The organism is Tolypothrix sp. VBCCA 56010, assembly GCF_050875635.1.
Classification (GTDB): Bacteria; Cyanobacteriota; Cyanobacteriia; order Cyanobacteriales; family Nostocaceae; genus Hassallia.
In genome coordinates this window covers 1-57,671 of record NZ_JBPAOH010000018.1, presented here as the reverse complement: position 1 = coordinate 57,671, position 57,671 = coordinate 1, and the positions used below count along the sequence as shown (strand labels likewise).

The following is a 57,671-nucleotide window of genomic DNA, read 5'->3' as shown; positions in this document are numbered from 1 at the left end:
TCCGGACATTGTTCTTCAACTGTATGACCGAGTTCTTCTAATAACTTAACTGTTTGCATCACAGCTTGCTGACACACTGCGTCAGCTTTGCCTAGAGGAGGAATGCTAGTAGAAAAGGCAATTCGCAAAGCACCGACTTTTTCCTTACTTGCGGTGAGAAATGATGGTTTGGGATCGGGCAACCAGTAAGGATCGCCGGTGACATAGCCAGACATGACATCCAAAAGAGCGGCTGCATCGGCTACATTACGGGCTATTGGACCATTAGTGGCAATTCCACTGAGGCGATCGCCTGCTGGTGCCTGAGACACTCTTCCTCGTGATGGCTTGATGCCCACCAAACCACAACAAGCCGCAGGACCGCGAATCGATCCACCACCATCGGAACCTTGAGCGATCGCACATAATCCCGCTGCTAGTGCTGCCGCTGCCCCCCCACTCGAACCACCGGGAGTATATTCCAAATTCCACGGATTTCTTGCTGAGGGAAAACCCGTAGGCTCAGTGTAAGGAAATGAACCAAGTTCTGAAGTTGCAGTTTTGCCCAAAAGAACAAACCCAGCGGAGCGTATCCGCGTCACTGTGCCATCATCATATTCTGCAATCTGATTCAACAACGCTGGATTCCCGTAGGTACAAGCGACACCAGCCACCGGGTTAAGGTCTTTAATCGAAATCGGCACCCCAAAAAATGGCGGTAGGGGTGGGGTTCCCCCACCCGGAGAAACCCCACCCCCAGACAACATTTCTGTTTTGGCTTTAGCATCGGCTAAAGCACTCTCTGCCATTACCGTAAAATAACTTCCTAATTGGGGATCTAAGCGCTGAATTCGTTCTAGATATAATTCCACCAACTCCAACGGTGACACTTGACGCTGACGAATTAATTCTGCCTGCTGCAATGCTGGGCTAAAAGCTAAATCAATTTGATTCATGCGTTAGTTAAAAGGTAGTTTTATCTATTCGTACCATTTTATCTGCAATTTTCACGCTTGAATTGTTATTTTCGCCTAATTCTTGGGAACTTTAAATCTATAGCTAAGATTTGCAACTTAAACATTCTTTAAGAGTTAGGCAGCAAACTTTGACTATTAATGTAGCTACAACCTCGCTTAGTAGCTGACAATTTTGTTTTTTACATCAACTTTAGGTCATCTCCACGCATCAAATTTATGGCTGATTTAAAAGAACTTATTAATGAACTTCCCAACCTTGCTGATAGCCTTAAACTAAGTGTTGGTGATGCTAATGACATCAGCCAGCAAATCGTACACATAGGTAATGTTCAAGATAAATTACAGAAAATTCAAGAAGAAATTGAAGCCGAATTAGCTAGGGAAACATTTAAGAAGAAAGCAATGGGTGTGCTACCTTTTTTAGGCACAGTAGTAGCAAGCGTTTTTATTCCTGGCGGTTTTTTAGTAGATGCTGCAATTGGCGCAGGTGTAGGATTTATTGCCGAAAAATTTGGCAATTCCGAAACCGAATTAATCTTAAATGATTTACAAGTAAAAATTGAAGACTTGATTGACTGGGGTGAGTGGCTCAAGGATACAGCAGAAGATATTTTCAGCGATTCTGAAGTGATTAATCAAATAATTTTTCAACATAAAAAATCCAGCTTGCCTACTCAATTCCAAAGACTTGATGAAAGCTTAATGATTAACTTAGCTTTTGGTGAACCTAAAGTTTTACAGCAGCAAATTCGGCAAATTATCCAAGCTCAGGAAAATTTATTGCAAGTAAAGCAGAGATTGAATGAAGTTATCAACTATATTGAAAATGGTGAAGATATATTAAAAATATTACTAGGTTTTTCAGCTTTTTTTGGTAAATCTGGTTTCGCTTTAGAATGGCTTAATGATGAACATGGATTAATTATATCTAGCAATGGTCAATTTCAAGCCGTAGCAGATATTATCGATGAGTGTGTCTCTTTAAAAGAAAAAACTAGTGCTTTAATTTTACATGGTAATACTTTTAGAGGACAAGCAGAACAAGCGCTGAAAAATCTGGAAAGCCAAAAGAAGAAAGTAGAAGCGGCTAAAACTCAAACGATAATAGCACCGCAGACGTTAGAACAAAGACCAAAAAAATCAGCTAATATAAAACAGTCTATTTTGGTTATCGGTTCAAGTTTAGCAATCTTCGGTTTTGGTGGTTGGATGTGCCGGGACAAATTTTCGCAAGTTCAGCTTCAAAGCCTCAGTTTCAACCAGGCAGGAAATGTTGTAACAAATCTTCAATCTGCTCAAAAACTTGGCATGGAAGCTGCTGTTATGGTTCAAAATCCACCACATCCAATAGTAGTTTGGCAGCAAGCACAAGATAAATGGCAGCAAGCGATAAACTTGTTAGAAAGTATTCCTGAAGGGACATCAGTTTCTACTCAAGCTCATAAGCAACTGGTTAACTATCGTGTTAACCATGCTGCTATCAGTCAAAGACTTATGACTGAAAGTAAAGCAGCAGCAAACTTGGAATCTGCCCAAAAATTGGCAATGGAAGCTGCTGTTATGGTTCAAAATCCACCACATCAAGAATAAGTTTGGCAGCAAGCATTCTTCAAATGGCAGCAGGCAATCAATATATTAGAAGCTATTCCATCAGGTACATTTGCCTCTCAAAAAGCTAAAGAAAAGCTTTCTATTTATAAAACTAATTATGCTGCGATCGCTACAAAACTCAAATATTAAAAGGCAGATTATCGGCTATTTCAACTCTCCCCAAACGAAATTCTGTTTTTTCCATTAGACAAAGGTCGTGTCCTGCGTCGTAGGGACAATTCATGAATTGTCCCTACATTCGTACTTCGGGCAACGCATAATTGTTTTCCACGACGTTTGTCTATTGTTTGAATACCGCAAGCGGAAGTTGGCTCAGGCATTGTGAACAATTATAAAATACAAAAAAAGGGATAATGATTATGACCGCTACTAAAAACCGTTTGTGGACAGTAGAGGAATATCATCGGATGATAGATGCTGGAATTCTTACTCCCAACGACAAAGTTGAGCTTTTAGAAGGTCGCATCATCCAAATGAGTCCACAAAAACCACCACCAGCAGCTACCACACAACGAACATCTGATTATCTTAAAGATATTCTCACAGATAAAGCTTATGTGCGGATGCAACTACCCATCACTTTATCTACCTCAGAACCCGAACCAGATATCGCGGTAGTTCGCATTAATGCTGGTACTTATAGCGACCATCACCCCAGTGCTGAAGAAATCTTTTTACTGATTGAAGTTGCTTATACTACTTTAACTTTTGACAAAGAAGAAAAAGCTCCTATCTATGCTAGAGCTAATATACTTGAGTACTGGATTTTAGATATTGAAAACCGCCAAGTTTATATATACCGCAATCCAACTACATCAGGCTATAAAACAGAAACAATTCTTCAAGTAAATGCAGCTTTAGCACCTTTAGCTTTTCCGGAAATTGAAATACCTTTTTCGGAATTATTTCTTAAGTAGTGAGGACTTCAGTCCTCATCTTATCAAAGAATCAATAAAGTCCTTAGTCCTCATTTTAAAAAATAAGGACTAAAGTCCTTACTACATTAAACTAGAGAACGGTCAGTCAAAATCTCATAGCCAGTATCCGTCACTAACACGGTATGCTCAAACTGAGCCGAAAGTGAATTATCCACCGTTACAGCAGTCCAGCGGTCAGATAAAGTCCGCGTCACCTTAGAACCTGCATTCAAAATTGGCTCAATAGCCAGCGTCATTCCTGCACGCAGCTTGACATTTGGCATTTCCCGCGTGCGGAAGTTGAAAACTGAAGGTTCTTCGTGCAAATTGCGACCAACACCGTGTCCGGTGAAATCCTCAACTACACTAAAGCCATTACCTTTTACATGGTCTTCAATTGCTCCAGCAATATCTATAAGATAATTTCCGGCTTTAACTTGTTCAATGCCTTTGAAAAGCGATTCTTCAGCTATGCGAATCAGTTTAGCAGCTTGTGGGGTGACATCTCCCACGGCAATAGTAATGCAGGAGTCACCATGAAAACCTTGATAAAAAGCACCTGTATCTACTTTTAAAACATCCCCCAAACGGATGACTTTTTTCGGACTGGGGATACCGTGTACAACTTCATTATTAATGCTGGAGCAGATAGAACCAGGAAAACCGTGATATCCTTTAAAGCTTGGTGTTGCACCCATTTCTCGAATGCGCTTTTCCGCATGAGCATCTAAGTCAGCAGTAGTCATTCCTGGCTGTACCAACTGAGAAATTTCTTTCAAAACGGTAGCGACAATTTTTGCAGATTGCCGCATAATTTCAATTTCACGCGACGATTTAATTTCAATTCCTCGGCGTTGTCGTTTGGAAACATTAGGCTGAGTTGATTGAGAAAGCAGGTTACTGAAAATGTTCATGGGATATTAATAATTATTTGCGCCTTGCCGCTATGAAGTCAATGATTTTTTTAGATTAGTTGAGAAACAATATCTATATTTAAGTTAGCTTATTTGGTTGTTGGTTGTTGGTTGTTGGTTGTTGGGCAATGGGCAATGGGCAATGGGCAATGGGAGATTTTTTCCATGCCCACTTGGACGATGCCCACTTGGACGATGCCCCATGCCCCACCATCCACCATCCACTAACTACTATGTGCTAAGACAGCCGGACCTGCTGTGACTACTACAATTTTATCTGGATGAAGTAATTCACGAGCAGCAAGATTTACTTGGGCAAGATTGACTGTCTGGATTTTTTGGGTAAAAGAACGTAATTCCATTTCATCCAACCCGTAGACTTCGTTCATGAGAATTTTTTTAGTTAATTCCTGTGGGTTTGCAAGAGTTACGGTGTAGTTGCTGATTAAGGTGCGTTTGGCTGTCTCTACTTCTTGGGTGCTGACACCATGAGTATGCAGTTGTTGTAGCAGATTGCGGGTGCTAGCGATCGCTTTACTTGCATCTTCTGGGCTGGTTTGCATTTCTATCAAAAATGTGCCTATATTTTTCCCAGCTTGGAAGTAGCTATAAATTCCATAAGTCAGACCTAGGCGATCGCGTACTTCTGCACCCAGTCTACTCGAAAGTGTATCGCCACCCAAAATCTGATTCAATATTAAAGCCGCATAAAATCTTGGATCTTGACGGTTTATACCTATGTAACCCATATAAGTAATCGCTTGTGCTTTACCAGGAAGCACTGAATTGACACGGACTACATTTTCTGGTATAGATACAGCCGGATATTTTAATTTTGGTGGTTTACCGCTAAAAAGCCAATCACTAAACTGAGTTTGAAGATGCGATCGCACTTTCGCCGGTTCAAAATCTCCCACCAACACTAACACTGTTGTATCTGGACGATAATGTTTTGCTTTGAAATTAAGCACATCTTCACGGCTAATTTTCTGCAAACTCTTTTCAGTGGGAAAGGTGTGTGAAGGATGATTTTTCGGATAAATAGATTGGACAAATGTTCTTTCTGCTACTTCATTTGGGTCATCTAATTCCACTTCCAAAGCATTCAAAGCTTGTTGGCGAGTCAATTCCAACTCTTTAACAGGAAAAGTCGCATTTTTGACAGCATCAGCTAAAGTCTCAATCAAAACAGGCAAATCTGCGGCTAAACTATTACCCTGAATTCGCACACCTTCGCGAAACGTTTCCAAATCCAGATTTGCTCCGCGTTCTTCCAAGGTTTGGGCAAGAGTTAAAACATCCTTGCTTTTTGTACCATTCATCAAGTTGTCTGCTACAAGAGATGCCAATCCTGCTTTATCCTCTGGATCAAATTCTGCCCCAGCTTTGAGATAACCACTCAACGTCACCGTGGGAGTACTTTTATCCGGCAACAGCAATACTCGCAAACCGTTGCCAAATGTAAATTCTTGTGGTAATGCTAGCGTTGCTTTTTCTATTGAAGTTTTCTCAACAGTGTCTGTAGTCGAATCCACAGCTGGTAAATATTTCATCACCTCAGCCGGGGCTACAGGTGCTAAGGTAGTAAAATTTTCTGTAGTTTGTACAGAATTTGCTTTGCCACCATTTCCTTTAACCTGTTTCTGAGTTGGTTCAAAAAAGCCTACCGTGCGTGCTTTTTGTTGAAGATATTTATTCACCACACGCTTAACATCCGCCTCAGTGACTTCGCGAACCGCTTCTAAATAGCGTTCTGTGTAGAGATAATCACCAGTAGTTAGCTCATCATTAGCCAGTTGCATCGCTTGATTGGTGATATCACGGTTACTCAAAATTACAGAAGCTTCTAACTGCGTCTTGGCTCGTTTTACTTCTTTTGAAGTCACCCCAAAAGCCAGCTTACCGATTTCACTATTTAGTACTGAGTCAATCTTCCGCAAATCTTGATGAGGTGCTGCTGTCACCGATATCTTATACCAGCCAGAAGAGAGCAAGCTAGCAACAGAAGCACTAACATCACTAGCCAAACCTGATTCGACTAATGCCTGATAAAACCGAGAATTCCGCCCTTCTGTCAAGATGTAATCCATCACTGACAACGCTGGCACATCCGGATGATTCACCTGCGGCAGTGGGTAGACTGCTTGTAACAACCCCGCCGATCCCGGTTCTCGCAAGACGATGGGAGTGGGGGAGGGGGGAAGGGGGGGAGAGGGGGAGAGGGGGGGAATTTTGACTGTTGAGTGTTGAGTGTTGGGGATTTTCCCGAATATTTCTTGTACTGCTTTGAGGGTTTTTGCGGTGTCAAAATCTCCGACAATCACCAAAACAGCGTTGTTGGGAGTGTAGAAGTTACGGTAATACTTACGTACTTGCTCAACTTGAAATTTCTCGACATCGGCTTTGGTACCACCCACAGGCAACCCGTAAGGACTCTGGGGAAACGCTGCTTGCATTACGGCGCGGTTTAGGCGGTAATCAGGACTATTTTCGTAACCTTGCAACTCGGAAATTACTACTTGTTTTTCACTCGCTAACTGTTCGGCATCAATCAGAGAGTTTTGCATTCTGTCTGCTTCTAGCACTAAAAGGGCTTTGAGCTTTTCTCGTTCTAAAGTTCCATAATATGCTGTTTGATCGTAGCTAGTGAAAGCATTCGAGTCGCTACCCAAAGCACTAAACAATCGTCCAAATTGAATCGTCCGATTGCGAGTGCCTTTAAACATCATGTGTTCTAACTGGTGGGCAATGCCATTCACTCTGGGTTCTTCATTGCGCGAGCCGACTTTATACCACACTTGCACAGTTACAACTGGCGCAGTATGCACTTCTTTTGTGAGGACAGTCAGACCATTTCCCAGCACCGTTTTGTTGACGTTTTCTGTCACTGTTCGGGATGTTGGCTTTTTTGCTACAAATGTTTTCTGAGTATTTACCTGGTTGTAAGCAACCATAAGCTTACTATCAGCAGGTTTATGACTGAGAAACAACACCGCAATCAGCCAGACGCTCAACATTAATAACAAATAACGATACTTACGCAATGTGGAAAATACTGGCATTAATTTTGTAAACTTTCTCTGTAAATACGATTACAAATTTTTTTTGTAATCATAATAGTTTAATCTTTTTCTATAAGTTATTGCGTAGGCAACACTACAGAGAAAGATTATTTTAGAGTTAATGGAAAGTAGAGGCTACTATTCGCCGATTTATGATAAAATCCGTATAAATTCGAGGGGTAATCCGTCAGCATCGGCAATAAAAGCAACTTCGTAAATACGCGATCCTATTTGCTGCTGTGTTGGTTCTAAAAGCACTACCAACGGTTGCGATTGTTCACCTTGAGATTGTGAGGCGATCGCCATACGTTCTTTTAGATTTGTTAACCAACTAGGTAAATCTGCCGTTATTTGTGTTAAATCAAATGACAGATGATAATATCCCACATAATGTTCATCTGCGAATGCATCCGGGGCTTTTTTAGGTTCGGGAATTTGGATAAGCTCTATTCTGCCGCCTAATCCTTCCATCCAGCAAGCCAGAGTATAGCCTGTAGTGAAGCGTTCTGTGACTGTAAACCCCAAGTGTTCGTAAAAAGCGATCGCTCGATGGATATTCGCGGTACGAATAGAAGCGTGATGCATCTTGATAGTTAGGAGTTAGGAGTTATGAGTTATTAATTATAAGTTATGAGTTATGAGTTATGAATTATTTATAGCAACTAGCAACTCCCAACTCCTCACTTTTAACTTTTAACTTTTAACTCCTAACTTTGTTCTCCTAACTTTACTCAAACAACCGAAAATAAGGATAGCGTACAGGCACACCCGGCTCTTTTTCTAAATCAAAATTTATCACTTCCCAGCAGCCTTCTTCTGCGGAATCCGGACTAAACTCTACTGGTAAGCCGTAAAGTCGCGCTGATGTTGTCTCGCTTTGACCAGAACGCCAAGGTGTGCTGCGTTCCAAATAGCCACTCATCAATTCTTGATACCGTTTGGCAATAATCACTTTTGTTGCTCGGTATCCTTGAGTATACAGCTTGTCTAGCGCTTCGTGAATTTCAAAGCGAATGCCATCGGGATGCGTATGTTGCCGATACCATTCATTATTCCATCTTCGCCAATGACGCCCGGACTGAAGATGAATCAATTCACCATCTTTCGGATTCGCTTCAAAAGCGCCATGCCGAGGACATAGATATGTGTCAGTTAGTGTCAGTGCCGGAATTGTTTGACGGCAGTGGGGACACTGGATTTCTGGACCAAATATTGGGTACTGCAAGCCTGGATTCATCATGAAGTGCGTACAAACATACTTTTGTTTTCACCCGCAAAATTGGTTTTAGTTTACACTTCTACTCCGCCTCCTTGGGCTAATTAGTTATTGTTGCACAGAGATTTCGTTGCGCTGTCGGTTTCCACAAAGCGTATCCTCTGAACATCAAGGCTTAACACCGTGATATCCTGTTGAATGCAACCAACTTCCAAGGTTGGAGTTTTTCCAGTGTTCCTGGGTACCATATTCATATTCTATCGTGTCTACCGCTTCTTACTGGTCTTCTCCTGATATTTCTCAAGCTGCCTTCGTTGCAGCTAATGCTGTGGTTATGGGTTCGGTAAACATAGCCGCTGGAGCGAGCATTTGGTATCAAGCTGTAGTTAGGGGAGATGTGGAAAGCATTGAAATTGGCGAATGCACCAATATTCAGGATGGAGCAATTCTACACGGCGATCCGGGCTTTCCGACAATTTTAGAAGATTATGTCACCGTAGGGCATCGTGCTGTGATACATTCTGCTTACATTGAACGTGGCTGCTTAATTGGAATTGGCGCAATTATTTTAAACAAAGTGCGTGTAGGCGCTGGTAGCATTATTGGTGCTGGTGCGGTGGTAACTAAAAATGTACCTCCTTTATCTCTGGTAACTGGCGTTCCGGGGAAAGTGTTACGCCAAGTCACCCACGACGAAGCAGCTGAACTTATCGAACACGCTCAACGTTACCAAAAGTTAGCTTTGGTTCATGCTGGGAAAGGCACTGATATCGGTTTTACGGGGTATAGGGCATAGGGCAATGGGCATGGGGCATTGAGAGATGGGGAGAGGGGGGGATGGGGAGATGGGGAGAGTTCTTGAGAGGGGGGGATGGGGAGAGGGGGGGACAAGGGGAAAAGGAGAATTCAAAATTTAATACTCTCTCCCCCACTCCTCCACTCCTCCACTCCTCCACTCCTCCATTACCCATTCCCCATTCCCCTAATAATAAATTTGTAAACATTCTTTACAAATGGGTCTGGAAAAATTTCCCACTTCGGCTAACAATAAAAATGAGAAGAGTTGACAAAACTTTAATTTCTACTTAACAGAGGGATTCTAAATATGGACATGCGTGTTGTGATCGTTTTAGCACCAATTGCTATTGCTGCTGGTTGGGCAGTGTTCAACATCGGTGCTGCTGCTTTAAGACAAGTTCAAGGCTTTTTCAACAGAGAAGCTTAAACTCGACGTGGTTGTTAGTGGTTAGTAGCTAGTGGTTGAGGACTTACGCAATTCAACGTCGTAAGTAGCGGTAATTCATGAATTACCGCTACAAAATAATGTGCCTTACAATTATTTTTGCGTAAGTCCTACAGTTATTTGTTACAAATAACCACTAACCAATAACGACTAACTATTTGTGAATATTGACTTATTACTACAACCCTTCCAACGCTTCGGCGTTAATCTGGGATTAGACCGCATTGTCAAACTTTTGGCAAATCTTGGCAACCCCCATCAGCAAGTTCCGGTAATTCACGTTGCCGGTACAAATGGTAAAGGTTCTGTTTGTGCTTATCTTTCCTCGGTACTTACTGAGGCTGGTTATCGCACAGGACGCTATACTTCACCGCATTTGGTCGATTGGACGGAACGCATTTGTTTGAATGAACAAGCGATCGCCTCAGAAACATTGTGTCAATTATTACTGCAAGTTCAAGCGGCAATCAGCCCAGATGAAGAATCACCAACTCAGTTTGAAGTAATTACCGCAGCAGCTTGGTTATATTTTGCACAAAGTCAAGTCGATGTGGCGGTAGTAGAAGTTGGATTGGGAGGACGTTTAGATGCGACAAACGTTTGCTCGCAGCCTTTGGTAACTATTATCACTTCCATTAGCCGCGAACATTGGCAACAACTCGGTTCTACAGTCGCCGAGATTGCCAGAGAAAAAGCTGGGATTTTGAAACCTGGATGTCCGGCAGTTGTGGGAATATTGCCAGCGGATGCAGAAAAAGTCGTGCGATCGCGTACTCTAGAATTACAATGCCCGTATATTGCGCCTCAACCTGCCCGTCAAATATCTCCAGGATGGGCAGAGTATCAGCAAGCGGGAGAGACAAGGGGACAAGGGGACAAGGAGGACAAGGGGGACAAGGGGGACAAGGGGGACAAGCTTCTGGTTCCTAACTCTTCAAATCCAAAATCGATTAAATATCGATTGCCTTTAGAAGGACAGATACAGTTAGCTAATTCAAGTTTAGCGATCGCTGCTTTAGAAATCTTACAACAAAAAGGTTGGCAGATATCACAAGAAGCCATTATTAACGGCATCGCCAAAACTAAATGGCTAGGGCGAATGCAATGGACAACCTGGAGAAATCATAAACTATTAATTGATGGCGCTCATAACCCAGCTGCGGCTCAAGTTTTACGTGCGTATGTAGATAGTCTGGATACTCCCAAAGTTAATTGGGTCATGGGAATGCTTTCCACCAAAGAACACGCGGAGATTTTCAAAGCTTTACTACGACCAAAGGACAGTTTATACTTAACGCCAGTACCAGATCATAGTTCAGCCGATACAAGCGAATTAGCAAAACTAGCTCAGGAAATTTGCCCAGAGTTGAGCTATTGTCAAACTTATCCAGATTTATTATCAGCACTAGAAACAGCTTTTAGCGCAACCGATAATTTAGTCATTTTGTGCGGCTCATTATATCTCATCGGGCATTTTTTCGCAACCGGAAATACCCCAGACTTTAACCAGCCGCCGACACCCTAACCCTCTTTTCCTCTCGTCCTCTCGTTCCCAGTCTCAGACTAGGAACGAGGTAAGGTAAACTTTCAACTCCTAACAACTAACAACTAACACCCAACAACTAACTCCTAACTTTTAACTCCTACTGCTGTTCCACTCCTGCGCTGCATCTTCAACAGCTTTATCTACCGTTTTCTCACCCAGCATCGCTGCTTGCAGATTCTCATAAATTGCCTTTTGCAGCTTATTAAAATCCTTCAAAGTCGGAGTTAAAATTTCTGCTTGTTGCAACTCTTTCGCACTCATCGCCCGCGCCACCTCCAACGTTAAAGCACTAGCCGGCACATCTTTAAAGTAGCTGTCAGACAGCGCTTTGGTAGTCGATGGTAGAACATTTGCCGCTTTCGCAAACGCTAACTGATTCTCATCATTAGTGACAAATAGCGCGAATTTAACAGCCGCATCTGGTTGCTTAGTGTCGCGGGGGATAACTATATTCATCACAGCGACATTTTTCTTACCCGTTTCACCAGTGATTTGCGGTGCGGTTGCGGAAACTTCAGCTATTTTCGGCGCATTTATCGCAATCTGCTTTAAAAATTCGGGACCGCTAGCAAGTATTGCCGTTTCTCCAGCTTGGTACAAATCGATCGCATGACGATGACCTTGAGTTAACACCTCTTGTGGTAAAAGTTTCTTCTTGTACAAGTCTACCCAATATTGAAACGCCGCTTTCCCTTGGGGAGTGTTAAAAGCCGCTTTGCCTTCAGCATCTACCAAAGTTACCCCCATCTGCACCAAAGACTCAATTACTTCACCCGAATCTTGTGGTACAAAAGTCACAAAAAAAGCATATTTCCCAGTTTTTTCCTTAATTTGTTGAGCAAAAACTGCTAATTCCGTGTAAGTACTGGGTACTTTATTAATGCTTAACTGTTTTAATAAAGCGGTGTTATATATAGTTAGCCGCGTGGTGAGATACCAGGGAATCCCAAAACTCTTGCCATTAAGTGTGCTTGCTTTCCATATATTCGGCAGATATGAAGAGCGTGTTTCGTTTGGGACTTTTGCATCTAAATTCAACCAGGCATTTCGTCCTGCAAGTTGAGATGCAAAATCCGGATTTAAGTTCACAACATCAGGTGGCGTTTTCCCGGAGACAGCTGTTAAAATTTTGTTCTCCATCGCTGCCCAAGGTACATCAACCCAGTTCACCTTTATACCGGGATTTTGTGTTTGAAAAGTCGCAATTAAGCTTTGAAAGTAGTTAGTAAATTGAGGTTGGAGTTGCATTGTCCAAAACTCAATACTTGCCCCTGAAGAAGCTTGTTTTGTACTTGTGCCGACATTACCTGTTGTGCAGCTGACAATCCAACTGGTTAATAAACCAAGCAGCACATAAACAGTCAATCGTTTTAACTTTTGAATTTGAATCATCGTACTAATTGGTAATTGGGCATTGGGCATTGGGCATTGGGCATTGGGCATTGGGCATTGGGCATTGGGCATAGGTTTGGCAGTGCGTTGCAAAGCCAGTGCCGTGCGGAGGTTTCCGAGGCAGCGCGTTGCGCGGGTTAAGCGCGTTGTAGCGACTGCCGTTCCGTTGAGGCATCTGGCGTTGAGGTTCCCTCCGTTGAAGCATCTGCCATCATTGTTAATAATTCTTTTCCCCCTTCCCCTAATCCCTAGTTCCTAGTCCAAGCACCCCATGCCCCATGCCCCATGCCCCATGCCCAATTCCCCAAATTAAATTTTCTATTAAACAGTGCGGCACGAAAAACTGTGGTTAAAAATTTCCAGAAATTTTTTAGCAAATCAAATAAAGGGGTTGGGATAGAACTTGCTCCTGAGCGGGTGAATATAGCTCAACTACGCAAGCAGCGTCAAGGCTTAAAATTAGACTCCTTAACATCGGTGTCAGTTCCAGAAGGCATTTTTGTTGATGGTCAAATTACCGACCCCGCAGCAATGGCGGAATTAATTCAGCAAGCGCTAGCTGAAAGTAAAATTAAAGCTTCTCGCGTTGCGACTGCTGTACCGGGACGAGAATCAATTGTACGTTTGATTCCGGTGCCAGCAGAGTTAGATGACAAAGAACTGCGGGAAATGGTGCTTAACCACGAAGCCGGTTTGTATTTGCCTTATCCCCGCGAAGAAGCTGATGTCGATTATCAGAAGCTTGGATACAAAGTAGATGAAGATGGCATTGAAAAAGTGGAGGTGCTTTTAGTTGCCACCCGTAAAGATATTACTGATTCTTACGTAAGTACGTTTGAGCAAGCGGGATTGCAAGTTGATGTTTTAGAAATTAGCAGTTTTGCTTTACTTCGGACAATTCGCGAAAAATTGCGGCAATTTGGACCGCAAGAAGCGGCAGTGCTAGTTGATATCGAATTCGACAGTACAGAGATAGCGATCGTTGTTAACGGTGTGCCGCAATTTTCGCGCACAGTGCCAATAGGCACTTATCAAATGCAAAATGCTTTGTCAAAAGCGATGAATTTACCGACATCACGAGACACGGAATTGTTGCAGGGAATGATTATTCCGACGACACCGATGGAGGATGGAGGAAAAACCGGTGTTACTGGCGTTAATCCTGGTATGGCAGCGATGATGCGAGTATTGGGAGAATTAACAGATGAACTGCGCCGTTCAATCGATTTTTACCTCAATCAAGCTGAAAATTTGGAGGTAGCAGAAATCATGTTGGCAGGTTCGGGAGGTGGACTGGGGCAGTTAAATGACTTTTTCACCCAAAGATTAAGTTTACCAACTACCCAAATCGATCCGGTGGGTGCGCTGTCGTTGGAAATTGACGAGGAAAAATACCCGTTGGTGCAACGTCCTGGATTGGGAATAGTACTTGGTCTAGGAATGCGGGAGGTATAACAAAATGTACAGTTTAGAGGTTAATTTTCTTAAAGACCGCAAACCTGAACCGAAAAATACGAGCAAGAAGCCAAAACAGGCAGTTTCTCTTGGTGATTTAACACCGATATATATAGGGATTGCTGTTGGTGTGATTTTCCCGGCTTTGGTGGGGGGTGGATGGTGGCTTTTGCAAGCGAAAAATACTGAGTTAGGAGAGAACATAGCCAAACTGGAGCAAAAGAATCAAGAATTAGAATCAAAAATTGGGAATATTAACAAAATCAAGGAAGAAACGAACAAAGTTAAACAAGAGACTCAAGCTTTAGTGACAGTATTTGACCAAATTCGACCTTGGTCAGCGATGTTGCAAGATATGCGCGATCGCATTCCCGCAACTGTGCAAATTGAAAATATCAAGCAAATCGCACCCGCTGCTGCTGTTCAAGGGCAACCTGCACCCAATCCCACTTCTGGAGTGGAAATTACTGGCTATGCTCGCTCTTTTAACGATGTCAACGATTTTTTACTGACTCTGCAACAGTCGCGTTTCCTTAAATCTACCGAGGGCAAAATTACCACAGCAGAGTTAGTAGATGCTCCCATACCTCCCGGTACTGTTCAACCTGCAAATACTGTATTAATTAAACCACCACAACTAGTTAAATATACGATTCAATCCAGCATGAGTGATGTTCCGGCTTCTGAGTTAACCCGCGAGTTAGAGCAAAAAGGCACAGTCGGATTAGTCAGTAGAATTCGCAGTCTGCAACAAACAGGAGTCATTTCCAGATGACCTACAGTGAAGATTTAAATTTTGGCGAGCAAGACGGTGCATTTGAGGCGGCTGGTTCTGCTTATCCTACCGCATTTGGCATTACCTTCACACCAAAAATTATTGGCATCTTGGCGGGGGTTTTGGGTTTGGGGGTAGCAGCTTTTATGCTTTTTAACTTAGTAATGCCGGCTTGGGACACTTTTCAACAACAGCAAGCAAAAAGTCAAGACTTAGATTCGCAAATTCAGCAAAAGACTGCCAGCATCCAACAAATTGGCAAGGTTAAAGAAGAATTAGCGCAATCAAAACAGCAACAAATCCAAGTTTTATCTTTATTTGCCAATGAGAAAACCTTGGATACATTGCTACTCGATTTGAATCGCTTAGTTGAATCTGGTAATGCTCAAATTCCGGCAAATGCAGTTAAGGCAAAACTGAAAAAGTTTGCCCCATCGGGACAGAAACCAGAACCGATTGTCGATAGTAGTTTTGGACCACTAGTAAACGGCAAATTGAAACGTAGCACTATTAATATTGAAATTCAAGGAACCTATGAACAAACACAATCGATTTTCCGCAATATAGAACGTTTACAGCCTTTGTTGCTAGTTAAAGATTATCAATCAACTTTGGCACCAGAACCTGCTGCTGAACCAGGTAAAAGCGTGCGTCGAATTGGTCCAGCACCGCTTACTACATCCTTTGTGTTACAAGCGTTGATGCCACTTAATGCCGAGGAAGTAGCAGCAGCAGCTAAAGCGAAGAAGTGAATGAGACTCTCGCAAAGCCCTCAGGCTGGAAGCCTAGGGCTATACAAACAAAGCCCACCTTCGTGGGCTGGATTTCTTAGCCCACGAAGGTGGGCTTCGTAAGATTAGCCCCAGGCTTATAGCCTGCGGGCGGGGGAACTAAATAATTTTATAAAGTGAGGAATGAACTGTGAAACTTCACGGTAATAGTTTTATATTGGCAACCGCTGCTTTTGTCTTTGTAGCAGCTCAACCTGTGTCAGCACAGACTACTGAAATTACTGATGTACAGTTAAATCCCGTTGATGGGGGAATTAATCTTGTATTAAAAACTTCTTCAGGTTCGCGCCCTCAAGTTTTTACCACAAAACGCGGTAAAAGTCTAGTAGCAGATATTATTAATACACAATTACGTTTACCTCAAGGTAATAGTTTCCGCCAAGATAACCCCGCACCGGGAATTACCTCAGTAGCAATCAATCAGCTTGATGCTAATAGCATTCGGGTAACGGTGATTGGAGAGAAAGGAGTTCCCAATACTCAGCCTGTGAAGCGAGGAGGCAGCGGAATTACCCTCAGCTATAGCCCAGGAACGGAAGTAGCGGCAGGGGCATCAATTCCGACAGCGCCGGCTGCTTCTACCCCATCTCAACCGGCTCCTGTTGTCCCTAACCCGCAAGTGACGGTGGACGGGACACCCGCACAAGCAGCAGGTCCTGGTCAACCTGGGACAGCCGCACCGCCTTTTTTACCGAGAGCGGTTGCCCCACCAGTGGGAGATATTGCCATTTCTAATACTGATGCTTCTCCCAGCGTGGTTGATTTGGGAACTCAAGAACGTGTCCCCCGCTTGGTGTTACGAGATGCTCCAGTACGTGAAGTTTTATCACTGCTTGCTCGTGCTGCTAATTTGAACTTGGCTTACGCAGCAGGGGGACAAGGTGCTGATGGTAAGCCGGCTGCTGCTGCTGGGGGTGATGGACCGACAATTTCGTTAGATATTGAAAATGAGCCAGTGCAAGATGTTTTTAACTACGTCTTGCGGCTGAGTGGTTTAGAAGCTAACCGCAGCGGACGCACGATTTTTGTAGGAAGTAACTTACCCAGTGCCACCCGTGATACGGTGATGCGTAATTTGCGACTCAATCAGGTAACGGTGGGTGTCGCTTTGAACTTTTTGGTCGGCTTGGGGGCAGAAAGTGCAGTCAGCCGCGAACGACAAGTTACCAGCGTCAGTGCTGTGCCTGTGGGTACTGGAGTTGCGCCAATCACTCAATCTCAGACGACTACAGAAAGCAGAGTAGATACTCAACGTGTTGATTTTCAAGACTCAAAGCCATTACTAAGAGGTTTGCAAGCACTAGGAGACGAGCGCACCAATTCCCTAACTTTGATTGGTTCACCGAAGCTAGTTGAGATGGCGATGGCGCAACTAGGTCAGCTTGATATCCGGCGTCGTCAAGTGGCAATCAATGTCAAAATTGTTGATGTTAACCTCAATAACACTCAAGACTTCAACACCAGCTTTTCTTTTGGCGTTGGTAAAAACTTCTTTGTCAATGATGGCGGTGCGGCTGCTCTGAATTTTGGTGGCATTAATCCACCTAGTAGGACAGATGTCACTGGGAGTAGGCTTACTCCACCCATAACATCCGCTCCATATCCAAATGGTACTACTGCTTCACAATTTTTTGATTATCAACCGAATGCTCCGTTTGGTAGTGATTCCTCTGTTCCATCCGGATCTCAGCCTGGGAGTGTTCCTTCTGGCTATACACGTCCTAGTTTTGGCACAGATTCCAATCCTTTCAGGTCAGGTGTTAGCGAAGTAGATATAGATCCAACTACTGGAATCAGGACACTTACATATAGTCCACCATCCCTATTCCAATACCCCAAACGCTTTCTCGCTACTTTGCAAGCTCAGGTTGTCAGCGGTAATGCCAAAATTTTGACCGACCCAACTTTAATTGTGCAAGAAGGTCAGCAGGCTCAGGTTAACTTAACTCAAGAAGTTGTCGGCAATGTCAAAAGAGAGATAACTGACACAGCTGGTAGTTCTAGAGAAACAATCACGGTTGAGAAAGCGAATGTTGGCTTAACTCTGGGTGTGAAAATTGAGCGGATTGATGATAACGGTTTTGTCTCTTTATCTGTAGCTCCAACTGTCCGCGCACCGCAAGATTCAGCAATTATCGAAAATGCCGGACGAGTTATTTTAGTATCTGAACGTTCTCTTCAATCTGGCTTGGTTCGCTTGCGTGATGGTCAAACGCTCATTCTCAGCGGTATCATTCAGGATCAAGACCGAACAAGTGTATCCAAGATTCCCATTTTGGGTGATATTCCTCTGCTTGGTTCGCTGTTTAGAAAAACAAATAGAGAGAATCGGCGTCAAGAGGTGATTGTGTTGCTCACACCGCAAGTTATGGATGACTCAGAGCGCTCCTCCTACGGCTATAACTACACTCCTAGCCCAGAGGTGCGGCGAACTTTGGAGCGTAGCGGTTTGAAGGTTCCAGGGAGATAAGCCCTGGGAATAAAATTGCGTGTTGCAAGATCCCCGACTTCTTTAAGAAGTCGGGGATCTGACCACCGATGTCGAGTAGTAGTGCAAGATATTAGATCAACCGACCGATATTAGAAATGGTATAGCGGTTCCCATTCAGATGCGGTACAGTTTTGTGTTGCAAGGTGTAGGCGCACGGCAGTGCCGCGCCCCTACGGGTGTACCTCGCTAAGTCAGGAAATGCTATATGTTTTGTTAAGATACAACTAATTCAGGCAATGGTAGAGTAATGACTCAAGCAGCTACCTTTCTGAGTCGGATTACGCAAAATCCTGGGCAATGCGGAGGTCGTCCTTGTATTCGAGGAATGCGAATCCGTGTGAGTGACATTTTAGAGATGCTGGCTGAAAATGTAAGTGCAGCCGAAATTTTAGAAGATTTTCCCGATTGGGAGCTAGAAGACATTCAAGCTTGTCTGTTATTTGCAGCCTGCCCTCACCCTGGAAGGGTGGGGCTATACGAACAAAGCCCACCTTCGTGGGCTAGAGAAAATCAAGGGTTTTATAGCCTGCGGAGGCAGGCTTTGCTCGTGTAGCCCCAGGCTTGCAGCCTGTGGGCGACAAGATGCCTTTATGTCACAAATCGTAATTTGAGGCAGATTCTCATTCTTACGTTTCCTGATGCTTTAGAACGTTTGCGACAAGGTGAAGCTATCGTTGAAATTAGCGATCGCCCCTAATTCTACGTTTTTACTAAGTATTTTTTCCTAGTTTTTAGTCAAACAATCGCTTTATAAAAAGAAAAAATGCCGAAATCTATATAAATTAATGGTTTCATCTATCCACATCTGGCTACAACACCTTAGAATGATTCTTTGAAAAGTGCAGTCTACAGGATTTACAGGCATTTTGTGTGGAATGCTCCCGTGCATGACGCTTTTTGTAAATCTCGAAACAGAGATTTACGCTGATGATGCGCTTAGTGAGCGTATCTGTAGACAATCGAAAGTAAACTTCAAGGAGTTTTACATGAACAAAGGTGAATTAGTTGATGCGGTAGCTGAAAAAGCTAGTGTTACGAAAAAACAAGCTGATGCTGTCTTAACTGCGGCTTTGGAAACTATTATCGAAGCAGTCTCTTCTGGTGATAAAGTAACGCTGGTGGGATTCGGTTCGTTTGAATCACGCGAACGTAAGGCTCGTGAAGGTCGCAACCCGAAAACAAACGAAAAAATGGAAATTCCCGCAACCAAGGTTCCTGCTTTTTCAGCTGGCAAGCTGTTTAGAGAAAGAGTTGCACCCCCAAAATCATAGGTTCTCTGTCAAGGAACTCTTTTTTTATGCGGCAAAAAGCACACGGGGGAAATTTAACTTGGGCAGCAGCACTGGCTGGCTGTCCCCCTAGTGCTATTCTGGATTTTTCTGCGAGCATCAGCCCTTTGGGACCTCCAAACAGCGCGATCGCTGCTATTACATCTCAATTGGGTAATCTTAAGCACTATCCAGATCCCGATTACAGTGAACTGAGACAGGCTCTCAGTCACTTCCATCAATTGCCGCCTGAATGCATTCTGCCGGGTAACGGTTCGGCAGAATTACTTACGTTAGCAGGTAAAGAATTATCCCATTTAGCCGCAACAACTTTAATCACTCCAGCTTTTGGCGACTACTACCGAGCGCTGGCAGCATATGATGCCAAAGTGCTGGAGTGTCCGATTGATTTGAAAAGAGGAGGGGGCAGGGGGACAGGGGGACAGGGAGACAAGGGGACAGGGGGACAAGGGGACAATTCTTTCTCCCCCTCTCCTTGTCTCCCCCTCTCCTTGTCTCCCCCTCTCCTTGTCTCCCCCTCTTCTTGTCTCCCCCTCTCCCAAAGCGGGTTACTTCTGAATAATCCTCACAACCCGACGGGTAAGCTGTTTTCGGTAGAAGAAATTTTGCCTTACTTGGAACAGTTTGCTTTGGTGGTGGTGGATGAAGCGTTTATGGATTTTCTGCCTCCGGATGAGGAACAAAGTCTAATTGGGCTAATTCAAAAATATCCAAATTTGGTGGTTTTGCGATCGCTAACTAAATTTTACAGTCTGCCTGGACTGCGACTCGGATATGCGATCGCTCATCCTGACCGTTTGTCTAAATGGCAATTGTGGCGTGACCCTTGGCCCGTTAATACTTTAGCAGCAGCAGCAGCGATCGCTGCACTCGGCGATAAGAAGTTTCAGTCTGCAACCTGGGAATGGCTACCACCCGCACGAAATCAACTCTTTCAGGGTTTAGCTAAATTACCAGGGTTGCAACCAAAGGATAGTGCTGCTAATTTTTTACTTGTTGAGTCAGAAAAATCTGTTTGCCAATTGCAAGAACAATTGCTTAAAGAGTATCAGATTTACATTCGCGATTGTCTTAGTTTTAAAGAATTAGGCGATCGCTACTTCCGAGTTGCTGTACGCTCTAAATTAGATAACCAACGTTTACTAACAGCGCTGAAAGCATTAGTCAAACAATTTTAGATTTGAGATTTTGGATTTAACCCATCCACTCATAAAATGAGGCTTGAGGATTTTGGATACCCAATCCAAAATCCTTGGCGACAAAATCTAAAATTCAAGCATCAAAGGATGTCTGAAAAGTCATCAAATATACAAAGAAACCCCGCTTCCATTCCTCTCCCCCACCTCTCCCTAACCCTCCCCTACAAGGGGAGGGAAGAGGAGCAGCTTTTATTACTGGAGAGGCTTTGAAACCCCCCTTCCCTCTTAGGGAAGGGAGCCAGCGCTGTGCGGAGGTACCCTCCGTTGAGGCGACTGGCGTGGGGCTAGGGGGGTTAGGTTTCTTTTGATGCGTGATGTTTCATAAAATACTTCTCAAAGTCCTTCTCTTAACTCTTGACTATTGACTAATGGCTATTGACTACGATGTCGTGATTATTGGCGGTAGTCTTGCTGGACGCAATGCAGCCCTTGCTGCAACTAATCTACACGCCACTGTTGCCCTAGTCGAACCCACAGTCAACTTGGGGTTTATTTATCACTACGCGCTTGGGGAAATTGGCAAACTTGCCCAGCGTGTTGATGCTGCGGCTAATTTTGGTATTCATTTTTATGCGGATACTGCACAGGACAACTATTTAAACGGGAGAATACCCACAACAGTCTTCTCAGAAAAGTGCCAAACATCTGTAGAATGGGAAGAAGCGATGCTTTATGCTCGCGGTGTCGTCTCAAATCTTCAAGAACAAAATTCACTCGCCATTTTAGCTGCCAAAGGTGTCGATGTCATCATTGGTAGCGGTGAATTTGTATTGTCACCTCATCTTGCTTTTGCCGTTAATAACCGTCAGCTTCGCGCACGTACCTATTTACTAGCTAGTGGTTCTGGTCCGGCAATTCCAGAGATTGAAGGATTGCAAAGTACTGGCTTTTTGACTTTATCTAATATTTGGCAGGCTTTGTCTAAGTCTCCAACATTACCCAAAAATTGGGTGATAATTGGTGGTGTTCCCCAAAGCGTTGAAATAGCACAAACTTTAGCGCGGTTGGGTTGCAGCGTGACGCTGGTTGTCAAACATGCCTATATTTTACCGAATCTTGACCCAGAGATAACCCAATTGCTGCAAGCGCAGTTAGAAGTCGATGGTGTGCGCTTGCTGACGCAAACAACCGTAACTCAGGTGAGGCTAATTGATAACCAAAAGTGGGTTCAGGCTGGAGATAAAGCGATTGAAACTGATGAAATTTTGGTGGCAACTGCACAACAGCCAAATATTGAATCTTTAAATTTGGCTGCGGTTGGTGTCAAATGGCATCAACATCGCTTGATAGTAAATGACAAATTGCAAACAACAAATCGCCGCATTTATGCTTGTGGTGATGTTATTGGTGGTTATGATTTTGTCAATATTGCTAATTATGAAGCGAAAATTGCTTTAAAGAATGCTTTGTTTTTTCCAGTTAGTAAAGTCAATTATCAATGCGTTCCTTGGGGGCTGTTTTCTTATCCAATTCTGGCACAAGTCGGTTTAACAGAGAATCAAGCCAAACGTCGATATATTCCAGATGAAGTTTTAGTTTTGCGACAATATTTTAAAACAGTGACAGCAGCCCAAATCAGCGAAGAAACTACAGGTATATGTAAATTAATTGTTCTTCGTAATGGGGAAATTTTAGGCGCTTCTTTACTGGGGGCAGAAGCGGTAGAATTAATTAATCTGATTGCGTTGGCTATATCTCAAAAAATTAAAATTAATCAATTAGCGAAGTTATCTTCAGTTTATCCGGCTTTCTCGGAAATTATCGAAGAAACTGCACGAGAATGGGAACGGCAAAAGTTAAATAGCAATATTGCTTTGCAAGATTTTCTGGAAGGCTTCTTTGATTTTCGCCGCAATTGGAATATTTAGTATATGGATATTAATAAACAAGATGTAGTGAGGGCTTCAGCCTTCATTAGAAAGATTTTGAGGGCTTCAGCCCTCACTACGAAATATATAGCGTTTCCTGACTTAGCGAGGTACACTCGTAGGGGCACGGCAGTGCCGTGCCCCTACACCTTGCAACACAAAACTGTACCGCATCTGAATGGGAAGTGCTATATTTTACGTTTAATTTTGTGCATTTACTTGACATTATCTTCGGGAGTATTTTTCGCAGATTCTGCTTTTGCTTTGTTGCGCCAGCATCACGATGCACCTGGAGTTTTACGCTATCATTCTCATGTGTCTATTAAGGATGATTTCGGCTACACTTGGCAAGTGGTATTGTTCAAATTATTTCCACCAGGTAAAGCAGTAGAATTCAATCTTAGGTTAGTCGGTTTTCCTGGGGTATTTGAGTTAGCTCATCCTCAATCTTTGGAAATTGTCACGGCAAAGGGTAAACTGTTAAGCGCATCTGATGTGTATGCAGAAAAATCACCTTCTTCTAATGTCGGAGATTACAATTTAACAAATGTTTTATTTAAATTGACAACAACCGATTCTCTAAAACTTTATGTACCGCTATCTGGTGAACAACGTTTAGTTTTACAAATTCCGGCATCTGTGGTGACAGAATGGCAATGGCTGGTAACTGATTTTAATTCATAAATTTTTATTTTTTCGTTCTGACAAAGATACACTACCAATACCTTGGAGAATACCACGACCGATTAACCCCAAACCTCTACCAATTATTTGGGTGAGAACAAAAACAATACCGCTACCTGCGAAAGATAAAAGTGATTTTAGACGAGGAGCGATCGCATCCCGAAATTCTAATGCTAATGTCACTAATAGCGGAATCCCAGAAAGTTGAGCTAATTCTTGATTGCGCGGTGCATAAATTGATATTTTCGCAATACCGCGAGGGGTAAATACAAGTAGTTCATAACGACTTTCAAAAATCGCTTGAGCTTCGCTGACATAATTTCGCAAGCGGTATTTCCATGATAAATCATTGCGGAAACGTTCGATTTCTCGCGTGGATATAAATTGGCGATCGTAAAAACTTTGTTTAATCGCTTCTACATCTGCTAAAGTGTTAAGCAGTGGCTGCACTACACCATTTGCCACTTGAATTAAGAAGTTTTCTAAAATTATTAAAGATTGCTCCATCGCCTCTAAGCTACCTGCTGCGTAAATGGCATTATCAATAGATAAATCTGTTTTAAATAGTAGATAAGAAAATAACTCTACTACCAGAGGAATCTTTAAAAGAATTTCTGTTTCTACAACTTTAGCAGCTTGCAGCAAGAAGGTAACAATTTCTAAATTTTGATTACCTACTTGCACTTTGGTAAATTTGCCAAAAAAATCTGTTGTTGACGCTTGCCATAAATCACATAATATGATATTTTTAAATTCATTTAATCGATGAACTTCTATTTGAGATGCACGCAGTTCATCCAAAGAATTAGCAAGTTTTTGCAAAATGAGATAAAGTAACTCCCGTTTTTTTTCTTGGCGAAAAATGTCAATTTCTAAAGGTTCATCGCCCAAATTTTGTAAAGGTAATTGAAGTTTAGCAACACAAGATGAAAATAGTGTTGCTTGCAGCGCTCTTGGGCTAAGTAAAGAAGGATAATTTTGCTTTATTGGTGATATGACAACAGCACTATTAAGTGAAGGATTTGTTGGTGGTGAATCTTGAGTAGCAGCAAGCGCTGTTATTTTGTCATTTTGCCTTTCTTGGGGTGTGGCTAACAGCCGATTAACTAGCCAACCTGCTGCCAATAATTCGCGTCGCTGTCCAGCTAAAATAGCTCGATCTAGTAGCGGCAAACCGGGGACTTGCAATTGTGCCGTCACTTTTGCCAAAGTAGCGTTAATGTAATCAATTCCTGATAAACGCCAATTATTCCGCAGTCTAGCGAAAGGAACAGGGGAGGAGTGAGGAGTTGTAGAGATGCCATTAATCGCGTCTGTACGGGAGTTAGCAGTTATTTTTCCCCCACTCCCCCCTTCCCCCTCTCCCCCACTTTCCCCCACTTTATCCCAATAACTACCACCAGATGCTAAGAGTTGCATCGCGTCAAGCAACTCAGAAACAGCTGTCCCTTTGGGACAGTAGCCATCTACACCAGCATATCTGGCTGCCATCAGCAGCCCTGGTTCGGAAACAGAACTGAGCAGTAAAATCGGTAAATTGGGGTACTCAACCTTGAGTTGGCGACAAAGTTGTAAATAACGACTGTTACCGAGTTCCAAAATTACCAAATTCACTGCTTTTGGGTCTTTTTTGGCAAAGGAAGCCAATATGTGCAGCGCGACGGTATCTGTTTGAGCCTCTGCTGTAACTTCTAAATGAGAAACTTGTTCCAAAGCTACTCGCAACCCTAGCCGGAAAATTGGGTCTTGGTCGATTAATAATACTTTCAGAGGGCGATCGCTCATAGTCCACTCAAAAACATAGATGCTATTTTTCGCGCTTTGAGAAAACAGCTGTCATACTTAGTTTAATCCCCTCATTATTGCCCAATTCACACTCAAGCCTGATACATAAATTCAACCAAAAAAAGCCGTTAAAACGTACCCAAGGCACATGGCTGGCGTTTCAAATTGCTTATCTACAAGCTTTGCAACAAGTTATAGACCAAGAAGTAAGTCTACAAAAACCTTGGTTAGACCGGGCAATTATCACAGGATAAGGGGACAAGAGCGACAGTGCAATCAAAGGGCGATCGCTCAAAATTTATTTACATTCTTCAAACAAGCTGGGTTATTAATCAGTAAATCAAATTTAGGACAATTCCTATTCAGCGTACACCAGAAGCTCTGAAAATCTTACACTCGCAACATTATCAAAGTATGAGAAAGTGGGGAGAGGGGATGAGGCTGATGGGGGGAAGTGGGAGAACAATACTCTGCTTTTTTGTTCGTTTGCTTTTTTGCTTTTTTGCTCCTCCCTAACTCCCTAATTCCTAACTCTCGGTATTGTTCTGCCGATAACCGTAAAAGTTAATATTGTATTCAGTAATTTTCACTCCTGTTTGTTCTTCAACTTGGCGGATAAAATCTTCTGGTAGTTCGATATGAACATCGAGAATTTGATTTGTATCTATGCAGTTGACATGACTGTGGGAATCACTGATATTACCGTATAAACGTCCATCGCAGCGTTCGATGCACTCAATGATATTTTGACTGGATAACGCTTCTAAGTTTTGATATACAGAGGTATGTCCGATTTCTTTGCCTTCTTGGTTTAGGCGATCGTAAATCTCTCTGGCAGAAAGATGCTCTTTTGCTTGCCACAGTAGTTCTAAAATAAAGCGACGCTGCCGGCTAACGCGCATACCCAGTGTTTGGCATCTGTCAATAGCATCTTCTAGAGAACGAATTGGTTTTGTAGAGATGACTTGTTTTTGCATATTTATTTAAGTTTTTTAACTGTTGGGGTTATTTTTATGTTTGAACGTGTAATTGTTATTTTATTTATGCAATGTTTTTGTACTTTGCACTCTCATCCCTATATCTGTGTTTTTGCTTTTGATTGCTACGCAAGCACAAACAAGAGCGATTAGTTTTTGTGCTTCTTGAGAGTTGCTTTTTCACACCCTAATCTAAAACAAACTCATTACAACTTTAGCTTAAAATGACTATAAACGTCTACTTTCGGCAGGCGTTTAGGTAGCCCTAATTAGGCTAGCAAGTTATATTACGGTTATATAGATGAACTGCTGTGTTAATGGTGTAGGTGATTTTTCTCTATGAGGCAAGTAATCATAGCGGTTCTGGAAGTGACACCGAGTTTGACAAAAGTACGCCGCAGGTGAGTAGCGACAGTCCAAGGGCTAATTTGAAGGCGAATGCCAATACATTTGTTAGAAAGACCCTGTGCGACTAATTTAGCGATCGCCTGTTCGCGGGGGCTAAGATTAATTTTTTCTTCAGAATTATCAGGATACTCGTAAGAATGGTCTGCATCTCCATCAAGTGAAGGGTTTTCCTGGGATGGAAACTGTGGGTGGGAGATTGATTTTTCCTGGCTACAACGCACTAGGTAGTAATGTACACCATCTACATCAGATTCAAAAATTACTTCATTAACCATCATGTTGGTGGTTTGAACCAGCTTGCGAGGAGGAGAACTAGTAACTTGTCTTACTAAAACCTTTAGCAGCGCTTGTTGTTCTAACGCAAGCAAATTTTGATTTTCGGATGCAGCAACCAGTTTCTTCCTCTTGAAGGTCGTCATGGTTCGTATTCATCCTGTTGATTTTACTGATACTAAATTCAAATATTTAGGCAACATTTCCGCAACTAACACAAAAACTTTTTTTAAGTCATAACTTATTACACTATTTCAAATGGCAAATGTAATCACCCTAGTGTGTACTTACAGTTTGCCACCAACAAACGTATAATTGAATCTTTTTGATACAACTCATAACAGTCACCCTCTGAGAAAATTACGGCTAATAAAAGCTAAATATATTACTTATACTACTTAAATAATCGCTAATTTTAAGCATAAATATCACTAAAATAGTATTAATTCATACAGTATATCTTTGATGGTAGCTCAAATGTGTGACACTCAACCGAGCTACCAAAAATGTGTTTCCCTAGAAAAAGCGACTTGTGGCAACGTTCCCAGAACAGTTATACCTAAATGCGTAAGCATTCTCATCCACGGAGTCACAAGATGTTGGACGGAGAAACGATGCAGCATGAATTTGAAGATGAATTTGAAGACGAATTTGAGAGTGAATACTCCAACGAATTCGAGGATGAATATGAAAATGAAGAATTTCTCGGTTCAATTGCCAAAAACGTAGGCAATATGCTTGTAGGCGATGGAGAAAGCGAGTATGAAAACGAGTATGAAAGCGAAGCCTTCTTAGGAAAACTCCGCCGACTAATTCCCAAAATAACTCCCATACTCAAAAAGATAGCCCCGGTGGCTGCGGGTGCTGTAGGTACAGCGATTGGTGGTCCTGCTGCGGGTGCAGCTTTAGGTGCGATTACCAGTAAGTTAGCTCGCGAAAGCGAATTTGAGTTTGAATTAACCAGCGAATTTGACAACGAGTACGAATGGACAGGGGAAATGACCAGTGAGTACGAATACGAATCCGTACCACAATATGAAGCTTTGACAGAAGCTTTAGCCACCGCTGCCAGCAAAGTTGAAAGCGAAGCCGAAGCCGAAGGCTACGCCGGTGCTTTCACAGCCAGAATTATCCCCATCCAATCGCCAGCCATGCGTCAAATCACCCCAAGTTTGATTCGCGGTTCGGTCTACTTAACGCGCACCCTGCGGAAATCTCCCACTACTCGCCCATTAGTAAAAGTAATTCCCTCGATTGTTGACAGAACTAGTAAGACCTTAGTTAAACAAGCAGCAAAAGGACAGCCGATTACACCCCGCACGGCTGCTCGTGTGATGGCTGGTCATACCCAAAAGGTACTTAGCAGCCCTGCAACCGTAGCCAAGACGCTAATGGGTTCACCTAAACCAGGGCGGAAAATGAAAAAGCCTGTACCAGCTAAACGATCAATGGGTAATTGATACTGGGACTTACGCACGAGTCACGGAATAACGAACCGCGTACTGCTAGCCTTCGGCAACGCCAAGGGCGAACGCAGAAGCCGCAGGCTAGGCACGTTCGCGCAGCGTCTCCGACAGGAGAAGGACACGAAGGAATAAGAGTTGCAGAGAGTTTTTGCGTAAGTCCTGTGATACTGCGAATTTAAACGCACAGTAGGGTGCGTTCACGGAGTAACGCACCCTACAAAGTTTTTAGGTAATCTTATACCGATAAGAGAGTAAGTACATAACAGTGTTGCATTGCTGAGTGCCAAAAATCACGAAATACTTTGCAGCATCGATAAGACAATTTGAACACAGGAGAACCTAAACTATGTTTGAGTATGAACTGGAAAATGGTTTAGACCGGGAATTTGAGTTTGAATTTGAGAGTGAATACGAAAGCGAGTACGAGAGTGAGGAATTTTTAGGCAGTATATTGAGCAAAGTTGCACCAATGGCAATTAATGCTGTTGGTAGTCTTTTGGGTGGAGGAGACAATGAATTTGAATTTGAGGACGAGCAAGAATTATTTTTGGGGTCAATTGGAAACGTAATTGGCGGTTTGTTAGGTGAGGGCGAATACGAGTTTGAGAGTGAGTTTGAATCATCTCAGGCGAATGAGTATGAAGCGTTGATGGAGCATTTGGGATATATGGCGGCTAACAGTGAAAGCGAAGCTGAAGCCGAAGCTTTTCTGGGTGCATTAATTCCCTTGGCTGCTAAAGCTTTACCGGGAATTGTGAAAGCTGCTTCTACGATTATCCCGAAGGTAGCGCCAAAACTAATTCAAGGTGCATCGAGAATCGGAAGGGCAATGTTCCGCAATCGCAGAACCCGTCCGCTACTGAAAACTATGCCAAAGATAATGCAAGGCACTGTCAGCAATCTGGCTCGGCAAGCACAACAGGGCAAACCAATTACACAAAAGTCTGCGGTGCAAACTTTGGCGCGTCAAACTGCTCAAGTTTTAGGTAAACCGAAAGTAGCAGCTAATTTGATGAAGCGATCGCGCGTTATCCATAGCAAAAGATGTCCCCATTGTCGTCACATCTCTAAACAGCCGGGGCAAGCAGTTTATCGGTAATGGGCATTGGGCATTGGGCATTGGGCATTGGGCATTGGGCATTGGGCATTGGGCATTGGGCATTGGGCATTGGGCATTGGGCATTGGGCAAAATTCCTCTTCCCCTGCTCCCCCTGCCCCCCCTGCTCCCCCTCCTCCCCTGCCCCCCTGCCCCCTATTGTTAACTCTTAGGACTTGTGGACGCATGTATGAACGGACTGTTTGAAACGCTGATAGAGGATACAGCGGATGACTGGGACGATAATTATCAGGTTGCGTCATTATTGTCCCAAAATAATATACCCGCAGACCGCTTTGTAGAACCACCGAATTTCGATTTTTGGTTGCGGGTGCAGGCACTAAATGTTACCAGACACGCGGCGGCGTTGCGTTCGTTTCGACACGATGAGTTTGGCACAGATGCTGCCAGTCCCAGCGATGCTCACATTGATGCGGTGAATCAACTTTTATTGCAGTTGCGATCGCATTTGCAACGGATATCAAAGACAGTGGGAAGAAGCGCCCAAGCAGCGATTCAGCAGCCGGATACAGATGTGTTGCAACAATTGATGAGTCATAAAGACCAAGCACACAACTTAGTCCGAGCGATCGAGCAAATCTGGGATTTCTACTTAGAGTTATTCGGACAAAGACAGTCCCAATTTGGTAATTGGCTATTAGCTTGCGATCGCATTGCTCTCGATTGTTATCAGTATATTTACATGGGGTTGGGACGCTCTAGGTCAATTCCAGCACCCGCGCCGTTTTCTTATATGAAAACTGGCTTTTCTCCGGCGACATTTCGGCGCGGTATTCCCTTAACTAAACTGAGTCAACAGATTAATCCATTTCCGTTGATTCAACTACCTTATCATCGCCTGGTCAACCCGTGGACATTGGGGGCAATTTTGCATGAAGTTTCCCACAATCTGCAAACCGATTTAAAACTGCGACAGACTATTCCTTACGCGATCGCCAAACGTCTCCTGAAAGCGGGAATGAGTAAATTTGTTGCCGCTACCTGGACTCGTTGGCACAGCGAAATTTTTGCTGATATGTCTGGTTTGTTACTGGGGGGACCTTATGTTGTCGCTTCCTTAATGGATATTGCCGCGCGATCGCCTCAAGCTACCCTTAATTTTCACCCAGGCGCCCCCCATCCCACCCCGTATCTGCGAGTGTTCATTAGCACCGAATTACTACGCCGCATGGGTTTTTCCAAAGCTGCAAATAACTATCAAACCATTTGGGAACAAATTTACCCCAACCCCAACGCAGGCAATATTCCTAAAGAAATTCTCGAAACCTTTAGTAAAGCCAATCCCTTGGTAGTAGACACCATTTGTTACACCCCTTACAAGGAACTGGGGGGCAAAACTTTAGCTGAGGTGACAGGATTCAAATTCCAACACCAGCAAATGATTTTAGAAGCCGGACAACGTTTAGCAGCAGGGAACGATCCGGGAATTATTCCAGAGCGATTTTTGATTGGTGCATCGCGTGCTGCACTTGATAAAAAGCTAGCAACACCTGGGGTGATTACTCAAAACTTTTACAAAGCCCTGGCAAGGAGATAAGAAATTATGACCACATATCGGATTCGCGGTCAAGTACTTAAAAATGAAAAACTGATTCCAGAAGCTGAAAAAAATGAAAAACTGATTCCAGAAGTTGTGCCTCTGCGAGTTGAGGCTTGGGATAAAGATGAACACTTTGATGACCGGCTTGACAGCAGCAAAACTGATTTAGGCTTGTTTGACATCGAATTTACAGATGAAGATTTCAATCAAGATACACAAGAAAGAGATTGGATACCTGATGTATTCTTCAGAGTTTATCGCGGCACAGATTTAGTGGGTAGCACTGTTGAGGCTGACATTCCCGGTATTGTTTGGAAATATTTTCTCGTTGTGTCTCAACAATCTCCATTTCTCACTTTATTGCCGATGAAATTGAATGGTGAAAATACTGGATCAATTCAAATTTTGGCAGCAGGCATAGTTCCCGAACCGCCAACACCAACTAAACCTTTAAATGGGTTTCAAATATATAACGATAATGTAGTTGATATTTTGCCCACAGTCGAGAATGTTGCTTCGATACCTTCGGGGCGGAATTCTGCTTTAGTTACTGTTGATAATAATGGTGGTTCTTTACAGCAAATTGTCGATAATGCCCTCGGTCAAGTGCTGTGCAGAAGCTCTAAAAATGACCCCAAAGCCTTTCTAGATTCGCTGACTAAAACCTTTACTCCTCAAGAAAGTAACGGACGCATTACTTATAATTGGACGCCTTGCAGCTACAACACAGTCCAAACTGAACTAGGGGGGACAGTGAGTGGGGCACAAGCTAGCCTTTATCATCGCACCAAAACCTTATTAGATGATGCTTTGCGGCAGTTGGATAAACTTTATGCCCTTAACCCCGCAGCCGATCCGCAGAATATGGAAGCGGTGCGATCGGTTATTCGCACTCAAATAGTTGAATTAATTAATGAGTTGGGAACTCAAGGAGGACCACGCACCCAGCGCGTTGATAGTTTGTTTCAGCTATTGCTAGGAGACGTAGAAGATAACGATAACTTTGATAAAGTTGGGGGACAGCTAAAAGATTTGGCTGAGATTTTTGGATTAACGCGATCGCGTGTCAACAACGTTGATGAAGAACAAAATTTCAGCAACTACCTAATTATCAAAGATTCGCTACTTTCGATCAGAGACAGTTGGAATGCTTTTAATGCTGATACTGGTGGTGGTGCTTACATTGGTACGCAATTGGTCTTGTTATCTCAAGCTTTGTCAGTCGTTGCCGAATCAGTTCAAGAAACTTATCGGATTATGGATAGTGTTTTCCTCGGTCCTGCTGAAAGACAAGCTGTTTGGATTGATTTTGCCAAAGCTAGACAAAATCCCCCAAATTGCGATGGCAAGTCGGCATTTCCCTTACCAGATGGCACTCAATACACTATCGGTGAAACCAAACAATTAAAGCCGGCGATGACAATCGAAAAACTGTTGTCATGGACATTAAATTGGTCAACCAAAGAAGCCCCGACAATTGCGATCGCCGGTGGCAAATTAGGCATTGCCAAATCAATCGTCGAAACCTCAAACCGATTAATGATTTTGATGCAAGCGGCTTCTTTCGTGCGCGTTCCCAACACAGCATTTCAACGAGCAGGTGTAGTTCGTGCGTTGAGAGATTTATCATTTCAATTGTTTGAAGTCAAACGTTTGGCAGTAGAACTAATTCCACCTTTAACTGGTGAAAAAATGCCTGATGCAGATGATGTGAAAGACTTGTTAGAAGATATCCGAGATTTGTTGCGACAAAATCCAGACATCCTCAGAGTTCTTGGACGCAACCTCAACCGCAGTCAATAGTTAACAGTTAATAGTCAACAGTCAAAAGTGAATATTTTGACTGACAAATGATTAATGACTAATGACTAATAACTAACAGCCAGGAGACAAATTATGTCAACCACAGGAGAAAATCAAGATTTATACGATCGCTTTGCGGCTTTAAAAGAAACCCTTGCAGATAGGTTAGCACCGCAACTCATCCAAAATCCGCAACTGGCTGATGCTTTGACTCAGCAAATTGAGGATCTGCTATCACAGGTACTGACAAATCAAGGGCAAATGGCAGCACCACCAGATGGGGGACTAGCCGAGTTAATTGGGATTGGTTCCCAAGCAGCCAGCAAAGTCAATTCAACCCGCTTGCCGCAGGGTGTAGAAGATTATGACGAACAGATAGCGAGCGATCGCATTCTCGCAGTTGCCGATTTATACTATCTCTACCAACACGAAAAAGTCGGCGTTTTTCGTGCCGTGAGGAAACTGCAAGAACTATTCAACGCCGGTGCTGTCAGATTATCCAACGGTGACGGTGCTTATGGTTTGTATCGCTTCGATCGTCGTAGTGTGTTGCGCTACACCCAAAAAGAACGGTTGCAAACCTACCGCCGAGTATTTGGTTACACCACTGTCCCACCGATGTCTAGCGCCAAACCGAATCCGCAATTTCACACTTTATTTACGCAGTTTATTAACAACGTCGCCGAGTTTTGGCGCGATAAACGCATCTCAGATGTAATTCGCGATCGCGCTTATGACCCCAGTTTTGGCAGCATTGCCACCGTGCGGCGAGCGGGTTTGGATTTGCGAAATAACCTGAAATGGTCTTCCTACGGTCATGTCACCGTCCTCAGAATTGAAGTTTTACAACTTTTGGAAGAAGCCTTCAAAATCCTCGGTGCAGATGATGTCAAAAAACTCTTTGGTGCAGACAACGCTTGGGATGTAGTCGAAGAAATTATGCTGCGCTACTTCCGACAAGATGTTAACGCCTCACAGCGACACCGCATGGCTGTTGCCGGACGCAGTATTATCCGCTGGTTAGCTCAAAAATACATCCTGAATAATTCACGAGCCGAATTTGAAGCCTTAGTCCGAGAAATTGCTGATGTTGCCGAAGAATGGCTCACCAGTGCCGAAACCTTAGGCATTGCTTTTCGCGGTCATACCAAACGAGTAGTTACCTTTGAACCTCGTCAAAATGGTCACAGACCCTTGAGAAGTGCAGGAGAAGGGTATTAATCAAAAGGGGAGGGGGACAAGGAGGAGGGCAACTTAGTATGACACAGAACTCAGTACTTAGGACTTAGTATTATGAGTAACACATTTACAGAGCAGCTATTAAACGGCTACTCAGAATTAGAGCAGGGTCAATTAGAACTACGCGGACAAGCAGGACGTAATCCTGCAAATAGGTTTGCCACTTACCTCAAGCACGAAGGCTTCTTGCCGGGGGTGCATTTCCCTCAACAGTTCCTCAAGCGTGTTTTGTCTGCTGGTGTACGCTTTGACCCACACACCTTTAAAAGTGAGTTTTACAAAGCAAAACACTATCGCCAAACGCGGTCAGGTTACAACACCCGCATTGCTGTTGTCCGGGGTGTGCCGATTATCTATCGTCCTGGCGGTGAAAACGGCAATCGGATTGTGTTAGTTACAACTTTAAAACAAGGCGTTAAATTACCACCTGTTGAACCTGCGTTACCCCCAAGACAGCGGGAAATGGAAACGAATCTAGAGGCAGAATTAGAACAACTTCTAGAAAAAATTGACGCAGCTATTGAAAGCGATGATTCCGAGCAAGTATCCTATGACCGATATATAGAAGCTGAATACTTGCAGCGAAAATTGCAAAATAAATCTCAACAAGAGGCAGAAGCCTTTGTTGTCGAGAACCGACTGCTGAAAATTCCCCCAGGACACGAAACCTTAAATAGTCATGCAGCGCGTGGTTTGCCCATTTCCAAGACTGAGTTAGACGCGATGAATCGAGGTGTCCGCAGAGTTGATACCGAGAAGCTATCAAACCATTTTAAACCCACCCAGCAACGCCGCCATGCATTACGCCGCTACAAATGCCAAAAACTAGAAGAAGCATTAGCCGAAACTAGACAGCAATTGATCGTTTTGCATGGTAAAGTGCTAAGTGCAACCAAGCGCTCGAATGCCTTTGAATGGATTGGAGAAGCGCTGCACCTGATTCAAGACTCGTATTCCCCAGCACATACAGCCCGTGAACGTAGTGGTGCAGGTGCAATTATTTTTATTCGCTACTATGGCATTAAGGGACTTCCGTATCCGCAAGAACACCGAGTTTTTCCGATGCGACAACCAGGTCGGCTGATTCCTCTGCCAGTCGATCCGCGAGATTATGTTAATGTTAGCAACCCCCCAGAAAAAGCTGCTATTGCTGCCAGCCGTGATTTCCTCAAGATGATGTTACTGCATTTGAAAGGGCGATCGCACCGTTACACTGCTGCTCAATGGAATACTAAACAGCGCAGTGACTTAATTAAATTCATGAACAAGTACTTAATATTAAGTCCGCGTCACACCCCCACAAAAACCTTGTACCCAAAATGTCCTTGATGTCACTTACAAAAGCGCTTCCCATCTGTGTAGGGGCAATTCATGAATTGCCCCTACTGAGTGCGAAAGAGCGTGCGCTTACGCATCTTCAAGCCAGAATTGGTATGAGATAACAAGATGTGGTTTATTTAGCTGAAAATAGCTGTAATTAAACAAACAAGAATTAGAGAGGATAAAATATGCAAAGTAACGGCTATGGGATGTCTGGCAAAACACAACCGCAAAGCGAAAGTGGCAAGATGCCATCTTTGGGTATGGATTCGCCAAACTTTCCACGGGAGATGCCTAGCGGTGATATGAACGCCAGTGATTCTCCTAAGTTGCAAAACGTGCTAGTAGAAATGCGCGTGCCTAAGGCTCAAGGAGTATTGGGGGCATCACAGATGGCGGCACAAATGAACGTTATCGGCTTTCAATTGGATACCAGCTATGAACCAGTACCAGTTAGCGCGAGTCAAGATGCAGCCCGTTTATTGGCTGACAATCAAGAAATAGCGATCGTGCGCGGGGTGGTAGAGGAAAGCAAAATTGAAGAATTAGAAGCACAACCTAACGTAATTAAGGTGTATAAAGATACACCTATTGCCCCTTTTAATAGTGCGTTGTTGGAGAAAGCAGACAAAGATTTAGTCATGCCAATGGATGCGACTGGTACATGTCCGATTGGCACATGTGACTGTTCTCCAACAACGGCAAAGGGAGCGATCGCCGACGTTGCAACTTACTTTGGTGTTGATAAAATATGGGCAGCTGGCTACAAAGGTCAGGGCATTGTCGTTGGCGTTGTCGATGGTGGCATCACCGCCGAAGGTCGCTACATAGGCGCTTTTGAAACCGATCGCAAAATTCCCAACGTCATCGGCGGACCGGCACAGAACTGGGGAACAACCGCCCGCGCTTGGGGCGAACATGGTAATATGTGTGCTACCGATGTCTTGGGTATGGCTCCAGAAGCCAAACTCTACGATTGTCGCATCTCTGATGGCGGTGCCGTATCCACTGCCTTAACAGTATACGAATGGGCAATCAAGCAGCACAAAACTGACGGTACACCCCACATCCTCACCAACAGTTGGGGAATTTACCAAAAAAGCTGGGATGAATTTTATGCCACAAATCCCGATCATCCTTTCAGCCGCAAAGTTGTAGAAGCAATTAACGAAGGAATTCTCGTCTTGTTTGCCGCTGGTAACTGTGGTGAAAGCTGTCCAAGTGACAGATGTGGCACCGATAATGGACCAGGCAAAAGCATTTGGGGAGCAAACGGACATCCTTTAGTAATGACTGTGGGTGCTGTCAACAAAGATGAACAATTTGTAGGTTATAGCAGCCAAGGACCAGCAGCTTTAGATCCTAACAAGCCTGATTTTTGTTCTGTTACTCATTTTCGAGGTTACTTTGCCTCTGATAACGGCACATCTGCCGCGACACCGATCGCTGCTGGTGTAGTCGCGTTGCTCAAAAATGCCAAACCTGACTTAACTCAAGAACAAGCAAAAAATGCTCTCAAGAGTACCGCGAAAAATATCGGTGAACCGGGTTGGGACCCGCATTCCGGTGCGGGTATTATTCAGCCAAAAGCTGCTTTTGACTTGTTGCAACCCCAGCAGCAACGTTGGTCTGAATGGCAAAAATTAGATGGTAACTGTTTTTCTGCCCCTGCGGTTACGACTTCGGGAGAAAAACGCCTTGACACTTTTGTTCTGGGTGGTGACAGTGCGATATATCACAAGTCCTGGGATGGTTCTAATTGGAGCGAGTGGCAAAACTTGGGCGGATTTAGCTTATCAGCACCTGCGGCTGTGACGTTGACATCAAACCGAATTGATACATTTATTATTGGTCAACAGCGCCAACTGCTTCGCAAGTTCTGGGATAATTCTACTTGGAGCGAGTGGGAAGATTTAGGCGGCTTTTGCAAGCAGGGTGTAGCTGTTTGTTCAGAAGCGAACCGCCTTGATGTGTTTACAATTGGTGCTGACAACGCCACATATCACAAATCTTGGGATGGTGCTAAGTGGAGTGAATGGGAAAATTTAGGCGGCTTGTGTTTGTCTGCGCCAGCGGCAGTTTCTGCGGGCGCTAACCACGTTGAATTGTTTGTTAGAGGTGGTGACCATGCGATATACCGCAAGTCCTGGGATGGCGGATCTTGGAGCAATTGGGAAAGCTTAGGTGGCTTATGGTTATATTCGCCGGCGGTGACTTCTTGGGGAGCGAACCGACTAGACGTGTTTGCAGTTGGTACTGATAATGCTTTGTACCGCAAAACCTGGGATAATTCTAGTTGGAACGCTTGGGAGAATTTAGCAGGTTCATGCATTTCTGCTCCTGCTGCTGTTTCTACGGGAATCAACCGTATTGACACGTTTGTTGTGGGTGGCGATAATGCCTTGTACCGCAAATCTTTCAGTTAATCCAGATCATCTCAGGGTGCATTTGTAGTAAGCACAAAGCGTGCTTATTTAAAGCGCTTCAGCGCTGACTACGAATAGAGACGCGATATTATCGCGTCTTTATTTTAATCAATAGGTGTGGCGTTAGTACCTGAAAGCTGCTACTGTGTATTCTCGATCTGACTGTTGCACAAAATCGTATGAATGCCAATGACGATCGCGATCGCACTTAATACCGACTGCATTAACAATCTGGATCTATCACCCGCATCAACGGTGATTTCACAACTGCTGCAAGAAGGGGCGATCGCATCCCACGAACAGCAGCTGCACTTTGAGATAAACTATTCTCAAGATCCAAGCGATCCACGGGAACTTTCAGAAATTCCAGAAGTACGCTTGTGGTTTCTCCGTCTGGATGCTCGCTATCCTTGGTTGCCATTTTTACTAGATTGGAAAGCTGGGGAACTTGTTCGTTACGTCGCTATGCTTGTACCCCACCAATTCAGTGAAAAAGAAGGTATTCAGTATAATCCTGAAGCTTTAGAAATCTTTTTGATGCAGAGAATCTTTATTTTAAGCGATTGGCTCAAACAGCAGGGTATACCCAATCAATTTCGTCTCAAATCAATGGCTCAATTGCTAGGTTATGACTTAGATGATGCTTTGTTTGAAATGTTTTGAAAAAATGGGCAATGGGCAATGGGCAATGGGCAATGGGGATTAGAAAAAGAGTTATTACCGATGTCCAATGACGGCAGGTGCTTCAAGCCGGGGAACCCGTCCAACGCACTGCCTCCCCAATGCCCCATGCCCGATGCCCAATGCCCAATTCCCAACTCACTTTATACGATATATAAAACTTAATGCGGTATTGAAAGCGTATTCAACTGCTTTTGATTTAGTTGGTAAAGCTTCCTGCCAGATTCGATAATCGTTATAGTCAATAATTCTATTTACTATTTCATCAATCCTGATTTGATTCAGTATTTTGTATTGTTCAGCTTCAAAATCTTTTGCTGTACCACCGATTTCTAAAACTTCCTGTGCAGCTTTGATAAAGCTATCCAAAACTGTTTGTATGTATTTTTTGCCGGCATTTTCTGCAAACACGGATGATGCTTTTAAAGCGTTAAATTCTGCTAAAAGCAAATCGGCAATTTCTCTTCCTGTGGAAGTATTCCAATTTAAAGGAAGTTCTACATCCAAATATTCACATTGATTATATTTATAGTTGAGATAATCATGAATATTTTCGGTTAATCGAACTAGTTTTTTACCAGCTAATAATTCCTTGAGAAGATTTGTGCTTGTATCGATAGATGAGTCACGGAATACTTTTTCTTCCATCAGCGGACATTCATACACTAGATAAGTCCAAATTTTTGAGTTAGCTTCATTCTTCATTCCCGCTTGGTAAAAAGTTATTGTTGCGTCTTCCTTACACTTGAAATATGCACTTTTAGTATTTTCTAATGTAGAAAAACGCATTCTCGGTGAAGAATAGATAATATGAAGGAAAACCCCAATGATATGATGAGTCTGAGTATCTACTTGGATATACCGTTTTCCACTGCTAATAAAGCCATGTAACCAAATCGCCATTTATTTTTCCTTTTGTATAGTTAATCACATTTTTGGCTGATGCACTAGCATTTATAACGAGAAATAAGCTAAGGAACACAAAATATGGCGCGTTAGATCCACCCAGAAGCTAATCACACCAAGTAGTATCGGCAACCAATGTTTGCCCAATAGCCGAGAATCCTTAATTTTGTGTATACAGGCGTGCTAATGTTTGTTTTAACTGAAATCTTTAGTTGATTGATTAGTTTTGTAAAAAAACCTCATATTTCCTGCTGAATCAAAAAGCATATCTTGCAGTTCATTTTTTTTATTGAAAATTTAATTTATGGTTAACAATTGGCTGTTAACTATGACACCTTGAACATTTACAATTAGCCATTTTCCAATTTTCATAACTGGGTTAAATGCATACTATGCACGAATGCCAAAGTTATTGTTCCCACAAATATATCTAAACTAACAATTTGGCAAAAATCTAATTTTTTTAACTTATCTTTGTCAATAATATATTTGTAAATTTTTGTAAAAAAGTAGCAAAAATCCTCGCCAAGTGTTAATAGAAATACTTGACAACATCTGCTTAGAATAGTTATTTTTTTGTTTGAAACTAAAATTTGTTGCCAAATAAACTCAACTATTACAGCTAAATTTTTGGCAATGCAATCAGATTTTGTGTGGTGTTATACCAATTCTATGTGAGGTTGCGCTTCCCATCTGTGTAGGGGCAATTCATGAATTGCCCCTACTACAGCCCAAGAGTGCGTGCGTAATTCTTATAGACGCATCTTCATACAGAATTGGTGTTAGTTCGGAATTTTCGGCTATTCTAAATTGATTATCGAGTACGTTCTGACTCAATACTTCGGATGTGAAAAATTAAGATAGGAGAAACAGTATAGCGCATCTAACTTTGTCCCAGCCTGTGCAAGAAAAAGTTTGCCAAGTCGCTAATGTGACTGTTTAAAAATTTACCCTAAGTAGTAACTCTTATATGAACTAGGGGAATGGAAACTCAAACAAAAGAATATTTGGCGATCACTTAACATTCCACACGTCTAAAATAACACTTCTCTAGGATGTTAAAATATTCAAGTAAGGCAAATGTGGCTCACCTTGATATTGAAGGAAAGCGATCGCGCTTCAGGCGGGCACTTTGCGCCATCGCACTCAAGAAAAAAAAGTAAACGAAATCATCAGCCAAGACGTGCAAAGCTGAAAAACACAATTATTGCAGTACTAGCCACCCCAAACTTTCTGCAAAACTGTATCGGGTGAAATATCAGCGATTCTACCGGTAAGAGATTTGATCGCCAAAAATTTATCACTCTTGGGTAACAACTTGGCTGGGTCTGTGTCACCAAATAAAGCAATAGTATAAGTCTGTACTGCTACACTCAAGTGCATCGGCGCACTGTCGGTACACAACATTAAATTTGCCCCGCCAATCATGGCGGCTAACTTGCCGATATCATCTGGGGAGGTTATTTTAACATCTTTCTGGGACGACTCAAGCGATGTCACAAGACAAGCCGCTCCGCGTCTACGCACCAATTCATCTTCTGCTTGTTTGACTACTACCACAGGCATTTCTGGTTGCTTGCTGCGGAAATTTTGAATAATTTGCAGCCAACTTTCCACAGGATAAACTTCATTTGCCGGTTTGCTTTGGGCTAACTGACTAGAACCACCGTAAATCAAGATGTAACCTGTTTCATGCACACCTAAACGTTTTTGTTCTTTTTCTGCCCAATCAATATCGGCTAAAGGTATATTCACCGTTAAATCCGGGCAAGTAGATTGAATGCCCAAACCTGTGAGGAGGTCATGATACATTGCCGCAGTATACTGCGATTGTTTCAGCGACACCGGCTTGGTCAGAAAAGCAGAACCTTTGCCTTGGTAACCTATCCGTGTGGGGATTCCCGTCAACCAAAGTATAAGACCAATCAACCAGCTTTGTCCTAAAACAATGGCAACATCGTACTCGCGATCGCGAATCATACCCACCAAGTTACCCCAATCTGCTAAACTGTTGCGGTCTTGAAAATCAAATGTCAGTACCTGGTCAACTGACTTGCTTACCCGGTAGGCAGCTTTTGAGCGGGGTTCGGTAACAACGTCTATCTGAGCTGATGGATTATACCGCTTCAGGTCATCTAAAGTCGGAAAGAAGAGAATTTGGTCGCCAATTGAGCCGGGAACAAGGGCTACTATTCGCATAAGATTTATTTACGCTTACTCGCTACTTATTTTAGGAGAATATAGGGATTGGAAATTGTTAATTGTTAGTTGTAAGTAGGAGCGTTGTTGGTAGTTAGTGGATAGTGGTTGGTGGTTAGTGGCAGTGTTGTTAGTTGTCTACTTACCACGCTTCCACGCTTCGACTATCCACGCTTCGACTACCCACTACCCACGCTTCCACGCTTCGACTACCCACGCTTCCACGCTTCCACTAACTACTATCCACTAACTACTTACCAGAAAACTGTGCATTTACTAATTCCAGCTGCGGGGATGGGACGAAGAATGGGAAGCGATCGCAATAAACTTCTGTTACTCGTGCGATCGCAACCGATAATTAGTTGGACTCTCAAAGCCGCTGAAGCCGCAAGCCTAATTAGTTGGATCGGCATTATTGCGAATCCTACCGATTGGCAAGACCTCCAGACAATTATTGCTAAACAAAAATTAACTAAACCTGTGGAATTGATCGAAGGCGGCTCCACACGCCAAGAATCAGTTTACAATGGCTTACTGGCATTACCATCTGCCGCAGAGCAAGTTTTGATTCACGATGGCGCCAGATGTCTTGCCACACCGGATTTATTTGATGCTTGTGCTTTATCCATTCGCCATCATTCTGGTTTGATCGCCGCCATCCCTGTCAAGGATACTATCAAAGTTGTCGATGAAAATGGCATAATTCAAACTACTCCTGACCGACGGCGACTGTATGCCGCACAAACTCCCCAAGGTTTTGATGTCAAGTTGTTGAAACAATGCCACGCTGAAGGTGTTCGTCAGGGTTGGGAAGTAACTGACGATGCGGCTTTGTTTGAAAAGTGCGGCTACAGCGTCGCAATTGTCCAAGGGGAAGAAACCAATTTGAAAGTGACTACCCCACAAGATTTAGCGATCGCCGAATTCATCCTCCAAGAGAGGGAGTGGGGAGTGGGGAGTGGGGAGTAGGGGGAGTGGGGAGTGGGGGGAGTGGGGAGTGGGGGGAGTGGGGAGTAGGGGGAGTGGGGGAAAAGGAGACTTTTTTGCTTTGACATTTACTACAAGTTATGATATAATGTCACACACTTAAAGAGTTTGGCAATTGTCATTTGCTCTGTTACCGCCTTTGACCAATGACCAATGATTACAGGCACAGCGAACAAGATAGAAGCGATTCTGTATTTAAAAGGTAAACCCTTGTCGCTCGGTGAAATCGCCGAGTATGCCGCGTGCGATCGCGCTACTGTTGAGTCAGGCATAATCGAATTAATCGACAACTATGCCCACAGAGATGGCGCTTTAGAAGTTGTAGAAACTCCAGCAGGTTACTGTCTGCAACTGCGGTCAGATTATCATGAATTAGTCCAAACCCTGATACCAGTGGAATTGGGGTTGGGGGCATTGCGAACTTTAGCAGCGATCGCTCTTAATAGCCCGATTCTTCAAAGCGACTTGATAAATGTGCGCGGTTCGGGAGTATATCAACACGTTCCCGAACTAGTCGAACTCGGTTTTGTCCGAAAACGCCGAGATAATGAATCTCGGTCTTATTCGCTACAAATTACTCCGAAATTTCATCAATATTTCCAAATTGAGCAACTTCCCGAACCATTCGACCGCAGCCAAGAAGAACGACAACTAGAACTAGACTTCAAAACTGAATCAGAATAAAAAAAGTTAGTTGTTAGTTGTTAGGAGGCGCAAAGGCGCAAAGGCGCGGAGGACTCCTTCTTCACGGTGCAAAAAAGCCAAAAACATCAGTCTCAGGGCTGATGTTGAAGCGCCAAAGGTTGTCCTATGGATAAGTTTTCGCTTAATACCTGTGGGGAATGCATTACCCTCGTTGAATGGTTTAGAGTAGAAATAGCAACTCAGCTAGCATAACTGCCAATGGTGTTTAATCCTAACTTTTTGAATGACAACTCTGAGGAACACCCTAATCAGCTTGTTTCCGACAATTCTGACGAATACCCCAATCAGTTACTTAAATATCTACAGCACCAGTCTCCAGAAGTTTTAGCCCGTGTCGCCCAGTCCGTCAGCCCGGAAATTAAACAAATAATTTCCCAAAACGTTCAAGGGCTTGTGGGAATGCTTCCAGCAGAAAACTTCCACGTGCAAGTTACAACAGATCGGGAGAATCTAGCTGGTCTTTTAGCATCGGCGATGATGACGGGGTATTTTTTGCGCCAGATGGAACAACGGATGCAGTTAGAAAATTTGAGTAACAATCAATAGTGAGTGGATAGTGGGAATTTTCAGAGGGGAAAAGGGGACAAGGGGAGAAGCCCAATGCCCAATGCCCAATGCCCAATGCCCAATGCCCAATGCCCAATGCCCAATGCCCACTATTTCTCAGGATAAGCCCCAGAGACTACTTTGAGGGTTTGAATTTTCCCGTTGCGATTGACTTCCATCTCTAGGATGTCTCCAACTGAACTGGACTCTACCACCTTCTGTACCTGAGCGGCTGTTTTGACTGGTTTGCGGTTAAGTTTTTGAATCAAGTCTCCAGGAAGCAGTCCTGCCTTTTGTGCGGGTGATTTTTCCAGAACTCCTTTAACGACAACACCGCTGTCGTGCTTAATGTTCAGATTACTTTCTTGATTAATCTGCTGTTTTTTGGTAGGAGAAAGGTCTACCATTTCAATTCCCAAAAAAGGATGTTCAGCACGCCCTTTGGTAAACAGTTCCGACGCGATGCGGGCGGCGGTTTCGATGGGAATGGCAAAACCGAGTCCTTGGGCATCGGCGCGGATGGCAGTGTTAACGCCAATCACTTCGCCTTGGGCGTTTAACAAAGGTCCGCCGGAGTTACCGGGGTTAATCGCCGCATCAGTTTGGATAAAACTGACTCGCTTATCGGGGATACCGACTTGAACACTAGTGCGATCGGTTGCGCTGATGATACCAATAGTGACAGTATTATCTAAACCGAGAGGATTGCCAATTGCGATCGCCCACTGTCCGGGTATTAAGTTTTGTGAATTACCTAGCTTGACAGTTGGCAACTTATCAGCATTAATTTTTACTACTGCCACATCTGTAATCGGATCGACTCCCGACACCTTACCCTCAAAAGTCCGACCATCCTTGAGGGTTACTAATACTGTATCTGTGTCTGCTACCACATGAGCATTAGTTAGCAATTCACCATCTTGACTCAAAATAAATCCAGACCCCGTACCGCGTTCAATTCGCTCTTGGGGAACTGGTTGTTCATCCTCGCCAAAAAATCGCCGCAAAAGCGGATTTTTTAAAGCGTCAGAAATCGGATTGGCGACTTTGCGAGTAGCATTAATTCGGACTACCGCAGGTCCGGTTTTTTGTACAGCAGCGGCAATAAAATTTACATTATCTCCGCCAGTAGGAGCGATCGCTCCCCCAACAGGTAATGGTGCTACAGTTTGTGGAGGCAAAGCCACTGTCACAGCTTTTAAATCTTGAAACGGGCGACTTTGTGGGAGAATAAAGCGACCGCCTAACAATCCTGCACCACCGCCGATCGCCAATAAGGACAGATAAACGGCTAGTTTTTTTACGGTTAACTTCATAATTCTTACTTTCATAGACAGCAATGCAGATGCTAACTTATAAGTTTAATCAAGCTAGAGGCTAGTTAACAGATGCTCGACAGCCTAATTTGACACTAAGGGCAATAAAATTTTAGATTTCGGATTTTGGATTTTGGATTAGGTATTGTTAATTGTTAGTTGTGAGTTGTTAGTGGTGAGCCAGTGCGCTATCGCGCTCTGCCGACAGTCACGCAACTGGCGAACCCGAAGGGTTGGGTTAGTCATATTTTCCTAATCCCTAGTCCCCAGTCCGTAATCCCTAGTTTCTTTGTCTCTACATGACTTTTCCCTTTCGTCAACAGTTTCTCTGTTTCCTAGTCAGCATTTTTGGGCTAGCGTCCACAACCCCATCAAAAAGCGCTAACGCTGCTGTTCCAGGTTGTCCCACTCCAGCCCTTGAACGTTTCCAACGCCATAAAGTTGCTTCTGGCGAAACTTTAGCAAGCATAGCCCAGCGCTACAATCTCATGCCAACAACTATTATCGGCATGAATCCAGATTTGCGAAACCGCACCGTAGCCATAGGTAGTGAAATTTTAATTCCTCCCTACGATGGAATTGTCGTGGAAGTGCCTCGCGGACAAAATTGGCGAGAAGTCGCAGCAAAGTATAAAATCCGTGCTGACGCCTTGTTTGAAGTAAATGGCTGTGAAAAGAATCCGAGAGTCGTGTTTGTACCTCAAGGGAATTCATCGCGGAGTCGTCCTGTAACTAATTCCAGCACAGCTAGTAGCACAACTGAGATTAAATTCACTGGGTATCCTTTGCCAGAAAATGCTCGTGTAGCATTACCTTACGGTTGGCAGATTAATCCTTCGACAAATGAAGTTTTCTTTCACAGCGGTGTAGATTTGCAAGCAGCCGTGGGAACTTCAGTAGAAGCGATCGCACCCGGAACCGTAGTCTTTGCTGGCAATCAAGGCACTTACGGCAACTTGGTAATAATTAATCACGCCGGCAAATTACAAAGCCGCTACGCTCATCTGGAAAATATCAAAGTCTCCGTCGGTCAGCAAGTAAAACAGAAAGACGAAATAGGAACCGTAGGTACAACTGGAAAACCTACCTCCACCCAACCCCACCTTCATTTTGAAATACGTTCCAGTTCCGACTTAGGTTGGGTAGCCGAAGATCCAAATCAGTATATGCAGCGTTGACCCTTGTTTTTAAACGCAAAAATTTCCTCCGTGTTTCTCTGGAATTCCTCCGCGTGAATTTGCGTTAAAAAAAGCTAATCACTTCCGTAGATTTAACTACATGCATCCCCGCCGCAGCAAATCGCTCAAACGCCGCATCAGCTTGCTCTGTATAATCCACCACACCACGCACGACAACGGGAGAAGTACAATCTTCCAGCAAATAGATTTTTTTAGCAAGTTTAGCATCTATCTGCTGAATTTCTGTTAACAAATCGTCAATAGTCCAAGCAACGCAGTGACTTTTAGCTTGTCCGGCAATGATGACAGCATCAAACTCTAAAAGTTGTTGAATTAAACGTGTATTCTTTTGAGCAATTGGCTTTTTATCAACACCTGACAAAACCTCTGGACGCAGCACAGAATAATTTTCTGTCAAAGGATTATCACCTTTTATTTCAAATTGCGTTTGACTATCACGAGTAATGCAGTGAAAAAATATCGCTTCCTCGACAGATGAAACTAAAGCATGACCAATACCACCTAACATAGAATGATAAAACCAAACTGTAAGCGGATATTTACCATTTTCAGTTAGTTGTTTCACGTAATGATAGGCGTGTTTTTCTAAAAATTCATAATCGTATCCCAAACTGAAAGCAACTGCGGGGTTAACTTTCCAAATTCCTTTTTCAATGTCTGCTGGAGTGATGCTAGAAGCAGCGGGTGTGGGATGTTCACCTTTAGCGTTCACCCAGAAAATTGGATGGAAAATTTGCATCGCTGTGTGAGTGTCCATCGTTGGTACAATTGTCGTAATTACACCCAAATTGCGATAAATAAATTCACACAATCGCCGATTATCATTAACCGCCCCAGTACCGGATTTGCCACCTACAAATAATTCAAAGTCGGGAATGCAAAAGGTGTTTTGTACATCAATTAAAAGTAGACAAACGCGGCTTTTATCTGTTGATGCGGATTTGATATTGTGTTCTTTAGCCCACGCTTGTGCTTCCGCTGCACGTTGTTGATAAGGTACGCGCCAGACTTCGCTTACTTTTTCCAGGTGATAGTGCGGGGGAATGGGGAGTTGGGTTGTTATTTGGGTGTTCATTATCAAATATGCGCTGATTTTTTCAAGTATTATGATTGCTGAAATTAAAAATTCCGGATTTTTTTTACTAATCGCTTAAAAGCACGAATAAATGTCGGACTCCAAATTAAATTTCTCACTCGTCCAACTCCGCCATCAAATCTGCCATTGAACCACGTCGTATATTACCTTGAGCATAGTCATTCTCTGCTTGTGCAATTTCTTTCAATAATTCATCTCGTCGCTGTTGTTTCAGGCGTTTGCTAATAATATCTACAAGAAGAACTTGAGCTTCTGGATCGAGTGCTTCTACTGCGTCAATTGCTTTTTGAAATATCGAGGTTTTTTCTAGCATGGGTAATTAGACAATATAGTGATAAGTTTACTTTAGCTGGTAGTGGAGGCGATCGCCTTTAACAATTGCAGCAGCAACAGGTAAAAGCCAGATTCTCGGCTGCTCTTATTCATCTCTTCCCCACCACCTAAATTATTTATAATCTTCGCTAGCATGAGTAACAGTGCAATATTTGTTACCTATGGTTAATCATACAGATTTACTTACAAACCTTTACAACGCCTTTAACCCCTTTGAACCTTTACCCGCAGGTGATCCAAAGTATGTAGATTGTCAGCAAGTGCGGGGAGATGCAGATATTTTAAATGAGTTGGGAAATCGGATGCGACTGGCAAATAATAACACTTGCCAATTGTATTCTGGTCATCGGGGTGGAGGGAAATCTACAGAATTGCTGAGGTTAAAGCAATATTTAGAGAATCGGCAATTTTATGTAGTCTATTTTGCCGCTGATGAGGAGGATATAGACTCAGAAGATGCCCAGTATACAGATATTCTCCTCGCCTGTACCCGTCATTTACTCAAAGATTTACAGAAAATTGCTAATCCTCGTCCGGTGCTGAACTGGCTAAAAGACTGCTGGGTAGAATTGAAAGATTTGGCACAGACTCCGATAGAGTTTGAGAGCATGGAAGTTGAAGCGCAACTTTCCCAATTTGCCAAGCTGACAGCAAATTTAAGAGCTGTTCCTGAATTACGTCAACAAATTCGCAAAAAAATTAATCCCCGCACTGTCACTTTAATTAAGGTGTTGAATGAGTTTTTGGCAGATGCAAAAAAGCATTTACCCAACGGCAGCACTCAATTAGCGATAATTGTAGATAACTTAGACCGGATGGTGTTAGTTAAAGATGGAGATAACACCAACCATGAGGAAGTTTTTTTAGACCGCAGCGAACAACTTAAAGCTTTGGATTGCCATTTAATTTACACTGTCCCGATTTCTATGTTGTATTCTAAACGAGCAACAGATATCAGGGATATTTACGGTCAATGTCTGATTTTACCGATGATTATGGTTAAGACTCACAAAGGAGACATTTACGAACCAGGACTGAAGAAAGTTAAAGAAGTAATTAGCAAGCGAGTCCGACAAATTGCACCGGAACTATCACTAGAAAAGGAAATTTTTGACAATCCTCAAACCTTGGAAAGACTGTGTTTGATGAGTGGAGGTCATGTGAGAAATTTGCTATTGTTAACACATGATGCAATTGGACGCAGTGAAGAGTTACCAATTTCTGAAAAAGCGGTGCGACGAGCAGTTACTCAAGCTAGAGATGATTATCGCCGCGCAGTGGAAAATCATCAATGGTGTTTGTTAGCGGAAGTCTCTTGTTCTAAGCGCATCATCAATGATGACCAGTATCGCAGCTTGATGTATAACCGCTGTCTTTTAGAATACCGCTATTTGGATGATGAGGGAGAGATGCAGCGCTGGTATGATATTCATCCACTGATTCAAGGGATTACTGAATTTAAAGAAGCTGTAGCGAAACTGTCATGAAACTCATATTTTGCAATGATACCAACAACCGCCAAGGATTAAAATCCTTGGCTCATAGCAAAAGTCCTCTTAAGAGGACTAAATACTTATTTGATTCACTTTTGAGTCGCTTTAAACCGACTTTAGCTATTAGCCCGGAAATTAATTTCCGGGCGGGATATGGTGCTAATTGAAAATAGCGAAACTTCCATGAACCAAAATTTAAGTGATTGGGATGAAGATTTACCCTCAGAACCAAAAGAAGTTTATCAAGACTTAGTTCGCGCACTGAAGCGTAAAGCAGGATTTGGCTTGTTTTTTGTGCAATGTACACCTACGGAATCAGACAGTTTAATTGCCAAACTTCCGCAGGATATTCCCCAGAAAAAAATTGCAGTTTTGCGCTTTGTCGAGCCAATTGATAATTTATATCAGCGAGTGGCGGAGTTTGTTAAAGACAAGCAAGTTTATATTTTATTGATTAAAGGTCTGGAATATTCCTTATACAAGTATGAACAAAGAACTTTTGGCGAAATAACAGAGGGACAATTCAGCAATTTAGCTAGTGTTCCACCAATTTTAAATCACCTCAATCAACAACGAGAGCGCTTTAGAGACGATTTCCCCTTTTGCTTTGTTTTCCTCTTACGGTCATTTTCGATAAACTATTTAATTCACCGCGCACCAGATTTTTTTGACTGGCGTTCTGGCGTATTTGAATTACCCACAACACCAGAAGTTGTAGAGAAAGAATCATCTCGTCTACTAGATGAAGCCGACTATGAGGAATATTTGAAACTCAGTCAGGAAAAAAAGATAGAGAAAGTACTGGAGATTCAAGACCTTCTGACAGAAAAACATCAGATAGAAAGTCGAAAGGCTAACTTATTACGTGAATTGGGAAGGTTGTTAGATACTGCTAAGGAATATGAAGCAGCTCTCACATCTTTCGACAAAGCTTTAGAAATTAAACCAGACTACCACTATGCTTGGTACAGCCGGGGCAATGCGCTATATGATTTAGAACGCTACGAAGAGGCGATCGCATCTTACGATAAAGCTTTAGAAATTCAACCAGACTACCACTATGCTTGGAACAACCGAGGTATTGCGCTAAGGGATTTAGAACGCTACGAAGAGGCGATCGCATCTTACGATAAAGCTTTAGAAATTCAACCAGACTACTACTATGCTTGGGATAACCGGGGGTATGCACTGAGAAAATTAAAACGCTACGAAGAGGCGATCGCATCTTACGACAAAGCTTTAGAAATTCAACCAGACGACTACGATACTTGGGATAACCGGGGGTATGCACTGAGAGAATTAAAACGCTACGAGGATGCGATCGCATCTTACGACAAAGCTTTAGAAATTAAACCAGACTACCACGAAGCTTGGGACAGGCGGGGGGATGCACTGAGAGAATTAAAACGCTACGAGGATGCGATCGCATCTTGTGATAAAGCTTTAGAAATTAAACCAGACTACCACTATGCTTGGGACAGGCGGGGGGATGCACTGGTGAAATTAGAACGCTACGAAGAGGCGATCGCATCTTATGACCAAGCTTTGAAACTTAAGCCAGATGATTACTATGCCTGGTATTGGCGAGGTGATGCGCTACGAAATTTAGGAAACTTTGAGCAGGCGATCGCATCTTATGACCAAGTACTGAAAGTAAGACCTGATAATCATAGTGCATGGCATTACAGGGGAAATGCATTAAGTAATTTACAACGGTATGAAGAGGCAGTTGCTAGTTACAAAAAAGCACAAGAGATAGACTCCAGTTGTGTTGCTGGGTGGAATGATTGGGGCAACGCATTATGGAATTTAGGACGCTTTGAGCAGGCGATCGCATCTTACGATAAAGCTTTAGAAATTAAACCAGACTACCACTATGCTTGGGATAACCGGGGGGATGCACTGGTAAAATTAGAACGCTACGAAGAGGCGATCGCATCTTATGACCAAGCTTTAAAACTTAAGCCAGATGATTACTATGCCTGGTATTGGCGAGGTGATGCGCTACGAAATTTAGGAAACTTTGAGCAGGCGATCGTATCTTACGATAAAGCTTTAGAAATTAAACCAGACGACCACTATGCTTGGAACAACCGGGGTAATGCGCTGTTAAATTTAGGACGCTACGAAGAGGCGATCGCATCTTACGATAAAGCTTTAGAAATTCAACCAAATGACCACCTAGCTTGGTTGTACCGTGGAGCCGCATTAATAAAATTAGGTCGCTGGAGAAAAGGAAATGCCAGCATACAGAAAGCTTATGAAATCAACCCTGACTTTGCTAACGCTCAGTTTAAAGCCAACATAAGGCAAATTATCACCAGTGTCTTGCAAAAATTGGGATTGCAAAAATTAATTCCTACTTTTACAGGCTTCTTGAGGCTGATTGGTTTTAGGCGCTGATTTAAAGAATCTACCATCAAAGAGAGGTACATCAGATGTTAGAAACAATGAATTTTGAAAAAGCAGTATTAGATAATTTGCGAATCCTCCCAAATGACAAGCAACAGGAAGTACTTGATTTTGTCAAATTTTTAGTGCAAAAAGCAGGACAGATAAAGCAGGTAAGCGAATTATCAGATTCTAGTGTTTCATCAACAACCCAAGATAAAAAACAGTTATCTTTGCAAGAAATTGCTAGACTTACTGTAGAAGAACGCCACAAACTACTAGCACCTTATATAGCTGCAACAGCTGAAGATTTTTTAAACGACCCAGAAGTGAGAGAGTTTTCTGTTAACGATTCAGAATTTCTTGATGGATATGATTTCAGCAAAGCAGTAAGGGGAAAATATCATGAAAAATATCGCAGCTACCAGGGCAAAATACCAGTGAATATTACATCTAATGACGGCGATAGATATGTCACCTTACGCACAGTGAAAGTAGAAGCTATTGTCACACCTGATGGCAAACTGACAGTACAGCTTGATGGTGATATAATGCCAGGTGAATACCGAGTCACGCTGATAATTGAAGAACCCGCAACTCCAAATACAGAACAAACATCCTTAGAAAATGAGCGATCGCACTTGGAATAGCAATGCCAAATAAAAGTGTAAACGCGTAGCGGTTTGCCGTAAGGCATCAGAAGCTAGCACCGATAAACTTTAGATAAAACTAGGTAAAAACTATGAAAGCGTTAGAAATTACTGGAACGGTTAACGCCAAAGGTGAATTGCATTTAGATCAACCATTACCTGTAAAACAAACTGGTCGCGTTCGTGTTATTCTTCTATTTCCCGAAGCAGAAGATATAGATGAAAATGAATGGCTAAAAGCCGCAGCTACTAATCCAGTTTTTGCCTTCCTCCACGATCCAGAGGAAGACATCTACACTTTAGAAGATGGAAAACCACTGAACAATGAAAGGTAAAGTTGTTTTAGTCAAGTTTCCATTTGATGATTTATCCTCTTCCAAGGTGCGTCCTGCTGTTTATCTAACTAATGCTGTGGGAGCGAATCAACACATTATTCTGGCTCTAATTACCAGTCGGATTCCTGCGGATTTGCTGGACACTGACTTTGTTCTCGATATTAACCATCCCGACTTTGCCAGTAGTGGTTTGCATAAACCCTCTACCATCCGGTTGGATCATTTGATAACACTTCGCAAATCAATTATCCAGCGCGAACTAGGTACATTGTCACCAGATACACAAGCTGAAATTGTTAACAAATTGTATAATATGCTGAACCAGTAATCAAAGCTTAAAAACCATCGCATCCCCCAAAAGTAAGAGTTTGATGAAAAAACAGTGTTGTAAAATAGACATAGAAGGATTCGGGGGACCATATTACTGGTCATAAACGCCTATAGAGACTATCTTTGGTAATCTCCAAGGACTAAAATCCAGCCAGCTAAAGCAACTAGCTAGGCTGTATCACCAGCGCATACCGGGCGATCGCTTAACTACGCCCGAATTTTCCCAGCGACTGGCAGCAATTAGTACAGAAATTAATCAAGCCGTGTGTGCCTACCTCAATCGTCGCGGACAAGTCATCCGCGTCGGGGTAGGTTCACCGCGTCAAACGCAAATCCCACTGCTGGAATTGCCCCGCTACGGTGCAGAACGACTCAGCGGTATTCGTTGTATCTCCACTCATCTCAAGTCAGAACCGCCCAACGAAGCGGCGCTGACATCGATGGCACTACAACGCCTAGATGCTTTAGTTGTGCTAAATATAACCGGAACGGGATTTCAAAAGCGGGGTGGTGGCGTTACTGGGTACGTCAAAGAAGCTTATTTAGCGCACCTGACGGCTCAATCCCGCGTAGCGATCGCAAGTCCGGCTTCACTTACAGCATCGAGCAATATCCCATCTCCAAGTTGGAATATATCACCGCCCCTCAGCTTAGACGTGCTGACAAACCAAGATTTTCTCGACTTGGTGGAAGCATTAGAAGCAGACTTCAGGCGGGAATTTGTTGCTCAAGAAGTAGATGCCGATCGCGATAGCGTTTTGATTGTCGGTGTATTCACTGATGATACCACACCTCAACAATTCCAAGATACATTAGCGGAATTGGCACGGTTGGTCGATACCGCCGGGGGAGACGTATTGCAGACAGTGCAACAAAAGCGATCGCGCATTCATCCGCAAACAGTAGTCGGCGAAGGAAAAGTGCAAGAAATTGCCCTCACCGCCCAAACCATCGGCGCAAATCTCGTCGTCTTTGACCGCGACCTCTCACCCGCCCAAGTCCGTAACTTAGAATTACAAATTGGTGTCCGGGTAGTTGACCGCACCGAAGTTATTTTAGATATCTTTGCCCAACGCGCTCAGTCTCGTGCAGGTAAATTGCAAGTAGAACTGGCGCAGTTAGAATATATGCTGCCGCGACTTACAGGTAGAGGTCAGGCAATGTCTAGGTTGGGTGGTGGTATTGGTACTCGCGGTCCTGGTGAAACTAAACTAGAAACCGAACGCCGTGGTATTGGAAGGCGCATTTCTCGACTACAACAAGAAGTCAATCAACTGCAAGCACATCGATCGCGACTGCGGCAAAAGCGACAACATCGTGAAGTTCCTTCAGTGGCTTTGGTTGGTTATACCAACGCGGGCAAGTCTACCTTGCTCAATGCCCTAACTAATGCGGAAATTTACACGGCTGACCAGCTATTTGCCACACTCGACCCGACCACACGCCGGCTAATCATTCCCCATGCTGATACAGGTGAAACTCAGGAAATTCTGCTGACAGATACAGTCGGATTTATCCACGAACTGCCTGCATCATTAATGGATGCCTTCCGCGCTACTTTAGAGGAAGTTACAGAAGCTGATGCTTTACTGCATTTAGTAGATTTGTCACATCCTGCTTGGTTGAGTCATATTCGCGCCGTTAGAGAAATTTTAGCAGCAATGCCAGTGACTCCAGGACCTGCGCTGGTTGCTTTTAACAAAATAGACCAAGTGGATAGTGAAACTTTAGCTTTAGCTCAAGAAGAGTTTCCCTTAGCGGTATTTATTTCCGCAAGCGATCGCCTGGGATTAGAAACTCTCCGCCAGCGTCTTGCTCTACTAATTGAATACGCCACTTCTTCTCGGTAAATACTGAAAAGAACTTATTAACTTTAAGTTAAAAAATTCCGTAGTCAATAAAACTACGGAGTTTTGCTATTTATAACGAAAAATATTTTTACTCCACTAAACTGTCATACGTTTATGTAGAAATTAGTCATGACAAACTTCCACTAAACATGCTAGAACCAATGGTTACTGGGTACATAAATAAGCGGGCTAAATTAAACATAAAATATTCTTTTAATTCGTAGTGAGCGGTTTACCGCTCAAATCTTTGGTTTTAAGTGCCTCTATTCCTTACTACTAAGAAGCACGTTTATTTCTGCCCATCTACTTAACAAACATTTTAACATTGAGGCTTGATATTAGCCTTTCAACCTTACTGTTAACAACAGTCCCAGCTATCAACATTCAAAAACAGGCAACTTTTATGCAATCAGCTTTGCAGCAGCTTGAATCCCAAGAAATCAAAGTTAAACTTCTTTTATCTGGAGGACACGAATACACCGTTTATTTTAAATCAGATGCACCTGTACTCCATAATCTTTTAACAACTGTTGTGGCTCGTGCCTATAAGCAAGAATCTGCTTATCATGGTTTATTTCAAATTCCCATGAATGAAGGTAGTTCTGTTTTGTCTTTTCCTAGCGAACACCTTATAGGTATGGTGACAGAACCACCGATTTTAGTACAACAAATAGAGTAAGTAAAATTTTCAAAGGTAAAATGTTTACCTTTTGATTATATAAAAATCACTTCAGCCAGTAAAAACACTGTATATTACTCTTCTAATTGTTCAACTTAAGGCAAGGTGTCTGCCTTTCCTTATTTATTTCATGCTTATATAGATAGCTTTATAACTATTACACATCTTCTACTCTTATACTTAGTAATTATACAATCTGACATCCTGAGTAGCCGTAATTCATGAATTACCACGACTCTACAATAAGCTTTTTAATTATTTTTACGTAAGTCTTAATACTAAATCCATACATTTCAAAAGCTACTTGCTTTATATAAATTAATTTTTTATATTTTTATAATTATGTACTGAAGCTGAATTTCAATACTTTAGGGAAAAGGTAACTAAATAATACCCATAGTTTAATACTTCAAGCAAAACAGCTATTTTCTAGAAGATTACAACTTAATATTGAAAGCAAACATTAGTAGTTTTACTTAAGTATTATCCAAAAAAGAGTTCGGTAAAAATACTTTTATCTTAGACTAATTCATAAGATAATATTTTATCTTTTCCTAAATTAAATTTTGAATGAAGCCGTTAAAAACTCATAGACGTTCGATATTTTTTATGTCAATTTGTATTCAGCAACTGATTGTTGCAATTGTGACTTTAAGAAAATTGTATAGCTATAAACTCAAAGGAGTTTAATCAAAATGTCTCAAGCGTATTCAAAGAAAGTATTAGGTTATATAAGCTGTGGTTTGTCGTCATTAGCTGTGGTGATAGCGTCGCAAATGCCTAGGGCAGACGCAATAACTTTCACAGGTTCATCGGGCACTAATTTAGCTGCATCAGCAGATTTTCAGTTAAACGGCGACACCTTGACAGTGAGGTTAACCAATACTAGCTCCAACGATGTCTCGGCTCAGGGAGATTTGCTAACAGGCATTTTCTTCAATGCGTCTAAGTCCTTAAATCTCCAGAGCGCAACGCTAGGCTTAGGTGCAAATGTCTACCAAAACGGTTCTGTTGTTGGCACACAGCCTAAGGATGTATCAGTTAGTAGCTTAAAAGGTGGTTGGCAGTACAACTCGAATATTAGTAATTCCAGCCTAGCAAATATAAATCAAGGTATTGGTACAGCAGGCTTTGGCATCTTTAACGGTAATCTAACTGGTGACGGCAATCAATTTGATTACGGGATTTTGAGTGCTAGTTCAAATCTGACTACCAACGCCAATAAGCCAGTTCAACAAACTTCTTTGATTCAAAACTCCATACTATTCACATTTACGGGAGCTTCTGGATTAACCGAATCTAGCTTCAGTAATGTTTTGTTCCAATACGGTACAAACCTAAGTGAAGCTCACTTTGCCGGATCAACTTTGGCAGATGCAACAGCAGCGCTAGACAAAGCAACAGCAGCAGTAGCAACAACCGCGAAAGATTTGACGGATAAAACCGCAGCTGAAACAGCAGCGAAACAAGCAGTTGACAAAGCAGCAGCTGAAACAGCAACGGCAGAAGCAGCGGCAAAAGCAGCGAAAGCAGCAGTTGATAAAGCAGCAGCTGATAAAGCAACGGCGGAAGCAGCAGCAACAACGGCGAAAGACACAGCAGACAAAGCTGCTAAAGACGCAGCAGATAAAGCTAACGCGAAAGAATTGGCGGACAAAGCTGCTAAAGACGCAGCAGCAGCAAAAGACGCAGCAGACAATGCTCTAAAAGACGCAGAAAAAGTCCTAAAAAAAGCGACTGGGTTGGGCATAGTTAATGCACAAGATGCGGTAAACAAAGCTACCAAAGACGTAGCAGATAAAGTTAAGGCGAAAGATGCGGCAGACAAAGCTGCACAAGACGCAGCAGATAAAGCTAAGGCAGCGAAAGATACGGCAGATAACGCTGCACAAGACGCAGCAGATAAAGCTAAGGCAGCGAAAGATTGCACAGACAAAGCAACGGTAACAAAAGCCTCTGCGGAAAAAGCTGCCCAAGAGCTAGCTGACAAACAGGCTGCTGAGAAAGCGGCAGTAGATAAAGCCACGAAAGCCTCTGCGGAAAAAGCGTCAGCGGAAGTAGCAGCAAAAGAAGCTAAAGAATGTGCTGACAAGGCTGCCAAGGAGAAAGCTGAGAAGGAAGCTGCTGACAAGGCTGCCAAGGAGAAAGCTGAGAAGGAAGCTGCTGACAAGGCTGCCAAGGAGAAAGCTGAGAAGGAAGCTGCTGACAAGG

General features: G+C 43.0%; 54 protein-coding genes and 2 pseudogenes (1 of these 56 running past the window's edge). 37 read left to right on the top strand and 19 right to left on the bottom strand.

Annotation, left to right across the window (positions count from 1 at the left end; translation table 11 throughout):
• Positions 1-935, bottom strand: the 5' portion of a protein-coding gene (locus AABK37_RS08940; RefSeq protein WP_432551224.1) for an amidase. Its footprint begins 487 nt before the window's first position; only the first 935 of its 1,422 coding nucleotides appear in the window; its start codon is at positions 933-935; its stop codon lies beyond the left edge, outside the window.
• 237 nt (positions 936-1,172) lie between these two features.
• Here AABK37_RS08940 and AABK37_RS08935 point away from each other — a divergent pair, with 237 nt between their 5' ends.
• Together AABK37_RS08935 and AABK37_RS08930 are read left to right on the top strand one after the other, a co-directional pair.
• Complete coding sequence (locus AABK37_RS08935) at positions 1,173-2,546, top strand: hypothetical protein (RefSeq protein WP_432551223.1); 1,374 nt, start codon at positions 1,173-1,175, stop codon at positions 2,544-2,546.
• A 380-nt stretch (positions 2,547-2,926) separates the two neighbouring features.
• A complete protein-coding gene (locus AABK37_RS08930) occupies positions 2,927-3,484 on the top strand; it encodes a Uma2 family endonuclease (RefSeq protein ID WP_432551222.1) in 558 nt (185 codons plus the stop codon).
• Between the two features lie 86 nt (positions 3,485-3,570).
• Here AABK37_RS08930 and map read toward each other — a convergent pair whose 3' ends face one another.
• The 5 genes from map to AABK37_RS08905 all read right to left on the bottom strand — a co-directional run bounded on the left by map (position 3,571) and on the right by AABK37_RS08905 (position 8,697).
• Positions 3,571-4,398: a type I methionyl aminopeptidase gene (gene map, locus AABK37_RS08925; protein ID WP_432551221.1), complete on the bottom strand. Its 828-nt coding sequence runs from the start codon at positions 4,396-4,398 to the stop codon at positions 3,571-3,573.
• Between the two features lie 89 nt (positions 4,399-4,487).
• Positions 4,488-4,619 (bottom strand): hypothetical protein, encoded by a 132-nt coding sequence (locus AABK37_RS08920; protein WP_432551220.1) that lies wholly within the window; start codon positions 4,617-4,619, stop codon positions 4,488-4,490.
• 3 nt (positions 4,620-4,622) lie between these two features.
• A complete protein-coding gene (locus tag AABK37_RS08915) occupies positions 4,623-7,460 on the bottom strand; it encodes a M16 family metallopeptidase (RefSeq protein WP_432551219.1) in 2,838 nt (945 codons plus the stop codon).
• 150 nt (positions 7,461-7,610) lie between these two features.
• Positions 7,611-8,045 carry a VOC family protein gene (locus AABK37_RS08910; RefSeq protein ID WP_432551218.1) on the bottom strand — a complete coding sequence of 145 codons (435 nt, stop codon included), beginning with the start codon at positions 8,043-8,045 and terminating at the stop codon, positions 7,611-7,613.
• A gap of 142 nt (positions 8,046-8,187) precedes the next feature.
• Complete coding sequence (locus AABK37_RS08905) at positions 8,188-8,697, bottom strand: TIGR02652 family protein (RefSeq protein WP_432551245.1); 510 nt, start codon at positions 8,695-8,697, stop codon at positions 8,188-8,190.
• 241 nt (positions 8,698-8,938) lie between these two features.
• On the opposite strand from AABK37_RS08905, the gene AABK37_RS08900 reads away from it, so the two are divergent.
• On the top strand, positions 8,939-9,472 hold the full coding sequence (locus AABK37_RS08900; protein ID WP_432551217.1) for a gamma carbonic anhydrase family protein: 534 nt from the start codon (positions 8,939-8,941) through the stop codon (positions 9,470-9,472).
• On the opposite strand, the gene AABK37_RS08895 is transcribed toward AABK37_RS08900, so the two are convergent.
• A complete protein-coding gene (locus AABK37_RS08895; RefSeq protein WP_432551216.1) occupies positions 9,453-9,647 on the bottom strand; it encodes a hypothetical protein in 195 nt (64 codons plus the stop codon). The two genes, AABK37_RS08900 and AABK37_RS08895, sit on opposite strands and share 20 nt — an antisense overlap.
• Before the next feature lie 134 nt (positions 9,648-9,781).
• Between AABK37_RS08895 and AABK37_RS08890 the strand changes: the two genes are divergently transcribed.
• Together AABK37_RS08890 and AABK37_RS08885 are read left to right on the top strand one after the other, a co-directional pair.
• Positions 9,782-9,901, top strand: a complete 120-nt coding sequence (locus tag AABK37_RS08890; RefSeq protein WP_432551215.1) for a photosystem II protein Y — start codon at positions 9,782-9,784, stop codon at positions 9,899-9,901.
• 178 nt (positions 9,902-10,079) lie between these two features.
• Positions 10,080-11,444 (top strand): bifunctional folylpolyglutamate synthase/dihydrofolate synthase, encoded by a 1,365-nt coding sequence (locus tag AABK37_RS08885; protein ID WP_432551214.1) that lies wholly within the window; start codon positions 10,080-10,082, stop codon positions 11,442-11,444.
• Between the two features lie 111 nt (positions 11,445-11,555).
• Here AABK37_RS08885 and AABK37_RS08880 read toward each other — a convergent pair whose 3' ends face one another.
• Complete coding sequence (locus AABK37_RS08880; protein WP_432551244.1) at positions 11,556-12,857, bottom strand: ABC transporter substrate-binding protein; 1,302 nt, start codon at positions 12,855-12,857, stop codon at positions 11,556-11,558.
• 4 nt (positions 12,858-12,861) lie between these two features.
• Positions 12,862-13,032, bottom strand: a complete 171-nt coding sequence (locus tag AABK37_RS08875; protein ID WP_432551213.1) for a hypothetical protein — start codon at positions 13,030-13,032, stop codon at positions 12,862-12,864.
• 110 nt (positions 13,033-13,142) lie between these two features.
• On the opposite strand from AABK37_RS08875, the gene pilM reads away from it, so the two are divergent.
• From pilM to AABK37_RS08830, 9 genes and pseudogenes are all read left to right on the top strand, one after another.
• Positions 13,143-14,312 carry a type IV pilus assembly protein PilM gene (gene pilM / locus AABK37_RS08870; protein ID WP_432551212.1) on the top strand — a complete coding sequence of 390 codons (1,170 nt, stop codon included), beginning with the start codon at positions 13,143-13,145 and terminating at the stop codon, positions 14,310-14,312.
• Positions 14,313-14,316: 4 nt separating this feature from the next.
• Positions 14,317-15,087 (top strand): PilN domain-containing protein, encoded by a 771-nt coding sequence (locus AABK37_RS08865; RefSeq protein ID WP_432551211.1) that lies wholly within the window; start codon positions 14,317-14,319, stop codon positions 15,085-15,087.
• Positions 15,084-15,839 (top strand): pilus assembly protein PilO, encoded by a 756-nt coding sequence (locus AABK37_RS08860; protein ID WP_432551210.1) that lies wholly within the window; start codon positions 15,084-15,086, stop codon positions 15,837-15,839. The genes AABK37_RS08865 and AABK37_RS08860 overlap by 4 nt, the downstream gene beginning before the upstream one ends.
• A gap of 169 nt (positions 15,840-16,008) precedes the next feature.
• On the top strand, positions 16,009-18,348 hold the full coding sequence (locus AABK37_RS08855; RefSeq protein ID WP_432551209.1) for an AMIN domain-containing protein: 2,340 nt from the start codon (positions 16,009-16,011) through the stop codon (positions 18,346-18,348).
• A 268-nt stretch (positions 18,349-18,616) separates the two neighbouring features.
• Positions 18,617-18,817: pseudogene (locus AABK37_RS08850) on the top strand (DUF433 domain-containing protein); the annotation flags it as partial.
• A gap of 538 nt (positions 18,818-19,355) precedes the next feature.
• On the top strand, positions 19,356-19,640 hold the full coding sequence (locus AABK37_RS08845) for an HU family DNA-binding protein (protein ID WP_015111786.1): 285 nt from the start codon (positions 19,356-19,358) through the stop codon (positions 19,638-19,640).
• A gap of 26 nt (positions 19,641-19,666) precedes the next feature.
• Positions 19,667-20,836 (top strand): threonine-phosphate decarboxylase CobD, encoded by a 1,170-nt coding sequence (gene cobD, locus AABK37_RS08840; protein WP_432551208.1) that lies wholly within the window; start codon positions 19,667-19,669, stop codon positions 20,834-20,836.
• 389 nt (positions 20,837-21,225) lie between these two features.
• Positions 21,226-22,725 (top strand): dihydrolipoyl dehydrogenase family protein, encoded by a 1,500-nt coding sequence (locus tag AABK37_RS08835; protein WP_432551207.1) that lies wholly within the window; start codon positions 21,226-21,228, stop codon positions 22,723-22,725.
• 132 nt (positions 22,726-22,857) lie between these two features.
• Positions 22,858-23,409, top strand: a complete 552-nt coding sequence (locus AABK37_RS08830) for a DUF3122 domain-containing protein (RefSeq protein WP_432551206.1) — start codon at positions 22,858-22,860, stop codon at positions 23,407-23,409.
• Here AABK37_RS08830 and AABK37_RS08825 read toward each other — a convergent pair.
• Entirely contained in the window at positions 23,404-25,194 is a 1,791-nt protein-coding gene (locus AABK37_RS08825; protein WP_432551205.1) for a DUF3685 domain-containing protein, read from the bottom strand. The two genes, AABK37_RS08830 and AABK37_RS08825, sit on opposite strands and share 6 nt — an antisense overlap.
• A 113-nt stretch (positions 25,195-25,307) precedes the next feature.
• Between AABK37_RS08825 and AABK37_RS08820 the strand changes: the two are divergent.
• Positions 25,308-25,439, top strand: a pseudogene (locus AABK37_RS08820) (hypothetical protein); the annotation flags it as partial.
• 282 nt (positions 25,440-25,721) lie between these two features.
• On the opposite strand, the gene AABK37_RS08815 reads toward AABK37_RS08820, so the two are convergent.
• Both AABK37_RS08815 and AABK37_RS08810 read right to left on the bottom strand, forming a co-directional pair.
• On the bottom strand, positions 25,722-26,171 hold the full coding sequence (locus tag AABK37_RS08815; protein ID WP_039748765.1) for a Fur family transcriptional regulator: 450 nt from the start codon (positions 26,169-26,171) through the stop codon (positions 25,722-25,724).
• Between the two features lie 314 nt (positions 26,172-26,485).
• Entirely contained in the window at positions 26,486-26,998 is a 513-nt protein-coding gene (locus tag AABK37_RS08810; RefSeq protein WP_432551204.1) for a response regulator transcription factor, read from the bottom strand.
• A gap of 468 nt (positions 26,999-27,466) precedes the next feature.
• Between AABK37_RS08810 and AABK37_RS08805 the strand changes: the two genes are divergently transcribed.
• Positions 27,467-28,312 (top strand): hypothetical protein, encoded by an 846-nt coding sequence (locus AABK37_RS08805; protein WP_432551203.1) that lies wholly within the window; start codon positions 27,467-27,469, stop codon positions 28,310-28,312.
• Between the two features lie 352 nt (positions 28,313-28,664).
• Positions 28,665-29,417 (top strand): hypothetical protein, encoded by a 753-nt coding sequence (locus tag AABK37_RS08800; protein WP_432551202.1) that lies wholly within the window; start codon positions 28,665-28,667, stop codon positions 29,415-29,417.
• Here the strand turns inward: AABK37_RS08800 and AABK37_RS08795 are convergent.
• Positions 29,386-29,508 (bottom strand): hypothetical protein, encoded by a 123-nt coding sequence (locus AABK37_RS08795; protein WP_432551201.1) that lies wholly within the window; start codon positions 29,506-29,508, stop codon positions 29,386-29,388. The genes AABK37_RS08800 and AABK37_RS08795 overlap by 32 nt on opposite strands.
• A 97-nt stretch (positions 29,509-29,605) precedes the next feature.
• Here AABK37_RS08795 and AABK37_RS08790 point away from each other — a divergent pair, with 97 nt between their 5' ends.
• The 7 genes from AABK37_RS08790 (at position 29,606) to AABK37_RS08760 (ending at position 38,610) form a co-directional block, all read left to right on the top strand.
• Positions 29,606-30,973: a hypothetical protein gene (locus tag AABK37_RS08790; RefSeq protein WP_432551200.1), complete on the top strand. Its 1,368-nt coding sequence runs from the start codon at positions 29,606-29,608 to the stop codon at positions 30,971-30,973.
• Positions 30,974-30,979: 6 nt separating this feature from the next.
• A complete protein-coding gene (locus AABK37_RS08785) occupies positions 30,980-32,779 on the top strand; it encodes a hypothetical protein (protein ID WP_432551199.1) in 1,800 nt (599 codons plus the stop codon).
• Between the two features lie 93 nt (positions 32,780-32,872).
• A complete protein-coding gene (locus AABK37_RS08780; protein WP_432551198.1) occupies positions 32,873-34,000 on the top strand; it encodes a hypothetical protein in 1,128 nt (375 codons plus the stop codon).
• Positions 34,001-34,072: 72 nt separating this feature from the next.
• Positions 34,073-35,347, top strand: coding sequence for a hypothetical protein (locus tag AABK37_RS08775; protein ID WP_432551197.1), 1,275 nt, complete (start codon positions 34,073-34,075; stop codon positions 35,345-35,347).
• Between the two features lie 179 nt (positions 35,348-35,526).
• On the top strand, positions 35,527-37,764 hold the full coding sequence (locus tag AABK37_RS08770) for a S8 family serine peptidase (protein ID WP_432551196.1): 2,238 nt from the start codon (positions 35,527-35,529) through the stop codon (positions 37,762-37,764).
• A gap of 189 nt (positions 37,765-37,953) precedes the next feature.
• Positions 37,954-38,427 (top strand): CRR6 family NdhI maturation factor, encoded by a 474-nt coding sequence (locus AABK37_RS08765; protein WP_432551243.1) that lies wholly within the window; start codon positions 37,954-37,956, stop codon positions 38,425-38,427.
• An 18-nt stretch (positions 38,428-38,445) separates the two neighbouring features.
• A complete protein-coding gene (locus AABK37_RS08760; RefSeq protein ID WP_432551195.1) occupies positions 38,446-38,610 on the top strand; it encodes a hypothetical protein in 165 nt (54 codons plus the stop codon).
• Here the strand turns inward: AABK37_RS08760 and AABK37_RS08755 are convergent.
• Both AABK37_RS08755 and AABK37_RS08750 read right to left on the bottom strand, forming a co-directional pair.
• Positions 38,584-39,348, bottom strand: coding sequence for a hypothetical protein (locus AABK37_RS08755; RefSeq protein WP_432551194.1), 765 nt, complete (start codon positions 39,346-39,348; stop codon positions 38,584-38,586). The genes AABK37_RS08760 and AABK37_RS08755 overlap by 27 nt on opposite strands.
• A gap of 1,218 nt (positions 39,349-40,566) precedes the next feature.
• A complete protein-coding gene (locus AABK37_RS08750) occupies positions 40,567-41,550 on the bottom strand; it encodes a glycosyltransferase family 9 protein (protein ID WP_432551193.1) in 984 nt (327 codons plus the stop codon).
• A gap of 267 nt (positions 41,551-41,817) precedes the next feature.
• Here AABK37_RS08750 and ispD point away from each other — a divergent pair, with 267 nt between their 5' ends.
• The 4 genes from ispD to AABK37_RS08730 all read left to right on the top strand — a co-directional run bounded on the left by ispD (position 41,818) and on the right by AABK37_RS08730 (position 43,914).
• Positions 41,818-42,519 carry a 2-C-methyl-D-erythritol 4-phosphate cytidylyltransferase gene (gene ispD / locus AABK37_RS08745; RefSeq protein ID WP_432551192.1) on the top strand — a complete coding sequence of 234 codons (702 nt, stop codon included), beginning with the start codon at positions 41,818-41,820 and terminating at the stop codon, positions 42,517-42,519.
• 171 nt (positions 42,520-42,690) lie between these two features.
• Positions 42,691-43,221 carry an SMC-Scp complex subunit ScpB gene (scpB, locus tag AABK37_RS08740; RefSeq protein WP_432551191.1) on the top strand — a complete coding sequence of 177 codons (531 nt, stop codon included), beginning with the start codon at positions 42,691-42,693 and terminating at the stop codon, positions 43,219-43,221.
• A gap of 219 nt (positions 43,222-43,440) precedes the next feature.
• Positions 43,441-43,788, top strand: a complete 348-nt coding sequence (locus tag AABK37_RS08735; protein WP_432551190.1) for a DUF760 domain-containing protein — start codon at positions 43,441-43,443, stop codon at positions 43,786-43,788.
• A gap of 3 nt (positions 43,789-43,791) precedes the next feature.
• The gene (locus AABK37_RS08730) at positions 43,792-43,914 is read left to right on the top strand and encodes a hypothetical protein (RefSeq protein WP_432551189.1); all 123 of its coding nucleotides are present in this window, start codon (positions 43,792-43,794) and stop codon (positions 43,912-43,914) included.
• On the opposite strand, the gene AABK37_RS08725 is transcribed toward AABK37_RS08730, so the two are convergent.
• Positions 43,899-45,104, bottom strand: a complete 1,206-nt coding sequence (locus tag AABK37_RS08725) for an HhoA/HhoB/HtrA family serine endopeptidase (RefSeq protein ID WP_432551188.1) — start codon at positions 45,102-45,104, stop codon at positions 43,899-43,901. The genes AABK37_RS08730 and AABK37_RS08725 overlap by 16 nt on opposite strands.
• 299 nt (positions 45,105-45,403) lie before the next feature.
• Here AABK37_RS08725 and AABK37_RS08720 point away from each other — a divergent pair, with 299 nt between their 5' ends.
• Positions 45,404-46,282 carry a LysM peptidoglycan-binding domain-containing M23 family metallopeptidase gene (locus AABK37_RS08720; protein ID WP_432551187.1) on the top strand — a complete coding sequence of 293 codons (879 nt, stop codon included), beginning with the start codon at positions 45,404-45,406 and terminating at the stop codon, positions 46,280-46,282.
• A 64-nt stretch (positions 46,283-46,346) separates the two neighbouring features.
• On the opposite strand, the gene AABK37_RS08715 is transcribed toward AABK37_RS08720, so the two are convergent.
• From AABK37_RS08715 to AABK37_RS08705, 3 genes are all read right to left on the bottom strand, one after another.
• On the bottom strand, positions 46,347-47,378 hold the full coding sequence (locus tag AABK37_RS08715; RefSeq protein ID WP_432551186.1) for an isochorismatase: 1,032 nt from the start codon (positions 47,376-47,378) through the stop codon (positions 46,347-46,349).
• A gap of 115 nt (positions 47,379-47,493) precedes the next feature.
• The gene (locus AABK37_RS08710) at positions 47,494-47,712 is read right to left on the bottom strand and encodes a hypothetical protein (RefSeq protein WP_432551185.1); all 219 of its coding nucleotides are present in this window, start codon (positions 47,710-47,712) and stop codon (positions 47,494-47,496) included.
• A 32-nt stretch (positions 47,713-47,744) separates the two neighbouring features.
• The gene (locus AABK37_RS08705; RefSeq protein ID WP_432551184.1) at positions 47,745-47,867 is read right to left on the bottom strand and encodes a hypothetical protein; all 123 of its coding nucleotides are present in this window, start codon (positions 47,865-47,867) and stop codon (positions 47,745-47,747) included.
• 26 nt (positions 47,868-47,893) lie between these two features.
• Here AABK37_RS08705 and AABK37_RS08700 point away from each other — a divergent pair, with 26 nt between their 5' ends.
• The 8 genes from AABK37_RS08700 to AABK37_RS08665 form a co-directional block, all read left to right on the top strand.
• Entirely contained in the window at positions 47,894-49,219 is a 1,326-nt protein-coding gene (locus AABK37_RS08700) for an ATP-binding protein (protein ID WP_432551183.1), read from the top strand.
• Positions 49,220-49,408: 189 nt separating this feature from the next.
• Entirely contained in the window at positions 49,409-51,628 is a 2,220-nt protein-coding gene (locus AABK37_RS08695; protein ID WP_432551182.1) for a tetratricopeptide repeat protein, read from the top strand.
• Between the two features lie 35 nt (positions 51,629-51,663).
• On the top strand, positions 51,664-52,266 hold the full coding sequence (locus tag AABK37_RS08690) for a DUF2281 domain-containing protein (RefSeq protein WP_432551181.1): 603 nt from the start codon (positions 51,664-51,666) through the stop codon (positions 52,264-52,266).
• 92 nt (positions 52,267-52,358) lie between these two features.
• Complete coding sequence (locus AABK37_RS08685; RefSeq protein ID WP_432551180.1) at positions 52,359-52,601, top strand: hypothetical protein; 243 nt, start codon at positions 52,359-52,361, stop codon at positions 52,599-52,601.
• Positions 52,591-52,929: a type II toxin-antitoxin system PemK/MazF family toxin gene (locus tag AABK37_RS08680; RefSeq protein ID WP_432551179.1), complete on the top strand. Its 339-nt coding sequence runs from the start codon at positions 52,591-52,593 to the stop codon at positions 52,927-52,929. The genes AABK37_RS08685 and AABK37_RS08680 overlap by 11 nt, the downstream gene beginning before the upstream one ends.
• A 112-nt stretch (positions 52,930-53,041) precedes the next feature.
• Positions 53,042-54,781, top strand: a complete 1,740-nt coding sequence (gene hflX, locus AABK37_RS08675; RefSeq protein ID WP_432551242.1) for a GTPase HflX — start codon at positions 53,042-53,044, stop codon at positions 54,779-54,781.
• 403 nt (positions 54,782-55,184) lie between these two features.
• Positions 55,185-55,460 carry a hypothetical protein gene (locus tag AABK37_RS08670; protein ID WP_432551178.1) on the top strand — a complete coding sequence of 92 codons (276 nt, stop codon included), beginning with the start codon at positions 55,185-55,187 and terminating at the stop codon, positions 55,458-55,460.
• Positions 55,461-56,155: 695 nt separating this feature from the next.
• A partial coding sequence (locus tag AABK37_RS08665) for an XDD4 family exosortase-dependent surface protein (RefSeq protein ID WP_432551177.1) occupies positions 56,156-57,671 on the top strand: 1,516 nt, incomplete at its 3' end.

What these genes read in the sequence shown, in the direction of transcription:
- AABK37_RS08755 (WP_432551194.1), bottom strand. Translation starts at nt 39,348, where the DNA reads ATGGCGATTTGGTTACATGGCTTTATTAGCAGTGGAAAACGGTATATC.
- AABK37_RS08760 (WP_432551195.1), top strand. Translation starts at nt 38,446, where the DNA reads ATGGGCAATGGGCAATGGGGATTAGAAAAAGAGTTATTACCGATGTCC.
- AABK37_RS08875 (WP_432551213.1), bottom strand. Translation starts at nt 13,032, where the DNA reads ATGCCTCAACGGAACGGCAGTCGCTACAACGCGCTTAACCCGCGCAAC.
- AABK37_RS08880 (WP_432551244.1), bottom strand. Translation starts at nt 12,857, where the DNA reads ATGATTCAAATTCAAAAGTTAAAACGATTGACTGTTTATGTGCTGCTT.
- AABK37_RS08905 (WP_432551245.1), bottom strand. Translation starts at nt 8,697, where the DNA reads ATGAATCCAGGCTTGCAGTACCCAATATTTGGTCCAGAAATCCAGTGT.
- AABK37_RS08695 (WP_432551182.1), top strand. Translation starts at nt 49,409, where the DNA reads ATGAACCAAAATTTAAGTGATTGGGATGAAGATTTACCCTCAGAACCA.
- pilM (WP_432551212.1), top strand. Translation starts at nt 13,143, where the DNA reads ATGCCCCATGCCCAATTCCCCAAATTAAATTTTCTATTAAACAGTGCG.
- AABK37_RS08835 (WP_432551207.1), top strand. Translation starts at nt 21,226, where the DNA reads ATGGCTATTGACTACGATGTCGTGATTATTGGCGGTAGTCTTGCTGGA.
- AABK37_RS08725 (WP_432551188.1), bottom strand. Translation starts at nt 45,104, where the DNA reads ATGAAGTTAACCGTAAAAAAACTAGCCGTTTATCTGTCCTTATTGGCG.
- AABK37_RS08765 (WP_432551243.1), top strand. Translation starts at nt 37,954, where the DNA reads ATGACGATCGCGATCGCACTTAATACCGACTGCATTAACAATCTGGAT.
- AABK37_RS08930 (WP_432551222.1), top strand. Translation starts at nt 2,927, where the DNA reads ATGACCGCTACTAAAAACCGTTTGTGGACAGTAGAGGAATATCATCGG.
- AABK37_RS08705 (WP_432551184.1), bottom strand. Translation starts at nt 47,867, where the DNA reads ATGCTAGCGAAGATTATAAATAATTTAGGTGGTGGGGAAGAGATGAAT.
- AABK37_RS08845 (WP_015111786.1), top strand. Translation starts at nt 19,356, where the DNA reads ATGAACAAAGGTGAATTAGTTGATGCGGTAGCTGAAAAAGCTAGTGTT.
- AABK37_RS08735 (WP_432551190.1), top strand. Translation starts at nt 43,441, where the DNA reads ATGGTGTTTAATCCTAACTTTTTGAATGACAACTCTGAGGAACACCCT.
- AABK37_RS08780 (WP_432551198.1), top strand. Translation starts at nt 32,873, where the DNA reads ATGTCAACCACAGGAGAAAATCAAGATTTATACGATCGCTTTGCGGCT.
- AABK37_RS08690 (WP_432551181.1), top strand. Translation starts at nt 51,664, where the DNA reads ATGTTAGAAACAATGAATTTTGAAAAAGCAGTATTAGATAATTTGCGA.
- AABK37_RS08815 (WP_039748765.1), bottom strand. Translation starts at nt 26,171, where the DNA reads ATGCAAAAACAAGTCATCTCTACAAAACCAATTCGTTCTCTAGAAGAT.
- AABK37_RS08750 (WP_432551193.1), bottom strand. Translation starts at nt 41,550, where the DNA reads ATGCGAATAGTAGCCCTTGTTCCCGGCTCAATTGGCGACCAAATTCTC.
- map (WP_432551221.1), bottom strand. Translation starts at nt 4,398, where the DNA reads ATGAACATTTTCAGTAACCTGCTTTCTCAATCAACTCAGCCTAATGTT.
- AABK37_RS08685 (WP_432551180.1), top strand. Translation starts at nt 52,359, where the DNA reads ATGAAAGCGTTAGAAATTACTGGAACGGTTAACGCCAAAGGTGAATTG.
- AABK37_RS08710 (WP_432551185.1), bottom strand. Translation starts at nt 47,712, where the DNA reads ATGCTAGAAAAAACCTCGATATTTCAAAAAGCAATTGACGCAGTAGAA.
- AABK37_RS08810 (WP_432551204.1), bottom strand. Translation starts at nt 26,998, where the DNA reads ATGACGACCTTCAAGAGGAAGAAACTGGTTGCTGCATCCGAAAATCAA.
- AABK37_RS08775 (WP_432551197.1), top strand. Translation starts at nt 34,073, where the DNA reads ATGAGTAACACATTTACAGAGCAGCTATTAAACGGCTACTCAGAATTA.
- AABK37_RS08790 (WP_432551200.1), top strand. Translation starts at nt 29,606, where the DNA reads ATGAACGGACTGTTTGAAACGCTGATAGAGGATACAGCGGATGACTGG.
- AABK37_RS08825 (WP_432551205.1), bottom strand. Translation starts at nt 25,194, where the DNA reads ATGAGCGATCGCCCTCTGAAAGTATTATTAATCGACCAAGACCCAATT.
- AABK37_RS08785 (WP_432551199.1), top strand. Translation starts at nt 30,980, where the DNA reads ATGACCACATATCGGATTCGCGGTCAAGTACTTAAAAATGAAAAACTG.
- AABK37_RS08890 (WP_432551215.1), top strand. Translation starts at nt 9,782, where the DNA reads ATGGACATGCGTGTTGTGATCGTTTTAGCACCAATTGCTATTGCTGCT.
- AABK37_RS08920 (WP_432551220.1), bottom strand. Translation starts at nt 4,619, where the DNA reads ATGGTGGATGGTGGGGCATGGGGCATCGTCCAAGTGGGCATCGTCCAA.
- AABK37_RS08860 (WP_432551210.1), top strand. Translation starts at nt 15,084, where the DNA reads ATGACCTACAGTGAAGATTTAAATTTTGGCGAGCAAGACGGTGCATTT.
- AABK37_RS08715 (WP_432551186.1), bottom strand. Translation starts at nt 47,378, where the DNA reads ATGAACACCCAAATAACAACCCAACTCCCCATTCCCCCGCACTATCAC.
- AABK37_RS08865 (WP_432551211.1), top strand. Translation starts at nt 14,317, where the DNA reads ATGTACAGTTTAGAGGTTAATTTTCTTAAAGACCGCAAACCTGAACCG.
- AABK37_RS08915 (WP_432551219.1), bottom strand. Translation starts at nt 7,460, where the DNA reads ATGCCAGTATTTTCCACATTGCGTAAGTATCGTTATTTGTTATTAATG.
- AABK37_RS08910 (WP_432551218.1), bottom strand. Translation starts at nt 8,045, where the DNA reads ATGCATCACGCTTCTATTCGTACCGCGAATATCCATCGAGCGATCGCT.
- AABK37_RS08770 (WP_432551196.1), top strand. Translation starts at nt 35,527, where the DNA reads ATGCAAAGTAACGGCTATGGGATGTCTGGCAAAACACAACCGCAAAGC.
- AABK37_RS08935 (WP_432551223.1), top strand. Translation starts at nt 1,173, where the DNA reads ATGGCTGATTTAAAAGAACTTATTAATGAACTTCCCAACCTTGCTGAT.
- AABK37_RS08700 (WP_432551183.1), top strand. Translation starts at nt 47,894, where the DNA reads ATGGTTAATCATACAGATTTACTTACAAACCTTTACAACGCCTTTAAC.
- AABK37_RS08800 (WP_432551202.1), top strand. Translation starts at nt 28,665, where the DNA reads ATGTTTGAGTATGAACTGGAAAATGGTTTAGACCGGGAATTTGAGTTT.
- AABK37_RS08670 (WP_432551178.1), top strand. Translation starts at nt 55,185, where the DNA reads ATGCAATCAGCTTTGCAGCAGCTTGAATCCCAAGAAATCAAAGTTAAA.
- AABK37_RS08895 (WP_432551216.1), bottom strand. Translation starts at nt 9,647, where the DNA reads ATGGGTAATGGAGGAGTGGAGGAGTGGAGGAGTGGAGGAGTGGGGGAG.
- AABK37_RS08680 (WP_432551179.1), top strand. Translation starts at nt 52,591, where the DNA reads ATGAAAGGTAAAGTTGTTTTAGTCAAGTTTCCATTTGATGATTTATCC.
- AABK37_RS08805 (WP_432551203.1), top strand. Translation starts at nt 27,467, where the DNA reads ATGCAGCATGAATTTGAAGATGAATTTGAAGACGAATTTGAGAGTGAA.
- scpB (WP_432551191.1), top strand. Translation starts at nt 42,691, where the DNA reads ATGATTACAGGCACAGCGAACAAGATAGAAGCGATTCTGTATTTAAAA.
- AABK37_RS08720 (WP_432551187.1), top strand. Translation starts at nt 45,404, where the DNA reads ATGACTTTTCCCTTTCGTCAACAGTTTCTCTGTTTCCTAGTCAGCATT.
- cobD (WP_432551208.1), top strand. Translation starts at nt 19,667, where the DNA reads ATGCGGCAAAAAGCACACGGGGGAAATTTAACTTGGGCAGCAGCACTG.